The 57,671-nt window shown below is 62.1% G+C and carries 47 protein-coding genes (1 of these 47 cut by a window edge); 31 read left to right on the top strand and 16 right to left on the bottom strand.

Going from position 1 to position 57,671, the window contains the following annotated elements; all coding sequences use genetic code 11:
* The 13 genes from P8934_RS11290 to P8934_RS11230 form a co-directional block, all read left to right on the top strand.
* Positions 1-353, top strand: partial view of an FdtA/QdtA family cupin domain-containing protein gene (locus P8934_RS11290; RefSeq protein ID WP_278031120.1) — the 3' portion only. It extends 76 nt beyond the left edge of the window; only the last 353 of its 429 coding nucleotides appear in the window; the start codon falls outside the window, past its left edge; it ends in the stop codon at positions 351-353.
* A complete protein-coding gene (locus P8934_RS11285) occupies positions 328-792 on the top strand; it encodes an acyltransferase (RefSeq protein WP_278031119.1) in 465 nt (154 codons plus the stop codon). The genes P8934_RS11290 and P8934_RS11285 overlap by 26 nt, the downstream gene beginning before the upstream one ends.
* Complete coding sequence (locus tag P8934_RS11280; protein WP_278031118.1) at positions 789-1,883, top strand: DegT/DnrJ/EryC1/StrS family aminotransferase; 1,095 nt, start codon at positions 789-791, stop codon at positions 1,881-1,883. Before P8934_RS11285 ends, P8934_RS11280 begins: the two co-directional genes overlap by 4 nt.
* Entirely contained in the window at positions 1,883-2,818 is a 936-nt protein-coding gene (locus P8934_RS11275; RefSeq protein WP_278031117.1) for a hypothetical protein, read from the top strand. The genes P8934_RS11280 and P8934_RS11275 overlap by 1 nt, the downstream gene beginning before the upstream one ends.
* Before the next feature lie 2 nt (positions 2,819-2,820).
* Positions 2,821-4,317, top strand: a complete 1,497-nt coding sequence (locus P8934_RS11270) for an O-antigen translocase (RefSeq protein ID WP_278031116.1) — start codon at positions 2,821-2,823, stop codon at positions 4,315-4,317.
* On the top strand, positions 4,317-5,282 hold the full coding sequence (locus tag P8934_RS11265) for a glycosyltransferase family 2 protein (RefSeq protein ID WP_278031115.1): 966 nt from the start codon (positions 4,317-4,319) through the stop codon (positions 5,280-5,282). The genes P8934_RS11270 and P8934_RS11265 overlap by 1 nt, the downstream gene beginning before the upstream one ends.
* A 28-nt stretch (positions 5,283-5,310) precedes the next feature.
* Positions 5,311-6,177: a polysaccharide pyruvyl transferase family protein gene (locus P8934_RS11260; RefSeq protein WP_278031114.1), complete on the top strand. Its 867-nt coding sequence runs from the start codon at positions 5,311-5,313 to the stop codon at positions 6,175-6,177.
* Positions 6,170-7,144, top strand: coding sequence for a glycosyltransferase family 61 protein (locus P8934_RS11255; protein ID WP_278031113.1), 975 nt, complete (start codon positions 6,170-6,172; stop codon positions 7,142-7,144). Before P8934_RS11260 ends, P8934_RS11255 begins: the two co-directional genes overlap by 8 nt.
* Before the next feature lie 7 nt (positions 7,145-7,151).
* Positions 7,152-8,246, top strand: a complete 1,095-nt coding sequence (locus P8934_RS11250; protein WP_278031112.1) for a glycosyltransferase — start codon at positions 7,152-7,154, stop codon at positions 8,244-8,246.
* Entirely contained in the window at positions 8,246-9,469 is a 1,224-nt protein-coding gene (locus tag P8934_RS11245) for a glycosyltransferase (RefSeq protein ID WP_278031111.1), read from the top strand. Before P8934_RS11250 ends, P8934_RS11245 begins: the two co-directional genes overlap by 1 nt.
* Positions 9,470-9,508: 39 nt before the next feature.
* Entirely contained in the window at positions 9,509-10,594 is a 1,086-nt protein-coding gene (locus P8934_RS11240) for a glycosyltransferase family 4 protein (RefSeq protein ID WP_278031110.1), read from the top strand.
* Positions 10,595-10,773: 179 nt separating this feature from the next.
* Complete coding sequence (locus P8934_RS11235; protein ID WP_278031109.1) at positions 10,774-10,971, top strand: asparagine synthase-related protein; 198 nt, start codon at positions 10,774-10,776, stop codon at positions 10,969-10,971.
* 135 nt (positions 10,972-11,106) lie between these two features.
* The gene (locus P8934_RS11230) at positions 11,107-12,060 is read left to right on the top strand and encodes an EpsG family protein (RefSeq protein ID WP_278031108.1); all 954 of its coding nucleotides are present in this window, start codon (positions 11,107-11,109) and stop codon (positions 12,058-12,060) included.
* 68 nt (positions 12,061-12,128) lie between these two features.
* Here the strand turns inward: P8934_RS11230 and P8934_RS11225 are convergent, their stop codons facing one another.
* Positions 12,129-13,340, bottom strand: a complete 1,212-nt coding sequence (locus P8934_RS11225; protein ID WP_278031107.1) for a hypothetical protein — start codon at positions 13,338-13,340, stop codon at positions 12,129-12,131.
* A 236-nt stretch (positions 13,341-13,576) separates the two neighbouring features.
* On the opposite strand from P8934_RS11225, the gene P8934_RS11220 reads away from it, so the two are divergent.
* The 7 genes from P8934_RS11220 (at position 13,577) to P8934_RS11190 (ending at position 22,673) form a co-directional block, all read left to right on the top strand.
* On the top strand, positions 13,577-14,728 hold the full coding sequence (locus P8934_RS11220; RefSeq protein WP_278031106.1) for a glycosyltransferase family 4 protein: 1,152 nt from the start codon (positions 13,577-13,579) through the stop codon (positions 14,726-14,728).
* Between the two features lie 133 nt (positions 14,729-14,861).
* A complete protein-coding gene (tviB, locus tag P8934_RS11215; RefSeq protein WP_278031105.1) occupies positions 14,862-16,139 on the top strand; it encodes a Vi polysaccharide biosynthesis UDP-N-acetylglucosamine C-6 dehydrogenase TviB in 1,278 nt (425 codons plus the stop codon).
* A gap of 70 nt (positions 16,140-16,209) precedes the next feature.
* The gene (locus P8934_RS11210) at positions 16,210-17,232 is read left to right on the top strand and encodes an NAD-dependent epimerase (RefSeq protein ID WP_278031104.1); all 1,023 of its coding nucleotides are present in this window, start codon (positions 16,210-16,212) and stop codon (positions 17,230-17,232) included.
* Between the two features lie 103 nt (positions 17,233-17,335).
* Positions 17,336-17,683 carry a four helix bundle protein gene (locus P8934_RS11205; protein ID WP_278031103.1) on the top strand — a complete coding sequence of 116 codons (348 nt, stop codon included), beginning with the start codon at positions 17,336-17,338 and terminating at the stop codon, positions 17,681-17,683.
* Positions 17,684-17,811: 128 nt separating this feature from the next.
* Positions 17,812-20,244 (top strand): MraY family glycosyltransferase, encoded by a 2,433-nt coding sequence (locus P8934_RS11200; protein WP_278031102.1) that lies wholly within the window; start codon positions 17,812-17,814, stop codon positions 20,242-20,244.
* Between the two features lie 392 nt (positions 20,245-20,636).
* Positions 20,637-21,893 carry an AMP-binding protein gene (locus tag P8934_RS11195; protein ID WP_278031101.1) on the top strand — a complete coding sequence of 419 codons (1,257 nt, stop codon included), beginning with the start codon at positions 20,637-20,639 and terminating at the stop codon, positions 21,891-21,893.
* A 15-nt stretch (positions 21,894-21,908) separates the two neighbouring features.
* Positions 21,909-22,673, top strand: a complete 765-nt coding sequence (locus tag P8934_RS11190; protein WP_278031100.1) for an ElyC/SanA/YdcF family protein — start codon at positions 21,909-21,911, stop codon at positions 22,671-22,673.
* Between the two features lie 280 nt (positions 22,674-22,953).
* On the opposite strand, the gene cysQ is transcribed toward P8934_RS11190, so the two are convergent.
* From cysQ to P8934_RS11165, 5 genes are all read right to left on the bottom strand, one after another.
* The gene (cysQ, locus tag P8934_RS11185) at positions 22,954-23,739 is read right to left on the bottom strand and encodes a 3'(2'),5'-bisphosphate nucleotidase CysQ (protein WP_278031099.1); all 786 of its coding nucleotides are present in this window, start codon (positions 23,737-23,739) and stop codon (positions 22,954-22,956) included.
* A 194-nt stretch (positions 23,740-23,933) separates the two neighbouring features.
* Positions 23,934-25,838 (bottom strand): sulfate adenylyltransferase subunit CysN, encoded by a 1,905-nt coding sequence (gene cysN / locus P8934_RS11180; RefSeq protein ID WP_278031098.1) that lies wholly within the window; start codon positions 25,836-25,838, stop codon positions 23,934-23,936.
* 70 nt (positions 25,839-25,908) lie between these two features.
* Positions 25,909-26,253 carry a four helix bundle protein gene (locus tag P8934_RS11175; RefSeq protein WP_138181889.1) on the bottom strand — a complete coding sequence of 115 codons (345 nt, stop codon included), beginning with the start codon at positions 26,251-26,253 and terminating at the stop codon, positions 25,909-25,911.
* A gap of 126 nt (positions 26,254-26,379) precedes the next feature.
* Positions 26,380-27,282, bottom strand: coding sequence for a sulfate adenylyltransferase subunit CysD (cysD, locus tag P8934_RS11170; protein WP_278031097.1), 903 nt, complete (start codon positions 27,280-27,282; stop codon positions 26,380-26,382).
* A 202-nt stretch (positions 27,283-27,484) separates the two neighbouring features.
* Positions 27,485-28,264, bottom strand: coding sequence for a helix-turn-helix domain-containing protein (locus P8934_RS11165; RefSeq protein WP_278031096.1), 780 nt, complete (start codon positions 28,262-28,264; stop codon positions 27,485-27,487).
* Positions 28,265-28,407: 143 nt separating this feature from the next.
* On the opposite strand from P8934_RS11165, the gene P8934_RS11160 reads away from it, so the two are divergent.
* From P8934_RS11160 to P8934_RS11140, 5 genes are all read left to right on the top strand, one after another.
* Positions 28,408-30,135 (top strand): SLC13 family permease, encoded by a 1,728-nt coding sequence (locus P8934_RS11160; RefSeq protein WP_278031095.1) that lies wholly within the window; start codon positions 28,408-28,410, stop codon positions 30,133-30,135.
* 300 nt (positions 30,136-30,435) lie between these two features.
* Positions 30,436-32,013, top strand: coding sequence for a phosphoglucomutase, alpha-D-glucose phosphate-specific (locus tag P8934_RS11155; protein ID WP_278031094.1), 1,578 nt, complete (start codon positions 30,436-30,438; stop codon positions 32,011-32,013).
* 359 nt (positions 32,014-32,372) lie between these two features.
* Positions 32,373-33,254, top strand: a complete 882-nt coding sequence (locus P8934_RS11150; protein WP_278031093.1) for an ATP-grasp fold amidoligase family protein — start codon at positions 32,373-32,375, stop codon at positions 33,252-33,254.
* A 25-nt stretch (positions 33,255-33,279) separates the two neighbouring features.
* A complete protein-coding gene (locus P8934_RS11145; protein ID WP_278031092.1) occupies positions 33,280-35,079 on the top strand; it encodes an O-antigen ligase in 1,800 nt (599 codons plus the stop codon).
* A 49-nt stretch (positions 35,080-35,128) separates the two neighbouring features.
* Positions 35,129-36,478: a UDP-glucose/GDP-mannose dehydrogenase family protein gene (locus tag P8934_RS11140; RefSeq protein WP_278031091.1), complete on the top strand. Its 1,350-nt coding sequence runs from the start codon at positions 35,129-35,131 to the stop codon at positions 36,476-36,478.
* Between the two features lie 68 nt (positions 36,479-36,546).
* On the opposite strand, the gene P8934_RS11135 is transcribed toward P8934_RS11140, so the two are convergent.
* From P8934_RS11135 to P8934_RS11120, 4 genes are read right to left on the bottom strand one after another with little or no spacing between them, the layout of a single operon-like run.
* Positions 36,547-38,694 (bottom strand): YjbH domain-containing protein, encoded by a 2,148-nt coding sequence (locus P8934_RS11135; protein ID WP_278034030.1) that lies wholly within the window; start codon positions 38,692-38,694, stop codon positions 36,547-36,549.
* Positions 38,694-39,485, bottom strand: a complete 792-nt coding sequence (locus tag P8934_RS11130; RefSeq protein ID WP_278031090.1) for a capsule biosynthesis GfcC family protein — start codon at positions 39,483-39,485, stop codon at positions 38,694-38,696. Before P8934_RS11130 ends, P8934_RS11135 begins: the two co-directional genes overlap by 1 nt.
* A gap of 45 nt (positions 39,486-39,530) precedes the next feature.
* Positions 39,531-40,187, bottom strand: coding sequence for a YjbF family lipoprotein (locus P8934_RS11125; protein ID WP_278031089.1), 657 nt, complete (start codon positions 40,185-40,187; stop codon positions 39,531-39,533).
* Positions 40,187-40,774, bottom strand: a complete 588-nt coding sequence (locus P8934_RS11120; RefSeq protein ID WP_278031088.1) for a hypothetical protein — start codon at positions 40,772-40,774, stop codon at positions 40,187-40,189. The genes P8934_RS11125 and P8934_RS11120 overlap by 1 nt, the downstream gene beginning before the upstream one ends.
* A 336-nt stretch (positions 40,775-41,110) precedes the next feature.
* Here P8934_RS11120 and P8934_RS11115 point away from each other — a divergent pair, with 336 nt between their 5' ends.
* The 5 genes from P8934_RS11115 (at position 41,111) to P8934_RS11095 (ending at position 45,683) form a co-directional block, all read left to right on the top strand.
* Positions 41,111-41,404 (top strand): hypothetical protein, encoded by a 294-nt coding sequence (locus P8934_RS11115; protein WP_278031087.1) that lies wholly within the window; start codon positions 41,111-41,113, stop codon positions 41,402-41,404.
* Positions 41,405-41,980: 576 nt separating this feature from the next.
* Positions 41,981-42,523, top strand: coding sequence for a GNAT family N-acetyltransferase (locus P8934_RS11110; protein ID WP_278031086.1), 543 nt, complete (start codon positions 41,981-41,983; stop codon positions 42,521-42,523).
* Positions 42,524-42,591: 68 nt separating this feature from the next.
* Positions 42,592-43,380 (top strand): phytanoyl-CoA dioxygenase family protein, encoded by a 789-nt coding sequence (locus P8934_RS11105; RefSeq protein ID WP_278031085.1) that lies wholly within the window; start codon positions 42,592-42,594, stop codon positions 43,378-43,380.
* Complete coding sequence (locus P8934_RS11100; RefSeq protein WP_278031084.1) at positions 43,328-44,650, top strand: hypothetical protein; 1,323 nt, start codon at positions 43,328-43,330, stop codon at positions 44,648-44,650. The genes P8934_RS11105 and P8934_RS11100 overlap by 53 nt, the downstream gene beginning before the upstream one ends.
* Positions 44,616-45,683, top strand: coding sequence for an ATP-grasp domain-containing protein (locus P8934_RS11095; RefSeq protein WP_278031083.1), 1,068 nt, complete (start codon positions 44,616-44,618; stop codon positions 45,681-45,683). The genes P8934_RS11100 and P8934_RS11095 overlap by 35 nt, the downstream gene beginning before the upstream one ends.
* Here P8934_RS11095 and P8934_RS11090 read toward each other — a convergent pair.
* The gene (locus P8934_RS11090) at positions 45,674-46,108 is read right to left on the bottom strand and encodes a DUF488 family protein (RefSeq protein WP_278031082.1); all 435 of its coding nucleotides are present in this window, start codon (positions 46,106-46,108) and stop codon (positions 45,674-45,676) included. The genes P8934_RS11095 and P8934_RS11090 overlap by 10 nt on opposite strands.
* Before the next feature lie 608 nt (positions 46,109-46,716).
* Between P8934_RS11090 and P8934_RS11085 the strand changes: the two genes are divergently transcribed.
* Positions 46,717-51,291 carry an OmpA family protein gene (locus P8934_RS11085; protein ID WP_278031081.1) on the top strand — a complete coding sequence of 1,525 codons (4,575 nt, stop codon included), beginning with the start codon at positions 46,717-46,719 and terminating at the stop codon, positions 51,289-51,291.
* Positions 51,292-51,567: 276 nt separating this feature from the next.
* Here the strand turns inward: P8934_RS11085 and P8934_RS11080 are convergent, their stop codons facing one another.
* From P8934_RS11080 to leuS, 5 genes are all read right to left on the bottom strand, one after another.
* A complete protein-coding gene (locus tag P8934_RS11080; RefSeq protein WP_347403463.1) occupies positions 51,568-52,458 on the bottom strand; it encodes a PA2778 family cysteine peptidase in 891 nt (296 codons plus the stop codon).
* A 77-nt stretch (positions 52,459-52,535) separates the two neighbouring features.
* The gene (locus tag P8934_RS11075; RefSeq protein ID WP_278034029.1) at positions 52,536-52,931 is read right to left on the bottom strand and encodes a PA2779 family protein; all 396 of its coding nucleotides are present in this window, start codon (positions 52,929-52,931) and stop codon (positions 52,536-52,538) included.
* A 451-nt stretch (positions 52,932-53,382) separates the two neighbouring features.
* Positions 53,383-54,441 carry a DNA polymerase III subunit delta gene (holA, locus tag P8934_RS11070; RefSeq protein ID WP_278031079.1) on the bottom strand — a complete coding sequence of 353 codons (1,059 nt, stop codon included), beginning with the start codon at positions 54,439-54,441 and terminating at the stop codon, positions 53,383-53,385.
* 38 nt (positions 54,442-54,479) lie between these two features.
* On the bottom strand, positions 54,480-54,971 hold the full coding sequence (gene lptE, locus P8934_RS11065; protein ID WP_278031078.1) for an LPS assembly lipoprotein LptE: 492 nt from the start codon (positions 54,969-54,971) through the stop codon (positions 54,480-54,482).
* Positions 54,972-54,998: 27 nt separating this feature from the next.
* Entirely contained in the window at positions 54,999-57,593 is a 2,595-nt protein-coding gene (gene leuS, locus P8934_RS11060; RefSeq protein ID WP_278031077.1) for a leucine--tRNA ligase, read from the bottom strand.
* Positions 57,594-57,671 lie beyond the last annotated feature (78 nt).

Raw genomic sequence — 57,671 nt, 5'->3', positions numbered from 1 at the left:
AGGAGAAGGCCGTGCCCTTCGAGATCAAGCGGGTCTACTACATCTACCACACGGCACCGGATGTCAGCCGTGGGTTCCATGCCCACAAGGCCCTCAAGCAAGTCGCCATCTGCGTGGCGGGCAGCTGTCGCATGGTGCTCGATGATGGCAACACCCGCGAGGAGGCCTGGCTGGATTGCCCTACACGGGGATTGCTGATCGACCGCATGATCTGGCGGGAAATGCACGACTTCAGTGACGACTGCGTGCTGCTGGTGCTGGCCAGCGAGCACTACGATGAAGCGGATTACATCCGAGACTATGACGACTTCAAGAGGCTCAGCTGCGATGCCCATCATCCATCCGTTGGCTGATGTGCAAAGTCAATGCATCGGCCCGAAGACCCGAATCTGGCAGTTCAGCGTGATTCTGGAAGGAGCACTTATCGGTGATAACTGTAATATCTGCGCCCATACCCTTATCGAGGGCGATGTCATCATCGGAAACAACGTGACGGTAAAGTCCGGCGTGTTCTTGTGGGATGGCACGCGAATCGAGGATGGCGTCTTCATTGGCCCCAATGCCACCTTCACCAACGATCTCTTTCCCCGCTCCAAGGCCTACCCCGACACCTTCCGAGGGATCACCGTGAGGCAAGGCGCCAGCATTGGCGCCAATGCGACGCTGCTCCCCGGTATCACCATAGGCGCCAATGCCATGGTGGGTGCCGGTGCCGTTGTTACTCAAGATGTTCCCGAGTGGGCGCTTGTCGTGGGCAACCCAGCCAAAGTGATTCGGTATATTGAAATATGATCCCCTTTCTTGATCTCCAGGCCGCTTATCTGGAGCTAAAAAAACCTATCGACGATGCGGTTTCACGTGTCCTAAATAGCGGCTGGTATGTGCTCGGCCCCGAGGTCGAAGCTTTCGAGGACGAGTTTGCCGACTATTGCGGCACGACGCACTGCGTCGGTGTGGCCAATGGCCTCGATGCCCTGACGCTGGCGCTGCGTGCGCTGGAGGTGGGGCCCGGCGACGAGGTAATCGTCCCCTCGAACACCTATATCGCCACTTGGCTGGCTGTATCCGCCGTGGGCGCTACGCCCGTGCCCGTCGAGCCTGACCTCGCGACTCATAATATCGATCCTGCGAGAATCGAAGCGGCGATCACCCCGCGGACCAAGGTGCTGTTGCCGGTACACCTCTATGGCCAGCCTGCTGATCTGGACCCGATCCTCGCCAAAGCACGCCAGCATGGCTTGAAGGTGGTTGAGGATGCCGCCCAAGCCCATGGCGCTCGCTACAAGGGGCAACGTATCGGTGGGCATGGCGATATCGTCTGCTGGAGCTTCTACCCGGGAAAGAATCTGGGCGCCATGGGGGACGCCGGGGCCATTACAACCAACGACGCTAACTTGGCCGAGCGCATCGCCATGATGCGTAACTACGGCTCTCGGGCGAAGTACATTAATGAGGTCCAGGGAGTGAACTCCCGCCTCGACCCGCTTCAGGCCTCGGTGCTGCGAGTGAAGCTAAAGGTGTTGGAGGAGTGGACCGAACGCCGTCGTGCTATTGCCGCGCTTTATTCCGACAAGTTGGCTGATACAGGTCTGACGCTCCCTCAGGTGCCGAAATGGGCCGAGCCCGCCTGGCATGTCTACGTGGTGCGCAGTCCTCGTCGCGACGCGCTCCAAGCCGCACTCAAGGAGATCGGCATAGATACGCTGATTCACTATCCGATCCCGCCGCATCGGCAACAGGCCTATGCCCACCTCGGCTTGGCAGAGCACACCTTGCCGGTAGCCGAGCGGCTGTCCGGTGAGGTGCTTAGCCTGCCCATGGGGCCGCACCTGCTTGATAAGCAGGCTGCTTTGGTGGTGGACAGCATAAAGAGGAAAGTCTAATGGAAGGGCGCCTATACCTGCATATAGGTCCCCCTAAAAGCGGCACGACGTCCCTGCAGTTAGCATTTGATAAAATCAATCATCCGCAGTTTGTCTATGGCGGCGTTTACCAGCCAAGGGATCGTAATGCTGGAAGCCTAGCCAACCGACTTCACCAGGGTCTGAAGGAACAAGAAAGTAGATTGCTTCAGGGTGTTGCAGAAGAAGTTCGCAGCTTGGTTGCCCAAGGGAATCAGGTGATGATTTCCGAAGAGATGCTTCTGCTTACCCAAGGTCCAAAAAAGTGGAGAAAAAAACTCGATGATATGCGAGAGTTGTTCAATGATATACCGACTACGGTGATTATCTCTCTCCGTGATCCCCTTGAAGGTGTTCCTTCTCTTTATCAAGAGATTTTTAGTGGCCTTCCGTTACGTTATAAGATTAATTTTTCTCGGTTCTGTGAGAGTGATATTGCCAGCTGCTACGATTTTGACTGTGTCCAGAAAGAGCTTTCTGTCATCGGTTATGACGATATTCGTTTCCTTAGCTTCGATGGCATCCGAAAAGGCAATATATCCAGCGCGGATCTTCTGGGTGAAAATGATATTCTGAAAATATCACAAATCCCAATCGGCCATGCTAATGCGGGCGACAAAAAAGCAAATGCGAATCAGCGGAAAGTGGCTGGTGTTACATTAAAAAACTTGGGACAGCTACCACCTGTTCGTTGGGCAATCGAGCGTTTTGGCCTTCGCTCTGCACCGTGGTACCGCCACTTCGTAAACCGACTTGATGTGGTCTCGTTACGCCGTGCGGGGTACCGCAACTTGACTGTGCCCGCTGACAGTGCTGAGCGCTTCTCGGCAGGCTACCGTGATGCGATGGCAGAAATTACTGAAAAGCGTATCAGCTTAAATCCAACCACCGACATTGCGCAGTCGGAAGGCCACTGACGATGGCAGCACGCGGTCTCATTCGTTCGATGGTGATCATCGGTAGCGCCCAGGCAGTCAATATCCTCCTGTCCATTCTTCGCATGAAGGTGCTGGCGGTACTGCTTGGGCCAAGCGGTGTGGGCCTGCTCAGTATCTATAACAATCTGCAGGGAATGATGAGCAATGCTGCTGGTCTTGGCATGAAGTCCAGTGGTGTGCGCCAGATCGCCAGCGCGAAAGGCCAGGAACAGGCTCTAAGCCGCGTGAGGCGTGTGCTGTTGGCTGCGCACCTGGTCCAAGGCGTGTTGGCGATGCTGGGTATCTGGCTATTGCGTGAGCAAATCTCGGTGTGGCTGCTGGGAGACGCTGGCTACGCCCTAGAAATCGCACTGCTGGGTATCGCAATTCTACTGACGCTGATGAGGGGCGCACAGACGGCTCTGCTCCAAGGGCTGAGACGAATAGGGGATCTCGGCCGGGTAACCGTGTTGGGTGCCCTGGGCGGCACGGTGGTCGGGATAGTGGCGGTCTGGATCTATGGTGAAGCAGGGCTGGTCTGGTTCGTGCTGGCCCAGCCGCTGATGGGGTTGACGGCGGCGCTGTATTTCACTCGACGCTTGCCCAAACCGACCGCTCCACGCCCGAGCATGTTCGAAGTCTGGGAGATCTGGAAACCCATGGCGAGGCTCGGCCTGGCCTTCATGCTGGGTGGGCTGGCGACAGCCGCCACACTTCTTCTGGTGCGCGGGCGCATAACCCAAGAGCTTGGCCTTGACGCCGCAGGTCAGTTTGCCGCTTCCTGGGGCATCACCATGACCTATGTCGGCTTCCTGCTCGGCGCAATGGGGGCCGACTACTACCCGCGCCTCACCGAGGTGATCCACGATCGCCAGGCGGCCCACCGCCTGATGAACGATCAGGCGCAGTTGGGGCTGGCCATTGGTGGCCCGGTCCTGCTGCTGCTGATCGGTTGTGCGCCTTGGGTGATCACATTGCTCTATTCGTCTGAATTTGCAGTTGCTGCCACACTGCTGCAATGGCAGACGGTGGGGAATGTCTTCAAGCTCGCGAGCTGGCCTTTGGGTTTTTCGCTTGCAGCCGCCGCTCGTGGCAACACGTTCCTTGTGGTCCAATTAAATTTTAATATTCTTTTCTTGGCCATGCTTTGGCCAACGCTTTCATATTACGGAATCATGGCGGCCGGACCGTCCTTCATGGTCGCTTATATGCTGCATTTTGCTTTGTTGAATGTTCTCGTGTATCGCATTCATGCTTTCCGCTGGCAGCGCCTTTCGCTCGGTTTGTTGTCGCTTCATGGTGGTCTCGCGCTTGGCCTTCTGGCGCTCGCGCTTCTCGCCCCCACGCTGGCGATGTGCGTATCACCGGTCATTGCCGCCGTGACGGGCCTCGTCGGCCTACGCATCGTGCTGAGCAAGATCGGGCCAGAAGGACGGCTGGCAGAAAAGTGTTATCAGGCCTATGCCCGGCTCGGCTGGCCCATCAGGAGTGAAAGATAGTGGAAGAGACCGCCCAAGAACGTCCGCTGGTGACGTTTGCGCTGTTTGCCTATAATCAGGAAGAATACATCCGCGAAGCCATTGAAGGTGCGTTTTCCCAGACCTATGAGCCGCTGGAGATCATCTTGTCTGATGACTGCTCCACTGATCGGACGTACGAAATCATGCAGGAGATGGCAGCAAATTACGTTGGGCCGCACAAGTTGCGAGTTCGGCGTAATGACATCAATCAGGGTCTTGCGAATCACATCAATGTATTGCTTGAAAATGCTTCAGGGGAATATATCTCGTGGATAGGTGGAGATGACGTTGCTCTTCAAAACAAAGTTGAAGAGTTAATAAGGCCGATTTTGTATGACGAAGAGGTAGTCGGCGTTCATTCACCATTCATAGAAATTAATGAGGTTGGTGAATTTATTAAAGTTAAGGTAAGTAGAAAGGAAAAAGAAAATATTTCACTAAATAAAGTTATATCTGAATGTGCTTCTGTTATTAGTCAATCTCATCTCTTCAAATGCTCAGTATTCCACCAGTTCGGCCCGTTCTTAAGTGATCTTAAAAATGAAGGACCAGCAATATCATTTCGGGAGCTATACTACGGAAAGATTGCGTACGTTTCTATCCCGCTTACCAAATATAGGATTGGAAGTGGCATATCAACATATCGGGGAACGGATATTCGAGTCCTGCAGTCGATAGAGCCTATCAAAGTGGCCGAATGGAGGCTAAGTGCCTATCGTCAAATATTGTCTGATCTTCGGCACACTAATCTTTACGATATTTATGGTTGTAAAGTTTCTAAAAAAATTATATTTTACCAAAATCTAATTAACATTAATTCAAAGAAAAAAATAGTTAGGTCGCTCATAGAAAATACGGCTCTCAATCCAAAGGATTTTTCAACTCTTCGTGCTGTTATCAGGATTTTGTCGCCTCAGGCTTTTTATAAATTATTAAAAACGTAGCAAGCTGTTTAAAAGGAAGGGTCAAAAAATGAAGCCATCCAAAAAAATTGGCGCTATGAACAGAATTATTGAAGATTTGAAGATACGGTGGCTAAATTCTAACTCGATTCCTGTAGTGTATTTCACAGATGTGAAAAATGTTGGGGACCTGCTGAACGAGTATCTTCTCCCGAAGATATCTGGTAAAAATATAGTAAAAGTTAAAACTACGATGCTGCCTCACCTAAGAGCAGTAGGAAGTGTAATTGGTTCATCAAGTCCGCATAGTCATGTTTGGGGAAGTGGTTCTATTGATGGAAAAACCCCCTCTCGTAAGCTAGATAAAAAAAAGATATATGCGCTTCGTGGCAAAAAAACCCGCGAACTTATTAGCCGTTCTTTTAATTTTGAGCTGGGTCAAGTTCCTCTTGGCGATCCCGCAATTCTCATGCCAATGTTTTATTATCCGCGCATCTCTCCAAGTGATAACATAGGCATAGTCCCCCATTTTTCTGACGAAAAAATATTGGAGCATTATTTTAATAATAAAAAAATTGCTAATGTTAAAATTATAAGAGTCGGTCAACACCCAGAGAAGTTCGTATCCGATATTCTTTCATGCAAATATATTTTATCTTCTTCTTTGCATGGCCTTATTTTGGCTGATACTTACGGAATACCCAACCGGTGGATACGTTTATCTGATAAGCTTTTGGGAGGGAGTTATAAGTTCATTGACTATTACACAACAACAGATGCCTTAGTGGATGACCCTATGCCAATGCTGGAAGGTGGTATTTTTTTTCAAATGATTGATAGGCCAGACTATTTCTGCCGAGTTAATCACTATCTATATGACCCGGCTGATCTTTTAGAGAGCTTTCCTGAGAAATACATGGATTTTCGTGATGTCTAAAGAGATTTTTAATCGGCCTTGGCCAGAAGAATTCGAGCCAGCGCTGGAAATTCATTCTAATGTTTCGGCGACGTCACTTGGGGCAGTTTTTAGTGGGTTATACCCTCTACATAAAACAATTTATGCGTACCCTTATTCTAGAATTAAGGGATTGGTTATAGCCTATGCTAGTCGTATGAAAAGTCGGCCTGAAAAACTTAGCATGGGTCGCATGCCGGCGTTTGTACATTCCCAATGGAGTAGAGGTTATTTTCATTGGGTTACAGAGTCTCTTCCGAGAGCAATAGCTGTAAGGGATCAATTTCCAGACGCATTGGTTTTATTGCCTAGTTCTTATAATTCATTTCACCCTGAGTCTTTGAAAGCACTCGGGGTTAATTTTGATTATTTCCCATCTCACAATGTAAAATCTAGTAGTGCACTTATAACGACTTGTCCTGCGCACTATGGTACAACAAGTTCAAATATTTTAGGTCGCGTTCGACAGGAGGTTAGAGGGGAAGCGAAACCTAATTTAAATTATGGCGAGCGGGTATATATATCCCGAAAAAAGTCACGTGGCAGGTGCGTCATCAATGAAGAGCAGGTTGTTCAATCTCTTCGGGATCTTGGTTTTGTAGAGTTAGTGCCAGAAGATTTTACCTTTCATGAACAGGTGGAAATCTTCCGTAACGTAAGGTTTTTGGTTAGCATACATGGTGCCGGGTTGACGAATATGGTCTTTATGAATCCAGGGGCATTGATTTTAGAGCTCCTTCCTTTTAGGAACGGTTTTTTCGACCTACGACCTAACTCTCTTTCATTTAAACATGACAATTGCTACCTTCAGTTATCCCATAAAATGGGACATAGGTACTCTTTTATTCAGTGTAAACATGATAAATTGAAAAACGGAAAGACTAATTTGGCTAATATTGTTGTAGACTGTGGGGTTTTGCATAAAAAAATTGAGAATTTGCTAATCTAGGATGGAGATGAGTAAATTGATTTCTGTTCTTCTTCCAGATCTTCGGGGAGGAGGGGTTGAACGTATACGTATTGTTTTAGCTCATGAATTTTCGAGGGTTGGCCATGATGTAGAATTCGTGTTGATGAAGGCCCGTGGCGAGTTGCTTCATGAAGCGAAAGCCTCTTTCCCTGTCATTGATCTTGCCACCCATCGCGCACGCGGTATGCCTCTCGCCCTTGCACGCTATCTTCGGCACCGACGTCCAGATACGTTACTTGCTGCAATGTGGCCGTTGTCCGTGATCGCCCCGGTCGCCACGCGGCTTTCAGGCCACCGCTGTGAAGTGGTGGTGTCGGAACACAACACGCTATCGGTGCAATATCGCGATTGGGGTCGCTTGCATCGCGGACTTATGCGGGCAAGCATGGCGCTTGGCTATCGTTTGGCTGATCACCGGTTGGGTGTGTCCACCGGCGTGGTTGAGGATATCGCCAGAATGTCCGGCCTAGGATCCGACGCCTTCGATATGGTCCATAACCCCGTGCCGCCGCGCTCCGCGCCTGCCCCCGAGGCGATCGAAGCGGCCGAGGCGCTGTGGGATGGTCCGTCTGGCGCGCGCGTCGTGACTGTTGGAAGCATGAAGGCGCAGAAAAATCACTCCCTTTTGCTGAGGGCATTCGCTCGGCTGGACCGCCCGGATGCGCGGCTGATGTTCGTGGGCGATGGTAAGGGCCGCGATGAACTTGCGTCTCTTGCACGCGAGTTGGGCGTCGCCGATCGGGTGATCTTGGCCGGGTTCCACCCCGACCCGAAACCCTTCTACCAGACGGCTGACCTCTTCGCTCTGTCCTCGAATTACGAGGGGTTCGGCAACGTCATCGTCGAGGCGATGGCGTGTGGCACGCCCGTGGTTTCGACGGATTGCCCATCAGGGCCAGGCGAGATTCTGGACGGTGGCAAATTTGGGCGCCTGGTGCCGGTTGGGGATGTCGAGGCTATGGGGAGCGCCATAGCGGCAACCCTCGATGAGCCGGCACCCTCAGAGCAACTCAAAGTTCGCGCCGCGGACTTTCATCCCGCCAAGGCCGCGAAAGCCTATCTCGATTTGTTGGGAGTCTGATGAGCAACACACTATACCTGACCCGCAATGGACTGCTGGAGCCTCTCGGGCAAAGTCAGGTCTTCGCCTACCTCCGTGGTCTCTCTCGTGAGCATACGATCACCCTCATCACCTATGAAAAACCCGAGGATTGGGCCGACAGCACTCGTATGGCGCGCGCCCGTGCCGACTGCGAGGCGCATGGCATCCGCTGGCTGCCACAGCGCTTTCGCCACACCCCGCGCATCATTTCCCCTGCGCTGAATATGCTGCGAATGGCTTGGCTGAGTTGGCGGGAGGTGCGTAATGGGCGCGCTGAATTGATCCATGCGCGCTCCTACATTCCGGCGGCGGTGGCGCTCGCGGTGCACCGGTTGACGGGGGTGCTGTTTATCTTCGATATGCGCGCCCTGTGGCCGGAGGAACTTATCACGGCGGGGCGGCTGCGGCGTGGCTCTCTACTGCATAAAGCCATCGCTTGGGTTGAGCGTGCCTGCCTGGCGCGGGGTGCCGCGGTCGTATCGCTGACCCATGCGGCGGTCGAGCATCTGCACCGCACCTACCCGCAGGAGCTTAACGGCCAGCGTATCGCGGTGATTCCTACCTGCGCCGATCTCGTGCGTTTCACTCCGGCGGCCAAACGCCACGAGGGCCTGCTGGTACATGGCTGTATCGGCACGGTGCTGTCTGGGTGGTTTCGCACCGATTGGCTGGCCAGCTGGCTTGCCGTCGCCGCCAAGCGCGATGCCCAGGCTCGGTTCGAGATCGTCACCCGCGACGATGCCAAGCAGGTTCGCCAGTCCCTCGATCCCGAACGCCAGCTTGGCGAGCGGCTAACCATCGGCCCGCGGGCACCGGAAGCGATGCCCGAGGCGGTGAGGGGGCATGACCACTCGATCATGTTCTACGCCGGCGGTGAAGTCTCTGAGCTTGGCCGTTCACCTACGCGCATGGCAGAGGTGCTGGGCTGCGGCCTGCCGGTAGTTGCCAATGCGGGCGTCGGGGACGTGGCGGCCATCATCCGCGAGTGGCGCGTCGGGGTGCTGGTTGAAGGGTCTGAGCCGTCGCAGATAAACGCGGCACTCGAAGCCCTGGATGAGCTGAGCCAAGATCCTGGGCTGCCAACACGCTGCCGCAGGGCGGCAGAGGCGATCTTTTCGCTTGACGCCGGCACCGAGGCCTACCGGGCACTGTACGCGGAGGTGCTGGAAGAGGGCCGCGCCGAGTCCGTTTTGTCTGCCTGAATTGTCCTTTGGTCGAACCCTTTATTACTGGATGGCTACTTGAACGTCGCGCTTCTTTCTAAATACTCCCGCCTGGGTGCCAGCAGCCGGCTGCGTTTACTGCAATACCTGCCTTCTTTGGAGCACAATGGTATTGAGGTCACCTCGCATGCCCTGTTTGATGATGATTATCTAAAGCGCCTATATGACGGGGAAGGGCGTTCATTGGCATCAGTGGCGCGTCGTTATACGCAACGCGCCAGCCGAATGCGCGGGCTCAAGCAGGTCGATCTAATCTGGTTGCAGTACGAGGCACTGCCCTATATGCCCTACTGGCTGGAGCAGTGCCTGATGCCTCGTGGAGTGCCTTATGTCGTGGATTACGACGATGCGATGTTTCATCATTACGACCTTTCCTCACGGCGGCTTGTCAGGGGGTTATTGGGTAGCAAGATTGATAAGGTGATGGCCAATGCTGCGGCGGTGATCTGTGGTAACGGTTATCTGGCCGAGCGCGCCCGGCAGGCGGGTGCCGAGCGCATCGAACGGGTACCCACGGTAGTGGATGCCACGCGCTATTCACCCCTTGAGGTTGCCCCCTCATCGGAAGTAGATTCACCGGTGATTGGCTGGATGGGTTCCCCCACAACCCAAGTATATGTGCTGGACCTCAAGCCGGTGCTGGAAGCCCTCCACCGTGAAAAGGGTGCGCGCCTGGTGCTGGTGGGGGCACAGCCGGACCTAGCCGAGCAATTCGACGACATGCCCGTGGAGGTACTGCCTTGGTCCGAGGAGAGCGAGGCGGATGCTATCGCTCGCTTCGATATCGGGATCATGCCGCTGCAAGATGGACCTTGGGAACGGGGCAAGTGCGGCTACAAGCTGATCCAGTACATGGCCGCCGGCAAGCCGGTGGTGGCATCGTCGGTAGGCATGAATATTGAGATCGTCGAAGGCTGGCAGTGCGGCAGGCTCGCGGCCGACCAGGCGCAGTGGTATCAAGCCCTGAGTGAGCTGCTGACCGACCGCGTTGAACGCTACGCATTGGGGATGAAGGGCCGCCAAGCCGTGGAAGAGCACTACTCGCTACAGGCCCAGGCACCACGACTGGCCGATATTCTTCGCAGCTCCGCCAGAGAAGCGTAATTATGAGCTATTCGGGGATGGCGGCGGCGAACTGTTCGGCGGCGTGGCCTCGATGAGCCGCCCGCTCGCTTCGCTGCTGGATAGCGCGGGGCAGGGCAAGTGGGTGCTGCGCCAGCTACTCTATCGCCATGTGCCCCGCGAGCTGATCGAGCGGCCCAAGATGGTGCTTTGCCATCCCAATGGATGCCTGGCTGCGCGACTGGGCCGAGGATCTGTTATCTTCTGCGAGCCTTGCCGAGCTGCCGATGCTGAATGCTCGCCAGGTGCAGAAGCTGTGGCAGGCCCACCTCAAGGGCCAGGGCCACCATGCCCAGCAGCTGTGGGCGTTATTGCAACTGCTCGCCTGGCAGTGGCGCTGGCGGCCCGGCCTGCCTTGAATCTCGTTTCTGAAGCGCCGCACCTGCGGCGCTTTGCCTTCATGTGAGCCTATGTTGCCTTACTGGATACTCTTTCTGATTCCCGCCGCGGGAGTGCTCTCCCAACGGCGGCTGACCCCGGCCTCTCGCCCCCTGATGTGGTGGCTGATCGGCGCGGTCTTTACCTTGGCCATCGGCTTGCGCTTTCAAGTGGGGGGCGATTGGGGTTCGTACCTTGCCTATGTCAACCGCTCCGCCGCCATGTCCCTGCTCGAGGTGCTGACGCACGGCGACCCCGGCTACTACCTGCTCAACTGGCTGGCGGTGAACCTGGGCGGCAACATCTACTGGGTCAACCTGGTGTGTGGCGCCATCCTGATGAGCGGGGTGATTACCTTTGCCCGCCGCCAGCCGCTGCCCTGGCTGGCACTGCTGGTGGCGGTGCCCTACCTGATCATCGTGGTGGGCATGGGCTATTCCCGCCAGGCGGTGGCGCTTGGGTTCGTGCTGCTGGGGCTGGTGGCTCTCGGCGATAACCGGGTGCGCGTGTTCGTGGTCTGGGTGCTGATCGGTGCGGCCTTCCACAAGTCCGCGGTACTGATGCTGCCTGTGGCGGGTCTGGCCGCCAGTCAGAACCGTTTCGCCTCCCTGGCCTGGGGCGGTGCTGCCTCGTTGGTCGGTGGTTACCTGTTCCTTTTTGATTCAGTTGATCGTCTCTGGACCAACTATGTGGAGGCGGACTATCAATCCCAGGGCGGGTTGATCCGGGTGTTGATGAATGCCGTGCCGGCAGTACTGTTCTTGCTGTTCAACCGTTATATGCGGCTGAGCCATGCCGAACAGCGCCTCTGGTGGTGGATTTCGGTGCTGGCCATCGCCTGTATACCGCTTGTAGTGATGTCTTCCACGGCGACGGATCGAGTGGCCCTCTACCTCATTCCCCTGCAGGTGTTCGTGTTCTCGCGCCTGCACCTGATTGTCGGGGATACCTTCCACCGCGCCTACATCGTGGCGGGGGTGGTAGCTTACTACCTGGCGGTACAAGCGGTATGGCTGTTCTTCGCGACACACGCCTTTGCTTGGCTGCCGTATCGGGTGGTGGGGATGTGAGTGAGGGGGGAGGAGCAAGGACCGAGGGGCAAGGGGCGAGGGTCGAAAGGTGAGGGGCGAGCGCCCCTTCACTCCTCGCTTTCTTCTGCCTTCGGCCATCGGTAGGGCGTGACGAGCGGCGCGTCTTCCCAGTCGCCCCAGCGACTGGCGCGATGGGTCATCCCGCCGGTCAGGCTGAAGCCCAGGGTCTCTTCAAGCGGGGTCGAGGGCTGCCAGCGTAGCGTTCGACTGGCCTCGGCTTGCAGGTAAGGGCCAGCCATCGCGTAGAGGATGAGTTCCATGCGGGGAAGCAGACCCAGGCCCGCGTCGATCCTGGCGTCGACCCGCAGGGGAGGGGCAGCTAAGGGCACACCGCGCTGATCGGGTGGTGACGCCCACTGCCAGTCGCCGTCCTCCAGCACGATGGTGCCCGTCGCTTCATGGTGCAGCGAGAGCGGTTCCTGCAGGGTCAGCTGGCTCGATAGCCTTATCTTGAAGCCAAGCTTGCCCTTCACCTCAAGCATCAGCGGAAGCCAACCCACCATATGGAAGGTGGGGCCGTAGGTGCGGTGCCAAAGCGGGACCACCTCATCGATGGCATCGCCGATGGTGAGTTGCAACTGGCTGGCCTGGCAGACATGGCCCTCCAGCCGGGCCGATTTGAGCTCGCCCCCCTGGAATTCCCAGCGGCGCTCGAAGGCCAGCGTGCCCAGGTAACGGGCCTCGACCTCGGCGATGGACGACAGGGGGATGAGGGCGTCAAGCTCCGCTGTCAGATCCCCCGGAAGGCACTCGGGACCCTGGGCATCTGCATGGAAGCCGGCATCGAGCCATCGCCATTCCGAAGAGTAGCGGTCTTCGGAAGGGCTCTCAACGGGGAAGCTCTTATCGGAAGAAGCGATGCGCATTGATGCCGTGATGGCCAACGAACCTGACTCGATGATCGTCTCCAGCCCCACGTGCTCGAGCTCGAGGGCCCAACGGCCATTGCGCTCGCTGATCGAAATCACGCGGGCCATTATCCCCTGGCGATACAGCGGTGCTGCCGGGTGACCGATGGAGCGTGGGTAGTGATCGCTTGCCGCCACGAGCCGCCAGCCCTCCCGCAGGTTTTCCAGCGTTTGTGGGCGCCAGGGGAATATCAGGGTAAAGCGGTCTGCCAGTCGCGGCCCTGTCGCCGGTTCGATGGCCTCGACGGCGGCAAAGACCTCGGCCGAAGGCCCCGGCTTGAGGGCCAGCACATCAGGCTGGGGCGTGAGGGCGCTCTCCTCGACGTGGATGTGCAGGCTGGACGCCGCCACCGGGAGGGCGGCCAACCAGAGAGTGAACAGGATGGTGAGGCACAGGGGCAGCGGAAGTGGGCGATGCATGCGGTGATCTCCACGCTCTTTATTTCAGTGTAGCCACTAGAGGCATCCCCCTCAGCACCCTGGCGGGAAACCTTCCCCCTTCGCAGCATTCAGCCAAGTTACGTTTTCGACAAGGTTGGCAAGCCACCCGCTCGGGTGGGTCCATGCCACACTTCACAGGAACATCGATGCAAGATAAGGACGTTGTGGTGCTGGTCACTAATACCTCCTGGTATCTCTACAACTTCCGCCGCGGTACCATTGTGGCGCTGCGCGAGGCGGGCTACCGGGTGATCGGCCTGGCGCCGGAAGATGACTACGCCGCGCGCCTGGTGGAAGAACTCGGCATCGAGCACATGGCGCTGCCCATGGAGGGCAAGAGCACGCGGCTGGTGGGCGAGGGCAGGAGCTTGCTGGCGCTGGCCAACGCCTTGCGCCGGCTCAAGCCAGCCTTCGTGTTCAACTTTACGGTAAAGGCCAATATCTATTCCGGGCTTGCCTGCCGGGCGCTGGGCATTCCCTATGCCAACAATGTCTCCGGCCTGGGCACGGCCTTCCTCCACGACAGCTGGCTGTTTCGCCGGGTGCGTTCCCTGTATGGCTTCGCCAACCGCGGCGCGCGACGGGTGTTCTTCCAGAACCAGGAAGACCACGACCTCTTCCAGTCCCACGGCCTGCTCAAGAACACGCCTACCACGGTGCTGCCCGGCTCGGGGATGGATACCACCCGCTTTCCCTTCTCGCTGCTGCCCGGGGTTGGGGCGGAAGGTGGCCCCTTCACCTTCGTGATGATCGCCCGCTTGCTGGGCGACAAGGGCGTGCGCGAATACGTTCAGGCTGCCGAGCAGGTGAGGGCCCAGCACGCAGAAACGCGCTTCATGCTGATCGGACCCCATGGCGCCAGCAACCGCACCGCCATCACCGAAGAGGAGGTGCGCGAGTGGCAGAGCACCGGGGTGATCGACTACCTGGGCGAACAGAACGACGTACGCCCCTTTATCGAGCAGTCGCACGTGCTGGTGCTGCCTTCCTACCGTGAGGGCATGCCGCGCACCGTGCTGGAGGCCGCGGCCATGGGCCGGCCGGCCATCGTCTCCGATGTGCCGGGCTGTCGGCATGCGGTGGCGGCCGGTGAGACCGGCTGGCTGTGTGAGGTAAAGAGTGCTGACTCCCTGGCTGAGCGCATGAAGGAGTGCATCACCATGCCCGCCAAGCAGCTTCAGCAGGCCGGCACGGCGGCACGCCAGCGAATCGAGGAGGAGTTCGATGAGCGGATCGTGATCGAGGCGGCGTTGGGGTGTTTAAGGGCTGAGGATCTAGGGCCGAGGAGCAAGGGTTAATCCTCAAGCGCCAAAGGCGAAGAGCCGAAGGGCGGGGTAATAGAGCTACTACATCAGCTGAGCAGGAGTGGGTGCCACAAGGATCACCGGCTCGTGCCGTTTATTGAACCGGGCAAGACAAGGGATGAATGAGATGCGCAGTCTGGATAATGTGCGCCTAGGGGTCATTGGCCTGGGCTATGTGGGCCTGCCGCTGGCGGTAGAGTTCGGCAAGGTGCTGCCTACCGTGGGGTTTGATATCAACGCCCAGCGTATTAGTGAGCTGCGCGATGGGGTGGACCATACCCTGGAGGTGGAGCCGGAACTGCTGGCCGAGGCCACGCAGATCAGCTTTTCGAGCGAGCTCGAGGACCTGCGAGGGTGCAATGTGTATATCGTCACCGTGCCCACGCCCATCGATGCCAGCCGCCGGCCGGACCTGACGCCGCTGATCCGCGCCAGCGAGGCCTTGGGCCAGGTGGTGGGGCAGGGCGATGTGGTGATCTATGAGTCCACCGTCTACCCCGGCGCCACCGAGGAGGACTGCATCCCGGTGATCGAGCGGGTCTCGGGCCTGACCTACAACCGCGACTTCTTCGCCGGCTACAGCCCGGAGCGCATCAACCCGGGTGACAAGGAGCACCGCGTGACCACCATCCGCAAGGTGACCGCGGGCTCGACCCCGGAGATCGCCGATTTCGTGGATGCGCTCTATGGCCGGGTGATCACCGCCGGTACCCACAAGGCCAGCTCCATCGCCGTGGCCGAGGCGGCCAAGGTGATCGAGAACACCCAGCGCGATATCAATATCGCGCTGATCAACGAGCTGGCGGTGATCTTCAACCGTCTGGGGATCGATACCGAGGAGGTGCTGGAGGCCGCCGGCACCAAGTGGAACTTCCTGCCGTTCCGCCCCGGGCTGGTGGGCGGGCACTGCATTGGGGTCGACCCCTACTACCTGACCCATAAGGCCGAGCAGGTGGGCTACCATCCGGAGATGATCCTCGCCGGGCGTCGCATCAACGACAACATGGGCGCCTACGTGGTCAGCCAGCTGATCAAGCAGATGATCAAGCGGCGCATCCACGTGGAGGGCGCCCGGGTGCTGGTGATGGGCCTCACCTTCAAGGAGAACTGCCCGGACCTGCGCAACACCCGCGTGGTGGACATCCTCCGCGAGCTGGCCGACTACAACGTGGCGGTGGATGTCTATGATCCCCAGGTGAACAAGGACGAGGCCGAGCAGGAGTATGGCATCCGCCCGGTGGCGCAGCCCGATGCCAACGCCTACGACGCCATGATCCTTGCCGTGGCCCATCGCGAGTTCCGTGAGCTGGGGGTGGACGGCATCCGCGGCTGGGGCAAGCCCGAGCATGTGCTCTATGACCTGAAGTATGTGCTGCCCAAGGCTCAGGTTGATTTAAGGCTGTGAGCAGCCAAGCAGCCAAGCAGCCAAGCAGCCAAGCAGCCGCGGCCAATCGAATTACTACTGGGGTGAGTAAATGAAAATTCTCGTGACCGGCAACGCCGGCTTTATCGGCTTCCACACCGCCAAGCGCCTGCTGGAGCGTGGCGATAGCGTGATTGGCTTCGATGTGGTCAACGATTACTACGACCCGACGATCAAGGAGGCGCGGCTCCGGATCCTGGAGGAGACGGCCGAGCGTACCGGCAGCCACTATGCGTTCGTGCGTCAGGACCTGGCCGACCAGCAGGCGGTGAACGACGCCTTCCGCGAGCATGCCCCCGAGCGGGTGATCCACCTGGCCGCCCAGGCGGGGGTGCGCTACTCGCTGGAGAACCCTCACGCCTATGTGCAGAGCAACCTGGTGGCGTTCACCAACATCCTGGAGGCGTGCCGCCACCATGGCGTGGAGCACCTGACCTATGCCAGCACCAGCAGCGTGTATGGCGCCAACACCAATATGCCGTTCTCTGAGCACGAGAGCGTCAACCATCCGCTGCAGTTCTACGCCGCCACCAAGAAGGCCAACGAGCTGATGGCGCACAGCTACAGCCACCTGTTCAGCTTGCCGACCACCGGGCTGCGCTTCTTCACCGTCTACGGCCCCTGGGGGCGCCCGGACATGGCGCTGTTCCTGTTCACCAAGGCCACCCTGGCCGGTGAGCCGATCAAGGTGTTCAACCATGGCCACCATACTCGCGATTTCACCTACGTCGACGACATCGTCGAGGGTGTGATCCGCGCGAGCGACGACGTGGCCAAGCCGAACCCCGAGTGGAACAGCGATAGCCCCGACCCGGCCACCAGCTACGCGCCGTATCGCATCTTCAACATCGGCAACAACGATCCGGTGCACCTCTCCGAGTACATCGAGGCGATCGAGGAAGCGCTGGGCATGCAGGCCACCCGCGAGTTGCTGCCGCTGCAGCTTGGCGACGTGCCGGATACCTACGCCGATTCCACCGAACTGGAGAAGGCGGTGGGCTACAAGCCCGCCACGCCGGTGAAGGAAGGCGTGGCCAACTTCGTCGCCTGGTACCGGGAGTTTTATGGGGTGTGAGGTTTAAGGGGCGAGGAAGCGAGGTTCGAGGAGCGGGCTTCGAGATGGATGCAATGGTCATGCTGGGAATCACGTCTGATTCAAGGGATTGGGAGGACGTAACATGCAATTCGAGGATCTGGAAGTGTGGAAGCGCGCCGCGCGGCTGTGCGCGCAAATCTACCAGAATTTCATGGATTCCAGGGACTACGGCTTCAAGGATCAGATCACCCGCTCATCGCTTTCCATCGCCAGCAATATCGCCGAGGGGTACGAACGTGTGGGCGAGAAGGATCGTATCCGCTTCCTCAACTATGCCAAGGGCTCCTGTGGCGAGCTGCGAACCCAGATCTACATCGGTATGCAGATCCGCTATATCGAGCAAGGAACGGGGAAGCGGTGGGTGGAAGAAACCCACGAGCTCTCTCGAATGCTATACGGCCTGATGAAACACTTTCGTAACAGGGATTGAAGTTCGAGTGGCGAGGAACGAGGTTCGAGGAAGTGAGGAACCCTCGCACCTCGAACCTCGTCCCTCGCACCTGCTACCCCTCGGCCCTTACCCCTCGGCCCTGAAACCTCTCACCTCGAGCCTCGCTCATGATGATGACTCCTGTGCTTCCTGTACTGGCACTGGTGCTTTCCAGCGCGTCTATCCTGCTGCTGCGGCGGCCGGCCACCGCCTGGGGGCTGGCCGATGTGCCGGGTGGGCGCAAGCAGCACCAGGGCATCGTGCCGCTCACCGGTGGCCTGGGGGTGTTCATCGGCTTCCTGCTGGTGCAGCCGCTGCAGCCGGTGCCGGTGGGGGAGCTGTTGCCGCTCTATGTGGGCCTGGTGCTGCTGGTGGCCTGCGGGGTGATCGATGATGCCCGCGACATGCGCAGTACCGTCAAGCTGGGCGTGCAGCTGCTGGTGGCGGCGCTGATGGTGCTGTGGGGCCAGCGGGTGCTGAATCACCTCGGTACCTTCCCCGGCGTTGGGGAGGTGTCTCTGGGCTGGCTGGCGGTGCCGGTAAGCATCGTCGCCGTGGCGGGGCTGATCAACGCCATCAACATGATGGATGGCGTGGATGGCCTGGCCGGCGGGAGTACCCTGGCCGTGCTGGGCTGGCTGGCCTTCGTGGCCTCGGTGCAGAGCCAGTTGAGCCTGCTGGCGGTGATCGTGACCCTGGCCGCAGCGGTGACCGGCTTTCTGCTCTTCAACCTGCGCCACCCCTGGCGGAGTAAGGCCAGCGTGTTCATGGGCGATGCCGGCAGCATGGCGCTGGGTTTCGCCATCGCCTGGTTCGTGGTGGAGCTTTCGCAGAGCGAGCGGGCGGTGGTCAGCCCGGTGGCCTATGGCTGGCTGCTGGCGCTGCCGGTGATGGATACCCTGAGCCTGATGGTCCGGCGCATCCGCAAGGGGCGCAGCCCGCTGGCCGCGGATCGCAACCACCTGCACCATATCTTCCTGCGCGCCGGGTTCACCCCGGGGCAGACCACCCTGATCCTGATGCTCTGCGTGATCGGCCTGGGCGGGGTCGGGGTGCTCTTCTCGCTGGTGGGCGTGCCGGATATCCTGCTGCTGGTGGGTCTGGCCGTGGTGGTGGTCGCCCACAGCCTGTTCGTGCGCCGTGCCTGGCGCACCAGCAAGGCGCTGCGGCGCCTGCATGCTGCCACTCTGGGCTCGCGCCTGCACCAGCCGGCCGTGCCCATGGTGCGCCTGCGGCGAACGGATCGGGTCGGGGGCTGGCGCCGCGCGCTGGCGCTGGCTGGCCTCTACCTCATGGCCGCAAGCCTCGCGCTGGAGATCCGCCTGACCCTGGCCGGGGCGGCCCTGGCGGTGGCCTCGGGCATGGCGGCCTATCCCGCCTTCTGGCGTGACGCCGTGCGCCTGCCGCTGTTCTGGGTCAGCCTGGGGCTGAGTGCCTTCATCGTGCTGCGCCTGCTGGCAGCCGGCGGGTTGGGGGCAGGCGATGCCAATGGTTGGGTGCTGCTGACCATCACCGGGCTGGCCAGCCTGCCCATCGCCTGGTGGCTGGCCCAGTTCCGGCTGCACTGGCCGTGGCTGGTGCTCACCCTACTGGTGGGGGGCGGCGTGGCTTTCATGTTGCACGTCGACTGGCCGAGTCTTACGGCGCGCGCGGTGCGCGACCCCTGGGTGTGGGGCGCGCCGGCGCAGACCGGGTTTCTGGCAAGTGTGGGGCTGATGGCGGCGTTCAGCTTGTTGTTCTCCGGGTTGCAGCGGCTGGGCACGGGGTGGCGCCCGGCCTACCAGGTTACGCTGGGCCTGCTGTTTGCCGTGCCCGGCATGGTGATCCTGATGGCTACCGGTTATACCACGGCGTGGCTGGCGGCCCTGGCAGGGCTCGCGACCTTCGCCGTGGCAACCCCGCTGCTCGGCCGCCATCAGGGCTACCGGCTGGGCCGGACGGGCGTGGGCCTGGTGGTGGGTGTGCTGGTGGCGGGCGTGCTCAGCCACCAGCTGCTGTTGCGCGAGGGCGAGACCCTGGTCCAGCTGCTGGTGCAGCCGCTGCAGGCCCTGGGCCTGCTGCTCAACGACCAGCCGCGCCTGGCCCAGGCGCTGCACCCCGGCATGGTCGAGCGCGTTACCCTGTGGCAGCTGGCATTGCAGGGCTGGGAGGGGCAGTGGCTGCTGGGCTCGGGCCGGCTGGTACCCGCCGAGGGGGAACTGGTGGCCGGCTACCGGGCCTATCACTCGCTGCTGGCCAGTGTGGCGGCAGGCCTGGGCTTGGCGGGGCTGGTGGGCTTCGCGGCGGCGGTGGCGATACCCTTCCATGCCATCGTGTGGATGGCCTGGCGCCACGCCTGGCACTCGGCCTGGGCGCTGGGGCTGCTCAGCTGCGGCGTGGCGGTGATGGTGATGAGCCTGCTGGCCATGCCCACTCGCTTCCCCGGCCCGCTCGCCTTCATGGTGCTGCTGACCGCCGCGGCCCAGGTGGCCGTCTTCCAGCGGGCCGCGATGCGCCAACGCGGGAAGGCGGACGCGCGCATTCAGCCAGAGGCCGGAGCCCTGCCCGGCAATAGCCACTGAGCCCAGGGCGTCTGTCGATGCCAATCGCGCAATGAATGGGGTTCTTCGCAAACTGGGGTGATGTTGTTCTTCAGCAAAGGGCATGGACCGCTCTGCTGTGGGAGCGACGGTTCGGCGCTCCGACTTCAGATCGCGAAAGAAGGCCGGAGGCCTTCCCGGCTAAGGGCACTCAGCTTAGGACGCCTGACGGCGCCATTCGCGCAATGAATTGCGCTCCCAGAAGAGTGCTCACACAAGTGAACGTCGCCTCCTTCGCGCCAGAATGAGATGACTCGAACATTGCGGCGGACCTGGCACCAGAAAAGTCAGACTGCCTCGATGGCGCCGGTATGGCATGGTTGCGTTACATGTTGTCACAAATAAACGCTGCTCCACGAGATTAAGTGTTCACCATGGCCAACGCACTGCTGCCCCGTCTTCTGTATCGCGGCTTTGATCTTGTCAACAAGGGCGAGCTGGGTCGGTATTACCGGGCCGCCAGTGACAGAAACCGCCAGCACCTGCCCTTCGCGCGTGCCGAGCTCGAGGCGTATGCCAGGCGGTGGGGCTTTGACCCCGTGCTCGAGCACAATCCGCTGATGGACAAGGCGGCTATCCGGCGCTGGACAGAGAAGGTCTCGCCTGGCGATGTCCATGGCTGGGCCTATACCGGCGGCTCCTCCGGCGAGCCGCTGCGGGTTCCCTACTCCAAGCAGCGCGGCCTGATGCGCACCGCGACGTTCACCTACTTCAACGAGGCGGCGGGGTATCAGCTGGGGGATCCCTTTTTCCTGATTCGGGCCAAAAGCCGCTCGCCGCTCATGAAGTACCTGCGCAATGAGCACATCTTTCTCCCGGGAGATATTTCGGCGCCCAGGATCCGCGAGTTCGTCGAGGCGCTCAGGGACAAGAAGATCAAGGTGCTGATGGGCTACCCGAGCGTCATGTACGAAGTGGCGCTCTACCTGGAGCAGCACCCGTCGGAGAAGGAGGGCCTGCAGGTCCGCTCGCTGATTTCCATTTCCGAGCCCCTTGAGCCCGTCAAGCGCGATGTGATCCACCAGGCCTTTGGCTGTGCGTTCGTCGACCGTTACAGCAATGAGGAAGTGGGATTGATGGCCCAGCAAGCGGCGTTCGGGGGGGAGTATTACGTCAACAAGTTCGGGGTCTATGTCGAGGTGGTGGACCCGACCACCTCGAGGCCGGTCGCGGAAGGCGAGCAGGGCAGGGTGGTGGTGACTGATATTGGCAACGACCTGATACCGATCATCCGCTACGACACCGGTGACCTGGCCACGGCCGCTTGCTACCGGGAGGGGCAGCTGTTGACCCTCAGGGAGGTGGTGGGGCGCGTGTCGGAGCAGATCGTCTCCGTTGCCGGCAATTCCGTATCGCCGCTGATGCTGGGCCCCTACATCTATAAGCCCCTTTTGCAACAAGGCCCGGTGTACCAGTACCAGTTCGCCCAGACGGGCGCCGGGCAGTACGAGGTGCGGCTCAAGGCCGGCAGGCAGGACATCGCCGATGCTGTCATCCAGGAGATCATCGATGGCCTGACACAGGTGCTGGGGCACCAGGCCGCCATCAAAGTGGTGTTTTGCGACGATATTCCTCCCCAGCCCTCCGGCAAGCGGCCGATCTACAAGAACGAGATGGTGACGGGCGCATGAGGCCGGGGGCTTGCCATGTATGACCTCTTGAAGACCCTGGTGGCCCAGCTGGCGATGCCGCTGCCGGTCACCCTTATACTGCTGGCGCTGGGGTGGCTACTGGCCTGGCGTGGCGCGCGCCGCCTGGGCCTGGGCGCGGCGGCCCTGGGCCTGGTGCTGCTCTTCCTGGCGAGCTGGTCGCCGGTCGCCGACCGCTTGCTGGCCCCGCTGGAGGGGCGATATCCCGCCCTGCAGGCGCTGCCGGAGGACCCGCCGCTGGCCGGCATCGTGGTGCTGGGTGGCGGCTGGGTCCCGGACGTGCCCTGGACCTCGACCGGCAAGCTGAGTGACAGCTCCGCGATTCGCCTGATGGAGGGGGTGCGCCTGTGGCGGCAAAAGCCCGAGCTGCCACTGGTCGTGCCGAGTTCCCGTACCGCGGCAGGTGGGGCGGAGCAGGAGCAGGTGTATGCCCAGGCCGCGCTGGAGCTCGGGGACGTACAGGAGCGCCTGATCATCATGGAGCGCGCCAGCGATACGGGGCGCGAGGCCCGGGCCGTGCACGAGGCCCTGGGCGAGGGGGCGCGCGTGGTGCTGGTCACCTCGGCCTCGCATATGCCGCGGGCCATGCAGCACTTTCGCAGTGCCGGGCTGCAGCCCCTGGCGGCGCCTACCCACTACCTGGCCGGGCGCACACGCCCTGACAGCTTCTCCTACTGGGTGCCCTCGGCGACCCAGCTGCACAAGACCGAGCGCGCGGTGTATGAACGGCTGGGACAGCTGGCGGTCAGCTTTGAGCAGTGAGGGGTGAGGGCCGAGGCAAAGCAGGGCCGAAGGCCGAGGAGAAAGGGCCGAGTGGAGCAAGGGCCGAGAGCCAAAAGCCAAGGAGCAATTAGGGAGGGGCTCTTCGTGGGAGCGCTGCTTGCAGCGCGATGGACCTGAAGGGAGTCTTGTACGTAGCGCAGGGATCGACGTCTCGACGATGGCCCCGAAGGGACCCGTACGAGACTCGAGGAACTCGCCAGAAGCCAAACAAGATGCAATAACAGCAGCCCGGCCATGTGCCGGGCTGTTTGTTTCTGGCTCAGGCTGGCGAGCCCCAGACCACGAAGTAGGGGTTGATGTGTTCCTGGGGGTGGGAATAGTTCAGGGGCTGGCCTGCCAGGGTTTCTACCCGGCCGCCCGCCTGCTCGACCACCGCCTGGGCGGCACCGGTATCCCAGAGGCAGGTGGGGCCAAGGCGGGTATAGACGTCCGCTGCGCCCTCGGCGACCAGGCAGAGCTTGAGCGAGCTGCCCATGGGCACCATGTCGTGCGGGCCGAGCTGCTCCAGCCACTCGGCCAGGTCCGGACTGGGGTGGGAGCGGCTGCCCACCACGCGCCAGGTGGCGCCTTCGGCGGGTTTGCCGGCGACCTGGATCGGCTGGCGCTCGCCGCTCTTGCCTTCACCCCACGCCACCTTGAAGGCACCCACGCCCTCGGCGGCGAGATAGGAGACCTCCAGTGCCGGGGCGACGACCACGCCGAGCACCGGTTTGCCATGCTCGACCAGCGCAATATTCACCGTGAACTCGCCGTTGCGCTTGATGAACTCCTTGGTGCCGTCCAGCGGGTCCACCAGCCAGTAGCGGCCCTCGGCATCCGCCCCGGCGAAGCCGTCGGTGTTCTCCTCGGAGAGCACTGGAATGCCCCCCGGCAGGGCGTTGAGCTCCTTGTCGATGACGTCATGGGCGGCCTTGTCGGCCTCGGTCAGCGGGCTCTTGTCCTCCTTCTCCTCGATGGAGAAGTCCCGGGCGTAAACGGCCATGATGGCCTGGCCGGCGTCTAACGCAATGTTGTGGATTCTATCCAGGAGTGTTGCAAGGTCCATCTATTACCTTCCTCTACGAAGATTGGGGGCAAGCTGGAAGCTGGAAGAGCGGCGCTGCGCGCCTGGAAGCTGGAAGAATGCCGCTTCGCGGCATACCCCCCCAACCTCAGGGTGTGGGGGGTTCTTCCAGCTTCCAGCTTATGGCTTACAGCTCCGGGCGGAGCCCGGGTCTTCCAGCTTCAAGCTTCAAGCTTTCAGCTTATAAGTTGGCGTTCCCGCAGCAGTTCGATGATGGCATCGGCGGCCTCGTCGCTGCTCATCTGCTGGGTCTTGATGTGCAGGTCCGGGTTCTCCGGGGCTTCATAAGTGGAGTCGATGCCGGTGAAGTTCTTCAGCTCGCCGCGGCGTGCCTTGCGATAGAGCCCCTTGGGGTCGCGCTCTTCGGCCACGTCCAGCGGGGTGTCGATGAAGACCTCGATGAACTCGTTCTCTTCCACCAGGTCGCGGGCCAGCTGACGCTCGCTGCGGAACGGCGAGATGAAGGCGGTCAGCACGATCAGCCCGGCATCGACCATCAGCTTGGCCATCTCGCCCACGCGGCGGATGTTCTCGACGCGATCGGCGTCGGTGAAGCCCAGGTCGCGGTTGAGGCCATGGCGCACGTTGTCGCCATCCAGCAGGTAGGTGTGCTGGCCGGCGGCGTGCAGCTTCTTCTCCACCAGGTTGGCGATGGTCGACTTGCCGGCGCCGGAGAGGCCGGTGAACCACAGCACCGCGGGCTGCTGGGCCTTGGAGAGGGCGCGTGCCTGCTTGTCGATATCCACGTGCTGCATGTGGATGTTCTGGCTGCGCCGCAGGGCGAAGTGGAGCATGCCGGCGCCGACCGTGTTGTTGGTCATGCGGTCGATGAGGATGAAGCCGCCGGTGTCCTGGCTCTCCTGGTACGGGTCGAAGGCGACGGGCTTGTTGAGGCTCAGCGTACAGATGCCGATGCCGTTCAAGTCCAGCTGCTTGGCTGCGGCGTGCTCCAGGGTGTTGACGTTCACCTGGTACTTGATGTCGGTGACGGTGGCCGAGACGGACTGGGTGCCCAGCTTCATCAGGTAGGGGCGCCCGGGGAGCAGCGGCTGCTCGTGCATCCACACCAGGGTGGTCTCGAACTGGTCGGCGGTCTGGCTCGGCTTCTCGACACCGGAGATGATGTCGCCGCGGGAGATATCGATCTCGTCGTCCAGCAGCAGGGTGATCGACTGCCCGGCCACGGCTTCGTCCAGGTCGCCGTCGAAGGTGTAGATCCGCGACACCGTGCTGGTCTTGCCGGAGGGCTGAACGCGAATGGCGTCGCCGGGCTTGACCGTGCCGCTGGTCACCATGCCGGTGAAGCCGCGGAAATCCAGGTTGGGGCGGTTGACCCACTGCACGGGCAGGCGGAAGGGGTCGCGCTGCAGGCGCTGGTCGTCGACCTCTACCGTCTCCAGGTAGGCCATCAGCGTGGGGCCGTGGTACCAGGGCATGTGGTGGCCATGCTCGATGACGTTGTCGCCCTTGAGCGCCGACATGGGGATGAAGGTGATCGACTCGAGTCCCAGCTGCTTGGCGAAGGCCCGGTACTCCTCGACGATCTCCTCGAAGCGCGCCTTCGAGTAGTCCACCAGGTCCATCTTGTTGATCGCCACCACCACCTGGCGCATGCCGATCAGCGACATCAGGAAGCTGTGGCGGCGGGTCTGGGTGAGGATACCGTGACGGGCATCGACCATCAGGATGGCAGCGTCGGCATTGGAGGCGCCGGTTACCATGTTGCGGGTGTACTGCTCGTGCCCCGGTGTATCGGCGACGATGAACTTGCGCTTGTCGGTGGAGAAGAAGCGGTAGGCCACGTCGATGGTGATGCCCTGCTCGCGCTCGGCGGCCAGGCCATCGACCAGTAGCGCGAAGTCCATCTCGGTGCCCTGGGTGCCGTATTTCTTCGAGTCGGCCTCGATGGCGGCCAGCTGATCCTCGAACAGCAGCTTGGACTCGAACAGCAGGCGCCCGATCAGCGTGCTCTTGCCGTCGTCCACGCTGCCGCAGGTGATGAAGCGAAGCAGCCCCTTGTGCTCGTGGGACTTGAGGTAGCCCGCGATATCCTCGGCGATCATGTCGGATGAGTGTGCCATGAGTAACCCTATAGCTTGAAGCTGGAAGCTTGAAGCTGGAAGAACCTCCAACCCAAACCGCGCAGCAGATTCATTCGTTGGTGAGCTTGCCGATGAGCCCGGAGAGCATGGCGGCAATCTCCCGTGTTTCCTGTATCCATCGGTTCCCACAGGCCTTGTCGACGTAGCCAATGTCGATACCGATATAGATCTGAGTTCTCAGCTCGGCGCATGACCCCTTGGCAATCAGCAAGAAATGCCGTTTGTCTTTTGGAGTTCCTCGAGTCATGCCCTCAGCGATATTGCTGGGTACCGAAAGCCCGGAGCGCGTTATTTGATCCTTGAAACCGAAGTCTCGAAGATCCCGCATGGCCTTATAGAGCTCTGCCGACAGCCTGGCCGACCGCTTCCACACCTGAAGCTTCTCGAAATCCATCCCCAGTTCCTCCATTCCCTGACCATTCCTCAAGAGTAGGCCAAGAGCCACGGGGGTTTTCTTCCAGCTTCCAGGCGCGAAGCGCCGCTCTTCCAGCTTCCAGCTTTCTAACGCGCCTACGGCGCGTTAGAAGTAACCTTCCTGTTTTTTCTTCTCCATCGACGCGGCGCTGTCATGGTCGATCACCCGGCCCTGGCGCTCGGAGGTGTTGGTCAGCAGCATCTCCTGGATGATCGCTGGCAGGGTGTCGGCCTCGGATTCGATGGCGCCGGTCAGCGGGTAGCAGCCCAGGGTGCGGAAGCGCACCTTGCGCAGCATCGGTACCTCGCCGGGCTCCAGCGGCATGCGCTCGTCGTCGACCATGATCAAGGTGCCGTCGCGCTCGACCACCGGGCGCTCGGCAGAGTAGTAGAGGGGCACGATGGGAATATTCTGCAGGTAGATGTACTGCCAGATATCCAGCTCGGTCCAGTTGGAGAGCGGGAAGACACGGATCGACTCGCCCTTGTGCTTGCGGGTGTTGTAGAGCTTCCACAGCTCCGGGCGCTGGTTCTTCGGGTCCCAGCGGTGCTGCGCGGTGCGGAAGGAGAACACCCGCTCCTTGGCGCGGGATTTCTCTTCGTCACGACGCGCCCCGCCGAAGGCGGCGTCGAAGCCGTACTTGTCCATTGCCTGCTTGAGGCCTTCGGTCTTCATCACGTCGGTATGGATGGCCGAGCCATGGGTGAAGGGGTTGATGTCCTTCTCGATGCCCTCGGGGTTGATGTGCACCAGCAGGTCCATACCGGCCTCCTCGGCCATGCGGTCGCGGAACTCGTACATGGCGCGGAATTTCCATCGCGTATCCACGTGCAATAGCGGGAAGGGGGGCGGGGAGGGCGCGAAGGCCTTGCGCGCCAGGTGCAGCATCACCGCGCTGTCCTTGCCGACGGAGTAGAGCATCACCGGGTTCTCGGTCTCCGAGACCACCTCGCGCATGATCTGGATGCTCTCGGCCTCGAGCCGTTGCAGATGGGTCAATGAGGTCATGGGGTCTCAGTCCTTGGTTGAAAAGCTAGAAGCTTGAAGCTGGTAACGAAGCTTGAAGCTTGAAGAGCGGCGCTTCGCGCCTGGAAGCTGGAAGGATGCCGCTTCGCGGCATAACCCCTGAACCAGAGGCCGTGGGGTTTTCTTCGAGCTTCGAGCTTCCAGCTTCCAGCTCCGGGCGAAGCCCGGGCCTTCCAGCTTCCAGCTACAGCACATCGGCGGGCACCGTCATGAGATGCATTTGCGGATTCTGTTCAAGCCACCGCTGAATTTCCGGGCTGGCTTGAAAGAAAGCGCCGTGAAAGAGCAGGGCGACGGGGCCTTCGGCAGCGAGCCGGTCGAATATCGCCAGGTAGTCCTCGGCCTTGGGCGGCGCCGGCAGGCAGCGGGTGTAGAGCGCGCCCCGCTTGCCGTGCAGGTAGAGCTGATAGCGGCGGGGTGCGCCTTTGGCCGCCATTGCCGGTGCCGCTGCGCGCACGCCGCCCTCCCAGATCGTGCCGCCGGCCTTCTGGACCTGGTCGAGCACCGGTTGCACCTGCTGGCGAAACCACCGGCCCCCGGTGGAGCGGCGGCGCGCCAGGCCATCCAGGGCCAGCGGGAGCGGCTTGAGATCCTGTGCCTCCAGCCAGTGTTCGATGGCCCGCGGCGAGACCTCGCGCTGGGTCTCGGCCGCCAGGGCATCCGCCAGATCGTGGCTGCTCCATCCGGGGCGGGCGCGCGGGGGCTGCTCAGCCAGCCGTTGCCACAGCACGTCTTGCTCCCGTTCGCCCAGTGCTGTCGCCTGGCCCGGCCGCCGTCCACGCTGACGCACCGGCACGGCCTCCCAGCCGCCTTCCCGGAAGGCCTTCCAGGCCGCCGATACCGTGGGCGCGGAGAGCCCGGTCCGCCTGGCTACCTCCGCAACGGTATGGCCATCTAGACGCAGTCGAACGGCCTCAAGGCGGCGTTCGTTCAGCACTTCGGGCGATAAATGTTTAGTGCTCAATATTGCACCAACTAGCTGACTAGAAAGAAAAAATATAGAACAATGCGAAACTGTATAACCGGTAATTCGACATCATCATAAAAGCCCCAGTAGAATCCCACAAGCCGTGAATTCCAACCCGGACCCCTCAAGGACGAGCGACCATGATGACCTGGGCGGTACTGATCTCCATTGCTGGCCTGCTGATTCTGCTGATCAGCGGCTGGGTGCGCCCGGCCATCGCCTTCGTCAGTCTGGCCGGGGCCTACCTGCTGTTCGGCCTGGTGGATACCGCCACACTGCTGCGCCAGTATTCCAATCCGGCGCTGGCCACCCTCATGCTGCTGCTGCTGGTGTCGCTGGCGCTGGAGCGCACTCCGCTGCTGGATTGGCTTTCTCATCGCCTATTGCGCGGTCGGCCCGAGAGCGCCACGGCCCGCCTGATGGGCACCAGTGCTGTGCTGTCCGCCTTTCTCAACAACACCGCCGTGGTCGCCGCCTTCCTCGGGGCTATCTCGCGGCAGAAGCGTATCGCCCCCTCGCGGCTACTGATCCCGCTCTCCTATGCCTCGATACTGGGTGGCATGACCACCCTGGTGGGCACCTCCACCAATCTGGTGGTGAACTCCTTTGCCCTGAGCAGCGCCGGGGTCGAACTGGGCATGTTCCAGTTCAGCCTGGTGGGGATTCCGGTGGCGCTGCTGACCTTCGGCGTGCTGCTGTGGCGAGCGCAGTCCCTGCCGCACCACAGGCCCGAGGAAACCGCCGACAAGCTTGCCTATTTTCTGGCCGCCGATCTGCAACCCGGCTCCGAACTGATTGGCCGTAGCATCGAAGCCAATGGCCTGCGCAGCCTGGAGGGGCTTTATCTGCTGGAGCTCGAGCGAGAGGGGCGGTTGATCAGCCCCGTGGGGCCGGAAGAAATCCTGCAGGAGCGCGATACCCTGGTGTTCACCGGTGAGGTGAGCAAGGTCCAGGCGCTGCAGCGGTTTCCGGGGCTCAAGCTGTTCGGCCACCAGGCCGACGACCTGCTGGCCACCAACCTGGTGGAGGTGGTGATCTCTCATGAGTCGGAGCTCGCCGGTAAGACCCTGCAGGAAGTGGACTTTCGCAGCATGTTCAATGCCGGCGTGGTGGGCATCCGCCGCGGCGGAAAGCGCCTGGAGGGGCAGCTGGGGCAGATCCCGCTGCGGACGGGCGACTGCCTGCTGATGGCCGTGGGCAGCGACTTTCGCCAGCACCGCAACCTCGATCGCAACTTCCACCTGCTCAGCGGTAGCTTCAAGCGCCCGCAGCTCAACCGGTTCGAAAGCGTGCTCACCCTGGCCGGCTTTGTCAGCGTGATCGGCTTGGCTGCGGCCGAGTTGCTGCCGCTTTTCCATGGCCTGCTGCTGCTGATGGCAGGGCTGTTGGCCAGCCGCATACTCAGCCCGGCCGAGCTGCGTCGCCGCTTTCCCTTCGAGCTATGGGTCATCATCGGCTCGGCCCTGGCCATCGCCCAGGGGCTTGAGACCTCCGGGGCCGCCGACCTGCTCGCCGCTGGTATGCAGGCGCTGTTCAGTGGCCACGGCGTCTACGCGGCCTTCATCGGCTGCTATGTCCTGACGCTGCTGCTCACGGAGACGGTGACCAACAACGCCGCCGCTGCACTGGCGTTCCCGGTGGCCTGGACCACCGCCCAGGCCTTCGGTGTCGACCCCATGCCCTTCATCATGGCCGTGGCCTACGGTGCAAGCGCCTGCTTTCTCATCCCCTATGGCTACCAGACTCACCTGATGGTCTACTCCCCCGGGCGTTACCGCATGGGGGACTTCCTGCGGGTCGGCCTGCCGGTCAGCCTGACCTATTCGGTCAGTGTGCTAGCGCTGACGCCGGTGATCTTCCCGTTCTGAGGAAACAAGGCGTCGCTTTGCCATCATTCAGGAGGTTGTGCGGGGAGGGGCCTTGATGCTGCGATGGCGGCGCGAGGCGCTCAGGAGAACCCCACCGCCGCTTCGCGGCGGATCGCGAAGCAAGCTTCGCTCCCACAGGGAGCATGCCCAGAACAACCTCACCGCCGCTACGTGGCGGATCGCGCAATAAATTGCGCTCCCACAATGGGCATGCCCTGAATGACTCCGTCGCCGGTGCGAGAAGCCCCTAACCGCGTTAAGCTGGCGCCCCGCTGTGAGAGATTGCAAGGAGGCCAGATCATGCAAACGGTATTGCAGGCATTTCATGACATTCACCCCGATGCTTCCCAGCCGGGCCAGGCCGTGAGCTTCGGGACTTCCGGCCATCGCGGCCGGTCGCAGGACGGTTCGTTCAATCACGACCATATCCTGGCGATCACCCAGGCGGTGGTGGACTATCGCCGTGAGGCCGGGATCGCCGGGCCGCTGTTCCTGGGGCGCGACAGCCATGCGCTCTCCCGCCCGGCCTGGGAGTGCGCCCTGCGGGTGCTGGTGGCCAACGGCGTGGCGGTGCATATCGAGCGCGACGGGGAGTTGACTGCCACGCCGTTGATCAGCCGCGCCATCCTGGGGCACAACGCGGAGGGCGCTGCCGACTCGGCCGATGGCCTGATCATCACGCCCTCGCATAATCCGCCGGAGGATGGCGGTATCAAGTACAACCCGCCCCATGGGGGGCCGGCCGAGGGCGAGATTACCGGCGAGATCGAGCGGCGTGCCAACCGCTATCTGGCCGAAGGGGTGACGGCCATCGCCACCCTCCCGCTGGAGGAGGCGTTGGCCCGCGCGCATCGCCATGATTTCGTGGGCGAGTACGTGGCGGCGCTGGGCGAGGTGGTGGACATGACGGCCATCGCCGGCGCCAGCCTGCGCCTGGCGGCCGATCCCATGGGCGGTACGGCCCTGCCAGTATGGCAGGCCATTGCCGAGCGCTACGGGCTGGACCTCAAGGTGGTGAACGCCGCGATCGACGAGAGCTTTGCCTTCATGCCGCCGGACCATGACGGCAAGATCCGCATGGACTGCTCCAGTTCGGCCGCCATGGCCAACCTGCTGGCCATGAAGGAGGACTTCGACCTGGCCTTCGGTAACGACCCGGATGCCGATCGCCATGGCATCGTCGATGCCTCGGGGCTGATGAACCCCAACCACTACCTGGCGGTGGCCATCGACTACCTGATGACCCATCGCCCGGGCTGGGCGGCGTCGCTCAAGGTCGGCAAGACGCTGGTCTCCTCCTCGATCATCGATCGGGTGGTGGCGGCCAGGGGGCGCGAGCTCTACGAGGTGCCGGTGGGCTTCAAGTGGTTCGTGGCGGGCCTTCACCAGGGCTGGCTGGCCTTCGGGGGCGAGGAAAGCGCCGGGGCCAGCTTCCTGACCTTCGATGGCCGCGCCTGGTCCACCGACAAGGACGGCATTCTGCTCTGCCTGCTGGCCGCGGAGATCCTGGCGGTGACCGGCAAGCGCCCCGGTGACTATTACCGGGAGCTGACCGAGCGCCACGGCGACCCCCACTATCGGCGCGTGGATACGCCTTGCAGCCGCGAGCAGCAACAGGCCTTCAAGGGGCTGACGCCGGAGCGGCTGGCTATCGATAGCCTGGCGGGCGATGCGGTAGCGCGGGTGATGGTCACGGCGCCGGGCAACCAGGCGGCCATCGGCGGGGTGAAGGTGGAAACCGCCAGTGGCTGGTTCGCGGCGCGGCCCAGCGGCACCGAGCCGCTCTACAAGGTCTACGCCGAGAGCTTCCGCGGCCCCGAGCACCTTCAGGCACTGATCGAGGAGGCCCAGGCGCTGCTGGCCGAACGCCTGCAGTAGCCATCGAGCCCGTCCATGCCATGGGCCTGGTTTGGTGTAGTACCAGGAGTTTCATGCCAGACTTGAGCCCATATAGGATGGCGTAGCGCTTGCGTTAAAAAATGTAACGATTAGCCTTGTGTTACATCCTGTATCCGAAGCCGTAGCCGGCCTTCAGCCCCAGCCAGTGCGTTGCATGCCAGCCAGTGGGTTGCATGACAGCCAAAGCGTCGTATGACTGGCAAAGCAAAGCCTGAAAGGCGCAAGGCGTGAAGGTCGGCATGGGCTGGGCGGCATGGGGTCGAGGTGACGCCTCGGTTGAGGCGTTGCCTCGCACCACATTGAACAACGCGGATCGACGCGACCAGGGAAAGGCCCGCATGACGACAGTGCCCAGAAAGCTCTACGACCTCCTGCCCGCGGGGGTCCAGGACCACATCAAGTTCATCTCGCGGCTGCACTACCTGCCCAACTTCAAGCAGCCCAGCACCTATAACGAGAAGATCAACTTCCGCAAGCGCCACTACGCCTCGGACCTCTTTGCGCTGTGTTCCGATAAGGTGAGGGTGAAGGAGTACGTGGCGGAGAAGCTGGGGGATGAGATCGTCATCGACAACCTCTACGTGGGCGAGTCGCTGGCGCCCGAGCAGCTCAGGCAGTTGATCGAGGAACATGGTTCCGCGGTGGTCAAGGCGAACCATAATTCCGGGGCGGTGTTCATCCTCGATCGCGACGCCAGCGATGCGCAGCTTCGCGAGGCGTGCGACACGGTGACCGCTCAGCTCAGCAAGGACTACGGCTCGACCAAGCGCGAGCCCTGGTATAGCGATATTGCGCCCCGCCTGTTGGTGGAGCGCAAGCTGCCGGTGAAGCCGGGCGAGGCCGCACTGGATTACAAGTTTCATGTCTTTCAGCAGGGGGAGGGGCAGCCACCGGTGGTGATCCTGCACGTGGACTTCGACAGGTTCACCAATCACAGCCGCTCCTATTTCACCGAGGAACTGGAGTGGCTGCCCTTCTCGGTGAAATACCCCGCGGTCTTCCCTCGCATCGAGCGCCCCGAGAACTACGCCACCATGCTGGAGATCGCCAAGACCTTGGCCGAGCCCTTCTCCTATGTGCGGGTGGATCTCTACAACCTCCAGGGCCGGATCTTCTTCGGCGAGATGACCTTCGCCCATGAGTCGGGCTTTGGGGTCTTCACCAGCCGGGCCTATGATCTCTGGATGGGCAATCTCTGGAAGGGGGATCCCCGATACTGAACCGCGACGAGGGGCCAGCCTGGCGATGACCTGGCATGCCATGCCGGGCCAGGCAGCCGATGCCTGGCGCACGGCCAATACCCTGCTGGTCGGAGCCTTCGTGGCCCTGTTGATCCTGCTGCCCTGGGCCTATGCGGCGATTCCCCTGGCCGCTGGTCTGCTGGCCCTGACGGGCCTGCTGCTGCGCCGCAGGCCGGTGGGTGCCATCCCGGCGGTGCTGGACGCCGAAGATCGCCTCTGGCTGCTGGTGCTGCTGGCCTTTGCCGGCCTGTGGTGCCTGGATGTGCTGCGCACCGGCGTGTGGCCGGTGGCTCAGCACGGCAAGAGCTGGCTGGTGCCGCTATGGCCGCTGTTGGCGGCGGGGCTGCTGGTGTGGTGGCGGTATCATCCGCCTTCACGCATTGGCTGGTGGCTGGGGCTGGTGGTGGGGGCGCTCGGGGCCGGGGGCATCGCCGTGTACGAGCGCTTCGTGCTGGGTGCCTATCGCGCCGACAACGACATGAACGCCATTCCCTTTGGCAACCTCGCCCTGTTGCTGGGGGTGCTGGCGCTGGTGGCCATGCTGGGTCGGATGGCGCGGCCGCACCGCCCCTTGCCATGGCTGACGCCGTTGCTGGGCCTGGCCGCCGTGGGCGGCCTTGCGGCTTCCTTCCTCTCGGGAACCCGCGGTGGCTGGGTGGCCCTGCCGCTGCTGGCCTGGATGGGCTTCCGAGGCTTTCGTGGCGTCTTCCCGCGCCGGCGGATGCTATGGGTCGCCGCGGGGGTGTGGCTGCTGCTGGCTGGCCTGGTGGCGATGACGGCCATCACCAATTATGGCGTGACCCAGCGCCTCGAGCGCGCGATGAATGACATCGAGCAGTACCGGGAGGGTGACAGCAGCAGCTCGGTGGGCCTGCGGCTGGACATGTGGTATGCGGGGGGTCGGCTGTTTCTGGACAAACCCTGGCTAGGCTGGGGAGAAGGGCGGCTGCAGGCCGCCCGGGATGGCATGGTCGAGCGCGGGTTGATTCATCCGAGCGTGAGCGAGTATGACCAGCTGCACAGCGACCTGGTGGATACCGCAGCGCGGCGCGGTATCCTGGGCGTTCTGACCCTGCTGGCGCTCTACGGCGTGCCGGCCTGGCTATTCGCCCGGCACCTGCGGGGCAGCCGCGATGCCCAGACCAGGACCCTGGCCCTCTCGGGGTTAATGATCTGCTTCGCCTTCGTCTATTTCGGGCTGACCCAATCCATGTTGAGGGATGTGAGAGGATTGAGCGGCTACCTGGGGTTGACGGTGGCATGCTGGGTGCTGCTGAAGACACATTTGGTAACATTGGGGAAGGGGCAAGGGCCGAGGAGTAAGGGCCGAGGGGTAAGGGGTGAGGGGAAGCTACCTGTGGGAGCGACGGTTCGGCGCTCCGACTTCAGATCCGGTTCGACGCCTCGACGATGGCGCCGGGAGGCGCCCGGGAGAACCCAACCGCCGCTTCGCGGCGGATCGCGAAGCAGAGCTTCGCTCCCACAAGGCCTCAGTGCCGTGATTCACTTGTGGGAGCGATATTTATATCGCGATGGCGCCGGGAGGCGCCCGGGAGAATCCGACCGCCGCTACGCGCCGGATCGCGAAGCAGAGCTTCGCTCCCACAGTTGCCCGGTGCTGGATTGGGATTGTGGGAGCGATATTTATATCGCGATGGCGCCGGGAGGCGCCCGGGAGAACCCCACCGCCGCTACGCGGCGGATCGCGAAGCGAAGTCGAGGCGTCGAACCGTTCGCTCCCACAAGGGCCCGGTCAAGAAGCAAGGGCCGAGGCGCGAGAACGAATGTCGAGGCCAGCGCATAAGACGTGGCCGTTTGTTTGATTTGGAACGGGATGAATCCGGAGGCAAGGAATGAAGATCACGATTTTTGGTACAGGCTATGTGGGTCTGGTGACTGGGACCTGCCTGGCCGATGTGGGCCATGACGTGATGTGCATGGATGTGGACGCCAACAAGATCGCTCGGCTGCGCGATGGCGAGATCCCGATCTATGAGCCGGGGCTCGAGAGCATGGTCCGGGACAACGTGGCCTCGGGCCGGCTGCGCTTCACCACCGATGCCGCCGAGGCGGTGGCGTTCGGTACCCTGCAGTTCATCGCCGTGGGCACGCCCCCGGATGAGGACGGCAGCGCCGACCTGCAGTACGTGCTGGCAGTGGCCAAGACCATCGGTCAGCACATGCAGGAGTACAAGGTGATCGTGGACAAGTCCACCGTGCCGGTGGGCACCGCCGACCGCGTGAAAGAGACCGTCGGCGAGGCGCTCGCGCACCGCGGCGAGACGCTGGGGTTCGATGTCTGCTCCAACCCGGAGTTTCTCAAGGAAGGCGCGGCCATCGAGGACTTCACCTTCGGCGCGCGGATCGTCATCGGTACCGATTCGGAGCGCGTCAAGGAGCTGATGCGCGAGTGCTATGCCCCCTACAACCGCCTCCATGAAAAGCTGATGTTCATGGACGTGCGCGCCGCCGAGCTGACCAAGTACGCGGCGAACGCCATGCTGGCCACCAAGATCAGCTTCATGAACGAGATTGCCAACCTGGCCGAGCGGCTGGGTGCGGACGTGGAGCAGGTGCGCCACGGCATCGGCAGCGACCCGCGCATTGGCTACCAGTTCATCTATCCGGGCTGTGGCTACGGCGGTTCCTGCTTCCCCAAGGACGTGCAGGCGCTGGCGCGCTCGGCGTCGGACGTGGACTATCATGCCGAACTGCTGACTGCCGTGGAGGCGGTGAACCAGCGCCAGAAGCAGAATCTCTTCACCAAGCTTTCCCAGGCCTTCGATGGCGACCTGGCCGGCAAGACCATCGCCCTGTGGGGGCTCTCCTTCAAGCCCAATACCGACGACATGCGCGATGCCCCCAGTCGCGTGCTGATGGAGGCGGTCTGGAATGCCGGGGGGCGGGTACAGGCCTTCGATCCCGAGGCAATGCGGGAGTGTCGCCGCCTGTATGGCGAGCGCGATGACCTGACCCTGGTGGCCGACCGCATCCAGGCGGTGAAGGGCGCTGATGCGCTGGTGATCTGCACGGAGTGGAAGGAGTTTCGCACCGTGGACTTCGACTGGCTGAAGGGCAACCTGGCCACGCCGGTGATCGTGGATGGCCGCAACCTCTACGATCCCCAGGCGGTGAAGCGGGCGGGCCTGCTCTACTTTGCCGTGGGGCGCGGTGACTCCATGAAGGTACCGGCGAGCCACTGATCGCGACCCGAACCCCACCGCGCCCGGCGTGGCCTCCCTTGGGGGGCGGCGCCGGGCGCGGTGCGTTATCAGCGCCAGGCCTGGTCGGACTCCTCCCAGAGACGGTGCAACTGGCGGTCCTGGGTGATGTCGTAGAGCCGGTGGCGCCGGTCGAGGCGCGCGCCGCCATCACGGGTCAGCGGTGAGAAGCCGATGCCCATGTGACCCCGGGTGGAGGTGGTGAAGAAGGCGTCCAGCGGTAGGGAGACGTAGATGCCCTTGTCGAAGCTGCCTTCGCCATAGTCGTCGCCGGCGTCGGTGAAGGTGGCCCAAGCGCCGACGATGGCGCCGGAGTCGAACTCCCGCGAGAGGTCGAGCGTGCCGCCATAGTCCCCGGCGAGATAGCGGCCGACGCTGACCTGGGCGAGCACGTCCTCGATGCCGGTCTGCACGTAGGTGCTCAGGTGCCCCGTCCAGGTCTCGTAGTCGCGCAGGTCGAAGCGCTGGTCGAAGGCCCGCTGCTTGACGTAGTTGAGGTCCAGGCCGACCGCCACCGGGCTGTTGAAGGGGCGATAGAGCAGCTCGCCCCCCGCGCCGGCATACATCATCTCCAGCAGCCCGCCGTAGCCCATGGCGAACCAGTTGTCGTCCAGGCGCGCGGTGCGGGTGTACTGCAGCTTGGTGAGGCCCAGTTCGCCCTCGTCGAGGTAGTCACCGATGTAGGTGCGCACCCGCGGGAGGTCGGAGTCGGCGATGTAGTCGTAGTCGTCGAGGTTGTCGAGCACGGTCCAGCCGAGCTCGCCGGAGAACCAGCCGTTGGCATCGGTGAAGTACTCACCGCTGGCGCGCAGCTGCACCTGGTACAGGTAGCCGTCGGGCCCGCCGAGGTTCTGGTTCAGGCCCGGGGAGAAGCGATAGGCCCAGCGCTCGGGGTCGGTCTCCACCAGGGTCCTGCCGCCCCGGGCGGGGCCGGTGGCCGCCTGGCTATAGAGGCTGTGGCGATATAGCGACTCTTGCTCGCTGGAGGCCGCGGCATCCACGAAGGCCTCCCGTGGATGCACGTCGTCGCGCAGGTAGAGGCCCTGGGAGTACCAGCGGTAGCGGAACGCCTCGACGTCGGCATCGGCGTGGTTGTGGAGGATGCGATTGGCGCGTCCTGCCGTCTTGGCCAGTGAACGGAAGCGGGTTGCTTCCCCTTCGATCACCAGTTCATCGTCCTGGTCGACGATGCGCAGGGCACGCAGGCCGGCGTTGTTGCGCAGCTGGCGATGCGCCGCGAGCCAGTCCCCTTCGGGCGGCGTGCCGGGCTCGTTGAGTTCCACCGGCGGGGCGTCGCGCTTGACCTGGCGCAGCTCGGCGAGGTTGGTGGCAAAGCCGATGCTGGCCATGGCGGTGTTGCCGCGCTGCCAGCCCAGCCCCAGGGTGAGGCTGTCGGTAAGCCGATAGCGTGCCCCGACGTTGAAGGGGGAGTCGCTGGTGACCGGTGAACCGGCGGGTTCATTCTCGTAGTCGTTGCCTTCATATTCCAGCTGCAGGGTGAGGGGCTCCCAGGGGGTCTGGTACTCCACGCCGGCGAAGACGGCTGCCGGGCCGCGAAACAGCTGGTTCAGTGCAAATTCCCCGCCCTGGTCGCCCCCCGCGCGACCGGGGCGGTCATCGAAGCGCTCGTCGAGCCAGCCGAGGGGGGAGTCGATGTCGCCACGCCCGCCCAGGTAGCCCCAGCCAAGCCCGAGGCTGACGTCGATATCATGCCAGCGCTTGCTGGCGACCAGGTACTCGCCGCCGAACAGCGAGGTGCCGCCGGCATCGCGCAGGCCCACGGCGATCTCCGGCCAATAGCGGCTCTCCTGCTTGAGCCGGAACTTGGCATCCATGCCCTTGTCGAGGTAGTCCCGGTCGCCGGCGATGGCCTGGCCGTAGAGGCGATCCTCGATCTCCACGTAGCGCAGGGTGAACTCGAACCAGTCCAGCGGCTGCAGGCTGAGGTTGTAGCGTTGGAAGGGCTCGGTACGGCTGAGCGAGAAGGAGAGCTCACCGGCCGGGGCCATGCGCGCGGTGGGGGTCTGCATCAGGCCCACGCCGCCGAAGTCGCTCTGCGAGGTGCCAAGCCCCGGGGCGCCATCCAGCCCCCAGGCGGGGGTGGCCAGGGGGAGGACGAAGTGGCCGGCAGCGAGCAGGGCGCCGATCAGGGCTTGCCGCCCGATGAGGGAGTGCGAGTTCAGGGCTGTAAAGGGCATCACGGTGATGATTCGTCGGTGGCGTGGGGAATGGCGTGAAGCGTGCAGCGGTCACCCGGCAGGCGTGTGGCAAGGTAGCGGGGCAGGCTGGCGTCGATCCACTCGGCGCTTCCCAGGGCGTCGTCTGCCGTGAACGACTCGGGCAGGCGCTGCACGATGCGACTGCCGGGGGTGACCTCGACGGGCTCCTGGTTCCAGGCGGCGATGCCGACTTCGCTGACCCGGCCCAGCGGAGAGATGCGCCAGGCGCTATCGACCTGACGCTGTGCGCGCCCTTGGGAGGCGCTATCCAGGGCCTGGGCGACCGTCATGCCTGCCTGGTGCGTGAGGCGAGTCACCCCGCCGATATGCCAGACCTCCACCCAGCTCGGTGGCTCGCAGCCGCCGAAATGGGCCAGGCTAGCGAGCGACGGGTTGTGACGCGGCGCGGCGACCAGGGCGGTAATATCGATGCGCCCCGGGGTGCGGGCGTGCTCCGGGGCCTGGCGATAGGCGGCAATCTGCTGCTCCCAGCGCGTAAAAGCATGAGCCCAGGGCAGTTCGCCGCGCTCGGCGGCATGGCGAGCGGCCAGTCCCAGCTCGGCGTGCAGTTCACGGCCCTGCTGGCGGTGGCGGTCGACGTCCTCCGCGCGTTGATGAAAGGCATATCCGGCAGCGGGGAGGGCAGGCTGCTCGAGCCAGGCATCGCGCAGCGTGGTTTCGGCCTGGCTCGAGAGGGGCAGCATGGCCAGGCCGAGCAGCAGCAGGCGAGCTGGCCGCAAGCCAGTGAAGGAAGAAATGCGGGGAATCATCCTTGGCGGACTCCTTGTCCCGTTGGCCTGGTCAGGTGGGGGGTATCAGCTTTCCCACCAGGGGCGAGCCACCTGCCATTCGATTGTCTGCGCATCGGGCCAGGGCTCGAGTTCGCCCGCCCAGATCCGCTTGCTGACGGGGTGGCGCCACAGGGTGTTATGGCTGGTGCCGGCGTCCTGCCACTCCACCCGCTCGTCGCAGCGCTCCAGCTCCAGCTCGATCAGCGGCAGCTCCAGCGGGGCCGGCGCGTGACACTCCAGGGTGGCTTGGCCGATGGCCAGGTGGTCGAACCCTTCGGCGTCCTCCCAATGGGCGCGAACGCGGTAGTGGCTGCCTTCCTGGGGAGGGCTGGCGTAATTCAGCGACAGCAGGTTGGACGTGAAGCCTGCGGTGCTGGCCGGCCACCCCTGATCAAGCGTCAGGGTGGCCCGGTCCCGTGCCTGCCACAGGGTGGTATCGCCGCCGGCCTCGCCGTTGTGGTAGGCCAGCACCAGCAACGAACGGTTGCCCTCCATTTCGGCCACTAGTGAGGCGAAGGGGAGCTCACGCGCTCGTTCGCGATGGGTTGCCTCGCCATCCCCCAGGGCATCCTGCAGGGTACGGCCGGCGAGCGTAGAGCCGAACTGACTGCAGCCGGCGATGGGTAGTGCGAACAGGGCCACCAACAGCGGGCCCTGCCAGTGCCGTACGCCGGCGCCCATCAGATGGTACCTGTGGTGCCAGTCGTCCCCGTGGTGCCGGTCGTTCCGGTAGTGCCGGTGGTGCCGGTCGTCCCCGTGGTGCCGTCGTCGTCGTCATCGGAGTCATCGTCCGAATCGTCGTCGTCCGAATCGTCGCCGTCGTCCGAATCGTCGCCGTCGTCCGAATCGTCGCCGTCATCCTGATCGCCATCGGAATCGTCGTCCTGATCCGAATCGTCGTCATCCGGATCACCGGGCGAGGTGGGATCGTCGTCGGAGCTGTCGCCGGGGTTCACCCCGGATGAGCTGCTGTCGCTCGACATGACGCCGGCAAGAATGCCGATACCCGCCGCGGTACCCAGCACGGTGCCCGCAATACCGGCCGTGGACATGCCGGCCGCGCCACTGCCGGCCGCCCCCCCGCTGATGCCGGCCGCGCCGCCTGCGCCGCCTGCGCCGCCGCTCCCCGCAGCGCCTGCGCCTCCGGCGCCTTCTTCCAGCAGGGCGCCGCCGGCTTCATCCTCGGTGTTGGACTGTTGCTGAGCCAGGGCCAGTGGCGACGCCAGCATGGCCGTGGCGATGAAGACTGCGAGCGGTTTCTTGCGCATGCCGAGATCCCTCCGTGGTGATGCCTGCAGTGGCCAGATCCAAGTCGAGCTTGACGAAATGGCCGAGATGTTAAACTCTGTAACTATGTTACATCGTGTATTTGGATGCCGCTATTCAATCTAATGCCTCACGATGCTTATTTCCTGTGAAGCTTATGCGTCAACCGGGTCAGATATCAAATCCTCTAGGCCAGTCCATGACCCTGACAGCAATGGGATGCGGCTATTGATGTAACTCATTGTTGAGACTGAAAAAGACGAAGCGGTGTAGCGATGAACAAGATGAATAATACCATACCTCAGGTGGCCCGCTCCCCTCGTGATATTCGTCATACGATGTTACGGGCCAACCGCTTCATGGGTCTTCACCAGGCCTGGTGGGGCCTGGCGCTGACGCCACCCGCGCTCTACCTGGGTGACATGCTGGCCATTGGCGACTGGCGCTGGTGGTGGCCCCTGGCGGCCTTCCTGGTCGCATGGGCTGGCGTGGAGCTGTGCTTCCTCCCAAGGCGCCTGGTGATTCACAAGCTGGCCGACAAGGAGAGTCACGCCGAGGCGGTGCGACTGGCCTGGATGCAGGGGCTGTCGATTCGCGAGGTGATGGCGCCGCGCGGTCATCGGTTTCACTAAGCGAGACAAGCGGCCTCTCCGATAACCGCGTGCATGCTTGCGGGCCGCGTGTGCGCTTGCGCGCGGCTTCTCACTATCTCCTCCAGCGAGCTCCTCCAGCTATTTCCACCGGCTATTTCCTCCAGCTATTTATACCCATCGTCTCCTCTAACCGTCCCTTCGTTCCTGGATTCATAGAATAACCGCAGCGCGTTGATCAGGGCGGTGAGCTGCTTGCTTCCTGGTGCCTTGTGTCTGGAGCCTGGAGCCTGGTGTCGGGCGAGATCTGGCAGCGCGTTCCCGGCCGGTGGCATGGGCACCAAGGGGGGGGGAGGCCTGAGGTGACCCCTGCCAGAGCTGGACAGATGGCGCGACTCGGCATGCGTCTGATGCTTGGCGAGGTAGTACTTGCATAAGCATTCAGGGAGCATATTTTTCATTAGCCAAATATTAATATAAATGTTTTTTTCTGCATGGGCTTAATGCTCAGGGTTTATTGCTAGGTAGGGCGGATATCCGGCGGTAATCTTCCGGCTAAAATGTAACAATTGGTATCGAAAAACAAAATAAATTTGTTGCACAGCAGGAGGTTCGTCAATGGCCGAGTTATCGATCCCGGATCTTTTGTATGGCGAAAGCATGAATAATAAACGTCATTTCAAGCCAAAGAAGTGGCGTGTCAGAGTGCTGGCCCAGCACGAAGTGCCGGATTACGCTCCAGCCCTGAGAAAGCTGGCCCATGCCGAGCAGGCCCGTCAGGATGGAAAGCTTCTTGATGGGGTTGATATTGATGAGTATATCGAAAAGCTCGAGGGGAAAGCAGAGCTGGCAGTACTGGAAGTCGAGGGAAAGTGCTGTGGGTTTTGCGCATTTTATACCTATGATCCTACGCTCGATGAAGCTTTTATTGCCCTGTTTCTGGTGGCCCCCGAGGTCCAGAGAAACGGTATGGCCCGTGGCATCCTTGAGTCGGTGGCGGCATCAGCGCTGCAGAAGGGGTTTCGATACCTGGCATTGAGAGTTCGCGAGGACAACGACCAGGCGATTCAATTTTATCTGTCTCAGGGGTTTCTCATGGCTGGACAGCATGGCAAGGATTATGCGATGCGGCTGGAAATGACCGCGCTTTCGGTGGGGTAGCGCTCGGTATCTTGAGGTGTTCTTCGACATGACACCGTCAGGATCAGGATATTTGAGGAGGGAGCGAGATGGACATGCAGACCAGCCCCCATGAGTTCGAGAAACAGATCAACGAGAAAGGGTGGGTTGTCTGGGAGAATGCCCTTGATCAGGCGTTTACCAGAGAGTTGCGGAAAGATTGCCTGAGGTGGATCGAGGTCTGCAAAGGGTATCAGATACGCAATGGCGTGAATGATAGCGGCGATGGCACGGCTCACCACTGCCTTGGGGCGGGTGACAGCATTGACCGTTTCATCGACATGCACCTGTTTCATCTCTACATATCGCGCTTCTTCGGAGATGAGCCCTATATTTGCAATTCCCTGACCCCCATAGGTGGGTTCCCCGGGCAAACGACTTATGTGCACAAGTTGCATCGGGATGTCCGTACGCTGATCCCCGGGTACCCGCTCAAGCTTAACATGCTGGTGATGTGCGACGATTTCACTCAGGAGAATGGCACACTGGTCCTTTCGGGGTCGCATAACCGGCCAGATATGCCCAGCGATGAGGAGTTTGAACGTCTGCATGAGCGTATCATGGGGCCAGCGGGTTCCGTGGTCCTGTTCAATTCTACCCTGTGGCATAAGGGGGCTCATATCCCAGGCACGCGACCTCGCGTTGCGCTTACGGTGGGATATGGCCGCGCCTATTTGAAGCCTGCCATGGATTATGCCCGTATGCTTGGCGAGGAGTATGGCAAAACACTCTCACCGCTGACACGCCAGGTGCTGGGCTATAATTCACGGGTTCCGGTCAGCCTGGATGAATGGTATCGACCAGCGGACGAGCGACTTTATCACGCTAACCAAGGCTGACATTATGCTCGAGCATGGCTTCCTGGAGAGTGTTTCCCGTGACGTAGGGGGAGCCTTCTATATATTCGATGAGGCGGTGTTTCGTCACAATTATCTGGCATTCCGGGATCGCCTCAGGTCCTATTGGCCCGGGACCGATGTGGCCTACGCGATGAAAGCCAATTACATGCCGGCGATCCTCAGCGCCATGGCGTGCATGCAGGGGCAAGTAGAGGCGGTGTCACGCTTCGAGTACGAGGTGGCGAGTCTGTTCTTGCCGGGCGAGCGGATCATTTTCAATGGCCCCTTGAAACGGGAGTCTGATATGCGGCTGGCGCTCGATGCTGGCAGCATCATTCATCTGGACTCTTTCAAGGAAATCGATTTTCTGCGCACCTTGTCTTGTGACTATCTACGGTTACCTGTGGGCCTCAGGCTCTGCTTTCCCTCTTCGCAACTCTCCAGCCGGTTCGGTTTCGAGGTAGAGACTGAAGAGTTGGAACGCGCATTGGAGCAGCTCGGCACCATCGAGGGAGTGGAGCTTGTCTCCCTGCATTGCCATGCTACCTGCAGGTCGCTGGGTGTCGAGGACCATGTTAACCGTGTGCGCCAGTTGTGCGAACTGTCACGTAGCCTACTGCCGCATCATCCGATCGATACGATCAATATCGGGGGAGGGCTCTTGGGCGAGATGCCTGCCTTCCTCAAGTCCCAGTTCCCTTTCCCGGTAGCTTCGCTGGATGAATATGCCGATGCGATTGGCGCCGCCTTTCTGCGCTACCGCCCGTCGCCCATCACTCGGCTGGTGGTAGAACCCGGGGTTTCGATGGTGGGTAATACCATGTGCCTGGTCGCCAGGGTCATGGAGGTCAGGCAGCGGCGCCGGGGGTGGCAGGCGTTATTGGATACGAGCATCAACAGCGTGAACCCCACCGGTTCGAGCATCCAGCCCCTTGTCCATGCCGTCCTGGGTCGGCCTGAACGGGAATTGCATCGTCGACTGTTCCAACTGGTGGGTCATACCTGCATGGAGCATGACGTCATAGGTGAATCGCTCATCGCCGACCTCGAGGAGGGCGACTTTATCGTCGTGGAGAACCGTGGGGCCTACTCCCTGAACTATACCCCCCCGTTCATTGTGCCCGCTCCAGCGGTGGTTGACCGCAAGGGCAAGGTGCTGAAGTGGGCGGATGATACAGAGCATGTTCTGGCGAGTTACTGCACTTCTCACCCGGATTCCTACCTGGAGCGTCACCATGAACATTCTCTTCACCTGTGCGGGAAGGCGTAACTATCTGATCGGCTACTTCAGGGAGGCCTTGGGTGGGCGAGGCAAGCTGCTGGCAGGGGATTGCAGTCCTGATGCCGTGGCGCTCAGGGAAGCGGATCAGGGATTCGTCCTGCCCGCCGTACAGGATCGGAATTACCTTCCGGCGCTACTGAACCTTTGCGTGGAACAGGATGTCGAGTTGCTCGTGCCACTTAATGACCATGAGTTGCCGATACTGGCTCAGGCTCGATCCTTGTTCAGCCGCATTGGCACGGAGGTGCTGGTCTCCACACCAGAGGTGATTGACCTGGCAGCCGACAAGTTGGCCACGGAGCGGTTTGCCGCATGGCTGGGGCTGAGAGGGACACGAAGTTACTCGACGCTAGCGTCTGCGCGGCAAGCTCTTGATAACGGCGTGATACGTTTTCCCCTTATCGTCAAGCCTCGTTGGGGAACGGCCTCATTGGGGGTCGAGAGAGTGGATGATCACGAAACCCTGGAATTGGTCTGGCGGCTGTTGATGAAAAAGCTCGGTCATTTCGGGCTTCACCAGGGACGCTTTCCCGGCGATGGGATACTGATACAGAGTATGCTTCCTGGGCAAGAGTATGGGTTGGATATCGTCAACGACCTGGCTGGCAATTATCGCGCTACCTTTGTAAAGCGCAAGTTGTCGATGCGTGCCGGGGAAACGGAGCGCGCGATGGCCGTGCTCATGCCAGAACTGGTAGCGGTAGGGAGGCTCATCGGTAGGACCCTACGCCATCGGGGGAATCTGGATTGTGATGTTTACTTCGATGGCCAGCATGTCTATCTACTGGAATTGAATCCGCGATTCGGTGGCGGATATCCCTTCAGCGCTGAGGCGGGCGCCAAGGTGCCTTCCGCGCTGATTGCCTGGCTGCGTGGTGAGGAACCTGAAAGTAGCTGGGCAACCATTCGCAGCGGTGCCACCTATGGCAAGTGTGATCGCTTGGTTTGCGTGGATCGTCACGGCGGCAGTAGCGCCATACCGGCACTGATGGAGGAGGCGCCCCTCGCGGCTCACAACTGATCCTGATCGTGCAGTTGGTGGGCGAAGCAGGGCGGTGAGGCAGGCTCCAGGTCTGCCACATCTTCGTCGTGTAGGGCCTGCAGCACGCTTTCCCTGAGAATCGGTAGATGCGACGACTGGATATTCCGGGTGGCGGTCAACAGTGTCAGCCGGCCTCGTCGAGCATATCGCATCAGCGGGATCAGGTTATCCGGTGCATCACGGAGCTCTCCCCGATAGCGGGCGGCAAATACCGCTTCGCTGATTTCGCCGAGATGATACTGGCGGCGCAGTGCAGGCGAAGGACTGGCATCCCGGTACCAGTCGGTGAGCGCCAGGGTTTCGCGGGCCTTGCCGCGGGGCCATAGACGATCGACCAGCACACGGGCGCCGTCACTGGCATCACTTGGGCTATAGACGCGTTTCAATTCAATGTCATAGGGCATGACGTGCGATCCTTGCCGGCATTATGCACCCCAGTCTCTCCATATCCGCCCTCTCAGGCAACTGCCTGAGTGTCCTGGGCGCCTCGCGGCGATGAATGTCGCTCCCACAACATGATCCAGCTATGTGGCCCTGTGGGAGCGAACGGTTCGACGCCTCGACTTGCTTCGCGATCCGGTGCGCAGCGGCGGTGGCATTGCCCCGGGCGCCTGACGGCGCCATCGCGATCTAAAGATCGCTCCCACAACATGATCCAGCTATATGGCCCTGTGGGAGCGAACGGTTCGACGCCTCGACTTGCTTCGCGATCCGGCGCGCAGCGGCGGTGGCATTGCCCCGGGCGCCTGACGGCGCCATCGCGACATGAATGTCGCTCCCACAGTATGGCCTGGGGTTGTCCTGGGCGCTGAGTCGCAGCAGCGGGCAGTAAAGCGCCAGATCATCGATAAGTGATGGTGCCCGTTTATATATAGATTCCCGCGGGATGACTTGGTTGATGCAAGCGAGTGAGGTACTACACTCCATAGTAATTCGCAGGTTTTGCGAATTTAAACAGACAATAACCAAGTTTCTCATCATACCGTAGCACCAGATCTTCGCGGGGGCTCCAATGGTCAATGATCCCAACTCTCGTCACGTCAAACCTCATGAACTCGACCTGAGCGCGGTAGGGCCGTCGACTTTCGCGCCCAATGCCCGCCTGGCATTACACCGTCGCGATTACGAGCAGCCGTTGACTTACCGCTACGACGATGGCGGTCAGCTGCAGGCGGTTCGCTCCATTGGCAAGGTCCGGTTACGCGTTCAGGATGGCTCGGGGAAGCCGCAGGCAGGGGCGCGCATGCAGTTGCGAGTGATGCAATTGAACGAGACCGTCAACGAACGTACCGTTACGGCCGGCCCCACCGGCTATATCAGCACTGACCTGCTCGATGAGGCCACTGACGATACCCGCATCGCGGTTACCCCGACGGCCGACGGTCAGCCACAGGATGAGGCCACTCATGTATTCGATGTTGGTACCGGTGACCTGAGCCGGGGGAGAGTGATCACGGTCGCTGACAATATTGATCGCTGGATACCTGAGGGTCGACTGGAAAGTGGCACTTTCCTCACGCCACCGGATACGACCGATGTCGCGAATGCTCCAGAACTGTTCAGCCCACAAGTGATCAACAAGGATGGCAATTGTGCGCTGGATTTCACGGCCAGCGTCGAGACACGTCAGTTCTACTTCAACCAGATCGTCCGAGTGGGAGAGCCGGAGTTGGGCCAGCGGGTCGCACTCGAAGAGATGGTTCAGGAGCGTCAGCCGATCACCGGCCCGATATCCTACGACTGGTCGACGGCGAACGAAAAGAGTGTCACTCAGCCATCCTCGCCCACCCTTGGCCGCCTTAACGTCTACAAGCAATCCTGGACCCGAGTAGGACATGGCTTGGGCCAGCTGTTGTACTCGCTGGCATTGGCGCCTTGTGAAGAGACCAAGATCGCCATGATCGAATGGGCGAGAGAGGAGCGCGCTCGTCGCAGTGAGCGAGCGAGAGCGCGCGAAAGCCTCCAGCATGACATGCATCGGGATCGCGCCATCGAGGAAATCGTCGAGGGCACGGTCGATGAGGTGCAGCGGGGTAGCAGCAGCAGCGTGCAAGGCGGCGGTGGTATCACCGGTGGTCTGGCCGGCATTGCCAAGGGGGTGCTGGGTTCTGTCGGGCTTAGCCTGGGAGGTAGTGCCGCCAGTTCGAGCAGCTTCAGTAGTGGCCACCGCGAGATCACGGCGAACACCCTGCAGAGCCTGATGGATAGCGTCGAGCAGCGCAGCACGCGGGTGCGTTCGCAACGTTCGATGGTGGTAACTCAGAGTCAGCAGGCCGAAACCGAGGATATTCGCACGCGTATCGTGCGCAATCACAACCGCAATCACGCGATGACGGTCGAGTACTTTCAAGTGCTCGAGCATTATAATGTGCAAACCGAGCTGGTGGATCAGGTTGATGTACTACTGATTCCCTACGAAGTGCCGACATCGCTTTGGGGTGACATCCCCGGATTCAGCAGTTTCGATCCGTTGGCCGCGATGCGGACATTGCAAGTGCGCTTGAGTGATAGCGGTGCGGAGGTGGTCAGCAAGATGACCAGCGCGCATTGGGGGTTGACGGTTTACAACAATCATAACGGGACCAATATCGAACGCTCAATCTACATGATGCGCGCGGTCGATGAAGCGATGGCACGTGGTCTGGAAACGCTGACGACGCCGAATGAAGTCGCCGAGCATGCCGATATGATCGGCTATGATGCTTGGGTTCGATACACCCATAAGGTCGAGAATGTTCTGGTTCGTGAAGCGGGGTTCGCCTCGCATGAGGTCAATGTCGCTGAGGACGGCGGGGTCTCGGTAAAGGATTACTGGTTAGGAACCAACGTCGATCCCGATGGCACCTATTCGGACGATACCATCAACCGCCAGAATGTCCAAAGGATCGTGCGGCAGGTAATCAACAACTCCACGGGGGGCTTGAGCTGGGTCCAGAGTTTCGCACAATCGTCGCTGATAAGTTGGATAGACCGCTATTCTGATCGCCTGCGGGAGCTGGTGCCTTCCCAATATCAAGCCGGTCTCGATGCCTTGTACCGCCTGGTGCATACGCCGGAAATCTACGAGGAGACACGTCCTGAAATCACCGTGTCACGCTGGACGGTCGAGTTGCGTGAGCCGTGGCGGGCGGGGGTGTCACTCTTGGTGCATACCAGTGAAGGGCAAACCGTTACGCTGCAGCATGATGATTCGCGTGAGGCCTCGGCGGTTAGTGTGTTTACCTCACAGCCGGTTCCGATCGCTACCATTAGGGGCATCGAGGTCCTGTTCTCACCGAAGAAGGCCGTGGAATCCGAAATGGTCGGGGTCGGCAAGACCATTGACAATGTCGGAGACGTGGCGAGAGAGGTAGCTGAATTCTTTGGCGGGAGCGATGATACGCCGTTCAAGGAGCGTGTCACCGAGGTGCAGAAATACACCATGACACGACTGCGGGTCACCGCCCATACGGATCCCAGTGACGTACTCCCCCGGCAGCGCAGCATCGAGCTGATTGATGAAGTCGGCTTGAGTGAAACCCTGAAAGGCGACAATCCTGCCTATGCGATCGACAGTCTCAACCCCGTGCGTCCGGATATCATCCAGACCCGTACGCGGCGTTACCAGGATTACAGTGCCCTCGAAGAATTGGCCCAGCACATAAAATCCAATCGCATGGCCTATCTGCGCGCACTTTGGTTGGGTGAGGATCCTGATCGTCGTGCCTTGCGCCTCGAACACTTCAGTTACCCCTATGATGACGGCCGTAACGGCGTACAGAATGTTCCCCTGTTGCAGCTGATCGAGAATCGCGCCGTGGGGGTCATGGGCAATCTGGTGGCGTTCCCGCTTCAAGTGCAGGGTCAGCGCCTGCAAGCCGAGGAGAGCATTGCCGCCGCGTCCTACCTGACACTGGACGAGATGCGGACGCAAAAACTGATCAGCCTGCCCACACGCGGTGTTTACGCCGAGACCCTGCTGTCCAAATGCAATGCCACCGAGGTACGCGATGTCGATCGCATGATCGATCCTGCCCAGCAATGCCAGGGGTCGGCCCCGGATATCTCCGGCGTATCCCCCGGCAGCCGGGCGCGGGATATCGTTCCGCAAGGCGCTTCCGTGCCGGCCTCCTCGATCAATATCCAGAGCGCCCCGCCGGCGCCGGCCCCGAGCGGCCTGTCCGCGATGCTCAATGCCTTGTCCACCGGTGGCATATTCCGTGATATGTCGCTCGGTAGCGAGACCGTCGATGCCGCCCGGCAGCTGGCCAGTCGGGCCATGCAGGAATCCGGGGCGGCCCAACGTTCCAGCTTGCAGGCGCTGACCAGCTTGCTGGGGCAGGCCGAACAGCAGGCGGCGTCGGATGCGCAGAATGCCTCCTCAGCGGATCAGGCAGAAGCCAGCCGGGCCGCGCAACAGCGATTGGCACAGGCGCGCCAGATGGCGGAAGACCAGGCCAACCAGGCCCATCGCCAATCGGATCCGGTGCAAAACCGCGATCATCAGCAAAACCTCGATGATGCGCGCTCGAAGGGTGCCATCAGTGAAGAGCAGTATCAGCGCAGTTCGGCCCGCCTGCATAATGCCGATGAAACCCCGCAGCCAAGCCGTGATTTTCCCTCGGTGAAAGAGCTCAACGTCGAGGTCGGCGAAGAGTGGGCGCGTGGCAGGATCCTGCTGGCCGATTTTGGCGTGGGCTCCAGCGACCTGACACAAGCGCACAAGGATTATCTAGGCAACCAGCTGGCCCCCAATCTGGGCGACGAGGGCCGGATCCGGTTGATCGAGGGGCACACCAGCGAGACCGGCAGCACCAGCAGCAACCAGGCCCTGTCCGAGCAGAGGGCACAATCGGTTCGCGATCACCTGGTGGATACTATCGGGATCCCGGACCATCGTATTCTCGAGGTGACCGGGGTGGGGGAAACTGACCCGATCGATGCCGAGGGGCCGTTGGAAGATCCGGCTGAGCGAAGTGTCGTGGTGGCGTATGAAGCCTTTACCCCGGTGCCTGTGATCAAGCGTCCGCAAGTGCCGGTGCGTGATCCTGGCGGGGATAAATTCACCAAATGGCAGTTGCGGCTCCAGTTTCAGCATAATGATTCACTAGAGACGCTATTCGGCATGTCGCCGATGGATCTCCCCAAAGAGTTGTTGAAAGCCAAATCGATCAAGTTCGAGTTGCGCAATCGCACACAAAGCGATGCCCAGACGGTGAAGGGGCAGATTGTATATCGTGGCCTTAGCTTCGGTATCTGGCTCAGCCAGCCGCCGTCCCAGAACTCCAGCTGGACACCGTGGATCGATTTCGAAAGCGAGAGCCCGATGAGTGCAATGGAGTGGCATGGCACCATGGGTGATGTCCAGCTTGGCACAGGCTCTGCGGGCGACTTCACCTCCGGGGTACAGGCTGTAGTGCTACGGTTGTCGCCGATGATCAACGAGATTCAGACCCAGGCCCGTTTGACGAGTGACGACAAGGCAATCGGGATACAGGCCAGCACGTCCTTGCTGACCCCTCTACCGGCTCAGATGTGGCTCACTGACCCCAAGCCGAAGATGAAGCCGAAAGCGCAAGACTGGGGGTGGGAATGGAGCCCGTTCTAGCGTCAGCTTCAGGGGAGCTAAGGCTCGGACGTTGCCACTCCCTCAGCAGCAAAGAGGGTGTGTGACAGGACGCCGAGAGACCCCTGAACGCGGTGGGGCCCTACTCCGATGGGGTGTTGCGGACCGGGAGGAGGGCCCCACTGCCGTGATGAGCAGCCGATGCGAAAAGGCAGCGTGTCGCTTGCGCGGTGTGTCTCTCACCGGGTTCTGCCCGCTTACTGTCGATTGCATCGACGGCCATAATCCCCAAGTACCGAGCGGCAACGGCCGCTCTCTCTATGGCGCGTTCAGGGCTTCTCGGGCCTGCTGCTGCCAGGGACCGGGAAGCGCGGCTGCTTGCTGCAGGGCCTTTTCGGCCTGCACGCCTTTCCCCATCTCGCGCTGCAGTAGTCCCAGGTTGAGCCAGGCGACGGCAAGCTCGGGGTCCTGCTCTAAGGCCTGTTCGAAGGCCTCGACGGCAGCCTGTCGATCCCCCGAGGTGTAACGGGCATTACCCAGCGCGAAATGACCCATGGCACTTTCCGGGTAGCGCGCCGTGAAGGCTTCCCAGGCGGGCAGCGCCGCCTGAGCCCCCTGCACGCGCTCGAAGTCGGCGATGGCGTCCAGCGCGGCCTGGGCGTCAGTAGCGGCAGGCAGCTCGCCCGGGGGCAGGGCGACGAAGGCCCAGCGATCGCTGCGGGCCCAGGTGGCATCGAAGCGCTTGAAGGACTCGATGCGTTCCGGCTCCATACCGCTGTGCAGGATCAGCGTCTCCTCATCCAGGTCGAAGCCGATGGCCACGGCGTAGTGCCACACCGGCCAGGCGGGCAGGGAGAGGTTCTGCATCACGACTACCGGATGGCCGGCGTCGATCTCGGTGAGCAGGGTGTCGAGGTTGCCGTCAATCCGGATTGGGATGCGGCCGTGGCGGCGCACGGTGCCCAGCATCTCGGGCTGCACGCTGCCCTCGCGTCCGGGGAGGAAGACCTGGGGAATCAGGGTGTCGACGTCAACGGGGACGCCAGAGGCGTTGAGCACCATGGCAAGCGAGGCGGGACCGCACTGGTAGTCGCGCTGCCCATGGAAGGGCGTGTCCTCGAGCATCGCCCGGCGGGGCAGCTCGCGCTCGGTGCTCTCGGCGAGCTGCGGCGTAGAGGCGCAGCCCGTCAGGATCAGGAGCAGCAGCACCAACGCAAGAACGCCCGCGGGGCGGGCGTTCCTGGTGGGCAGCTGCCTATCAAGGCAGTGCATCATCGGGGTCGTGCTCAACGAGTGAAGGGGAAGACGTTGGTCAGGCCGAGGATATCGGTGACCAGCAGGATCACGAAGACGGCGAACAGGGCACCGACCACGCTGGCACCAGCCGGCAGCTGCTCGAGTTGATCGGCCATCTGGGCGGCTTCCGCATCGGAGAGGGCGGCCACGCGGGCTTCCACTTCGGCGGGATCGACACCCTGGGCGACCAGTTGCTCCTGGACATCGTCACGGGCGAGGATCTCGTGGATCCGCTCTCGATCCCCCTGGGTACGCTCGGCGTTCAGGGCGTCCTGGGTGGTGACCAGGCCACTGCCCGGACTGGCCGGCGCGGCAGCCACCGGCAGGCTGCCCAGCACCAGGGCGGCGATCAGCAGCGGGCTGAGATAACGGCAGAGCTTCTTCATCATGTCGGTGTTCCTTCTTCTTGGGTTGGGCTTCCGGCTCCAGGCTTCGGCGTACCTGCTTCCTTGCAGGCCGCCGAAACAACGATGCCCACTCAGTATAGGATGAAATGATGTGAAATTTCATGCCCTTGTGGGAATCACCCCTGCACCGTGCGGAGTTGCTCTTGTGGGAGCGAACGGTAGCCTTGTGGGAGCGAAGCTTGCTTCGCGATCCGGCGTGAAGCGGCGGTGGGGTTGTTCTGGGCGCCTTGCGGCGCCATCGTCGAGGCGTCGAACCGGATCTGAAGTCGGAACGCCGAACCGTCGCTCCCACAATATATCGCCGGCATCGATCTTTTGTGGGAGCGAAGCTTGCTTTGCGATCCGTCGCGAAGCGGTGGTGGGGGTATCCTGGGCGCCTCGCGGCGCCATCGCGATCTAAAGATCGCCCCCACAAACTCGTGGTGCCAGTTCAGCCTATCCGATAAGAGGAGGGCAGTTCGGCGAGCAGGCCGCGACCGCCGGCCAGGGTCAGGGCCAGGTCATGGAGGCCATCCCACAACGGCACGCTGCTACCCCCCTTGATCGCCAGGTCCAGGCGCTGGGCGAAGAGCAGTAGCTTGTGCAGTCGCTTGAGCGGCAGCCGGGCAAGGGCCTGCTGGTAAGCGGGGCGGCGCTTCTCGAAGATCGGCGGCTTCTGGGCCTTGCAGGCATGCTCCAGGCTCTGGCCCTGGTCGAGGTGCTGCTGGAGGGAGAGCAGGATGCGAAGCTCCCGGGACAGGGCCCAGAGCACGATGGGCGCCTCGACCCCCTCGCCGCGCAGGCCGGCCATGATCCGCGTGACCCGGGCCCGCTCGCCCTTGAGGCAGGCGTCCATCAGGGTGAAGACGTCATAGCGGGCGCTGTCCTCCACGCCGCCGGCCACTTCCCGGGGGCCGACCCGCGCGCCCGCCGGCAGCGTCAGGGCCAGCTTCTGCAACTCCTGGTCGGCGGCGAGCAGGTTGCCTTCGGTGCGCTCGCCGAGAAGTCTTGCGGCATCGAGGTCCAGGGAGAGGCCGTGACGGGAGGCCCGGTCGCGCAGCCAGAAGCCCAGTCGTGAGGGATCCACCGGCCAGACCGGGACGAAGAGCCCGAGCTTGTCCAGGGCCTTGAACCAGGCGCTCTTCTGCTCGCGATAGTCCAGCTTGCCGGTGGAGAGCAGCAGGACATCGTCGCTGCCCTTGAGGGACTCGGCGTAGTCGCGAAGGGCCTTGGCGCCTTCCTGACCGGGCTTGCCACTGCTCAGGCGCACCTCGATGAGACGTCGCGTGGCGAACAGCGAGAGGCTGGCGGCCGCCTCGGTGAGGCGTCCCCAGGCGAAGTTGGCCTCCACGTGCAGGACCTCACGCTCATCGACCCCCGCCTGGCGAGCAGCGGCGCGAACGGCGTCGCAGGCTTCCATATGCTGCAGCGGTTCCTCGCCGGATACGATCACCACCGGGGGCAGCTTCCTGGCCAGCGCATCCTCGAGCTTGTCGGCGAATATCTTCACGACAGTACCTTCACGACAATACCTTCACGAAAGCCCCTTCACTGCGGATTCAACGCGCGCAGGCGGTCCATGAGCTGGCGCACGGCCTGGTCGCGCAGCCGCTCGCGCGTGGCCTCGCGCAGGTCATCCTGGGCCAGCAGCTCGTCATCGTTGACCGTCAGGCGCTCGCTGACTTCCAGGCGCTGCTGGTCGAGCAGGTAGGCACCGTCGGCGCGTCGCTGCACCGAGAAGGGCACCTCGAGCGTCATCTCCAGATCGCGGGGCCCACTGTCGAGCACGCTCAGTCGTCGTTCACGGAAGCTTTCCTGGCCCAGGTTGAGCATAAGGTCTGCTTGCTCATCGATGCGGGTCCCGGCACTCTCCAGGCGGCGGGCGACCTGACGGGCCAGGTCGCTGTCCGCACCCTCCAGGGCCAGGGCATCGATGGCCACTACCGGCTGGTCGAGGCCGCGCAGGCGAAAACCGCAGCCGGCCAGCGCCAGGGCGGCGCCGGCGGCGAGGCCGAGTTGCAGTAGGGTTCGGCGCTGCATGGGGCTCTCCGTGTCAGGGTGTGGCGTTCAGCCCACCACGATATTGACCAGCTTGCCGGGCACCACGATCACCTTGCGGATCGTCTTGCCATCGGTGTGGCGCTGCACGTTCTCGGCCGCCAGCGCCTGGGCCTCGATGTCGGCTTTTTCCGCGGCGGCCTCGACCTCGATGCGCGCGCGCAGCTTGCCATTGACCTGCACCACCAGCTCGATGGTGTCCCGCGCCAGGGCAGATTCATCGACCTGTGGCCAGCGGGCATCGATCGCCGGCTCGTCATGGCCCAGCGCCTGCCACAGCGTGTGGCAGGCGTGGGGCGTGATCGGCGCAAGCAGCAGCACGCAGGCTTCCACTGCCTCGCGGGCCACGGCCAGGCCCTGGGGCGAGGTGTCCTCGAACTTCGAGAGGGCGTTGGTCAGCTCCATGACGGCCGCGATGGCGGTGTTGAAGGTGGTGCGCCGGCCGATGTCGTCGCCGGCCTTCTTGATGGTCTCGTGGGTCTTGCGACGCAGCTCGCGCTGGGTGTCGTCGAGGGCATCGAGGTCGAGCGTGCCGGGCTCGCCGGCCGCGAGGTGCTCGCTGACCAGGCGCCACAGGCGCTTGAGGAAACGATGGGCCCCCTCGACGCCGGCGTCGGACCACTCCAGGGACTGCTCCGGCGGGGCGGCGAACATCATGAACAGCCGCACGGTGTCGGCACCGAAGCGGTCGATCATGGACTGCGGATCGACGCCGTTGTTCTTGGACTTGGACATCTTCTCGATGCCGCCCATCTCCACCGGCTGGCCGTCGCTTGCCAGCACGGCGCTGACCGGACGTCCCTTCTCGTCGCGCTTGACCTCGACATCGGCGGGGTTGAACCAGGCCTTGCCGCCGTTCTCGGTGGGGCGGTAGTAGGTCTCGGCGATCACCATCCCCTGGGTGAGCAGGCGCTGGAAAGGCTCGTCGCTCTTCACCAGCCCCAGGTCACGCATCAGCTTGGTGAAGAAGCGGGCGTAGAGCAGGTGCAGGATGGCGTGCTCGATGCCGCCGATGTAGAGGTCCACCGGCAGCCAGTAGTCGACCCGCTCGTCGAGCATCGCGTCCATGTTGTCGGCGCAGCAGAAGCGCGCGAAGTACCAGGAGGACTCCATGAAGGTGTCGAAGGTGTCGGTCTCGCGCGTCCAGCCGTCGCCGAGGTCATAGAATTCCGGCATGCGCTTGAGCGGCGAGCCGGTGGCGTCGACGGTGACCTCCATGGGCAGGGCCACCGGCAGCTCCTCGTCGGTGAGCGGCACGGTCTGGTCGTCGGGGCCGTACTTGACCGGGATCGGCGCACCCCAATAGCGCTGGCGAGCCACGCCCCAGTCGCGCAGGCGGAAATTGGTCTTCACCACGCCGCGGCCGAGTTCCTCGAGGCGCTTGGCGATGGCATCAAACGCCGCCTCGAAGGCCAGGCCGTCGAACTCGCCGGAATTGATCAGCACGCCGTAGTCGTCATGGGCGCCCTGGGAGAGGTCCGGCGCCTGGCCGTTCTCGTCGGCGATGACTGCCTCGATGGGCAGCCCGTACTTGGTGGCGAACTCCCAGTCGCGCTGGTCGTGGCCGGGCACGGCCATGACGGCCCCGGTGCCGAACTCCATGAGCACGAAGTTGGCCACGTAGACTGGGACCTCGCGGCCAGTGAGGGGATGCACGGCCAGGTGGCCGGTGGGCATGCCCTTCTTCTCGCGGGTGGCCAGCTCGGCCTCCGAAGTGCCACCGCGGGCACACTCGGCGCAGAAGTCGGCCAGCGCCGTGTTGCGCTCGGCGGCCTGCTTCGCCAGCGGATGGTCGGCGGCCACGGCCATGTAGGTGACGCCCATCAGGGTGTCGGGGCGCGTGGTGTAGACCGCGAGCGGCCCCTCGACGGCTTCGAGGCCGGAGCCCTCGGCGGGCTTGACGTCAAAGGTGAGTTCGACGCCGCGCGACTTGCCGATCCAGTTGCGCTGCATGGTCTTGACCTGCTCGGGCCAGTCGATGCGCTCCAGGTCGGCCAGCAGTTCCTCGGCGTAGTCGGTGATCTTGAGGAACCACAGCGGGATCTCCTTGCGCTCCACCAGGGCACCCGAGCGCCAGCCGCGGCCCTCGATCACCTGCTCGTTGGCCAGCACCGTCTGGTCCACCGGGTCCCAGTTGACGGTGGACATCTTCTTGTAGACCAGCCCCTTCTCCACCAGCTTGGTGAAAAACCACTGCTCCCAGCGGTAGTAGTCGACATCGCAGGTGGCGAACTCGCGGCTCCAGTCGTAGGCGAAGCCCAGGGCCTTGAGCTGGCGGCGCATGTAGTCGATGTTGTCGTAGGTCCACTTGGCCGGCGGTACCCGGTTCTGGATCGCGGCATTCTCCGCCGGCATGCCGAAGGCGTCCCAGCCCATGGGCTGCATGACGTTCTTGCCCTGCATGCGCTGGTAGCGGGAGACCACGTCGCCGATGGTGTAGTTGCGCACATGCCCCATGTGCAGCTTGCCGCTGGGGTAGGGGAACATCGACAGGCAGTAGAACTTCTCGCGGCTGGCGTCTTCCACCGCCTTGAAGCACTGGTTCTCGTCCCAGAACTGCTGGGCGTCGCGTTCGGTCTCGTGGGGCTTGTACTGTGCGTCCATCGCTCTCTTCGGGTACCTTGAAAGTCGAGCGCAGCGGCGTGGCGCTGCGCATGTCAGCGGCCCTTGTCCGGCGTCAAG

Origin of the sequence: Halomonas sp. CKK8 (assembly GCF_029625235.1) — a bacterium.
Classification (GTDB): domain Bacteria; phylum Pseudomonadota; class Gammaproteobacteria; order Pseudomonadales; family Halomonadaceae; genus Halomonas; species Halomonas ventosae.
The sequence above is the reverse complement of the archived record's forward strand: the minus strand, read 5'-3'. Positions and strand labels throughout refer to the sequence as shown.

Excerpts from the sequence above, each read along its gene's own strand:
- P8934_RS11285 (WP_278031119.1), top strand. The coding sequence starts at position 328 with ATGCCCATCATCCATCCGTTGGCTGATGTGCAAAGTCAATGCATCGGC.
- P8934_RS11280 (WP_278031118.1), top strand. The coding sequence starts at position 789 with ATGATCCCCTTTCTTGATCTCCAGGCCGCTTATCTGGAGCTAAAAAAA.
- P8934_RS11275 (WP_278031117.1), top strand. The coding sequence starts at position 1,883 with ATGGAAGGGCGCCTATACCTGCATATAGGTCCCCCTAAAAGCGGCACG.
- P8934_RS11270 (WP_278031116.1), top strand. The coding sequence starts at position 2,821 with ATGGCAGCACGCGGTCTCATTCGTTCGATGGTGATCATCGGTAGCGCC.
- P8934_RS11260 (WP_278031114.1), top strand. The coding sequence starts at position 5,311 with ATGAAGCCATCCAAAAAAATTGGCGCTATGAACAGAATTATTGAAGAT.
- P8934_RS11255 (WP_278031113.1), top strand. The coding sequence starts at position 6,170 with ATGTCTAAAGAGATTTTTAATCGGCCTTGGCCAGAAGAATTCGAGCCA.
- P8934_RS11250 (WP_278031112.1), top strand. The coding sequence starts at position 7,152 with ATGAGTAAATTGATTTCTGTTCTTCTTCCAGATCTTCGGGGAGGAGGG.
- P8934_RS11245 (WP_278031111.1), top strand. The coding sequence starts at position 8,246 with ATGAGCAACACACTATACCTGACCCGCAATGGACTGCTGGAGCCTCTC.
- P8934_RS11235 (WP_278031109.1), top strand. The coding sequence starts at position 10,774 with ATGGATGCCTGGCTGCGCGACTGGGCCGAGGATCTGTTATCTTCTGCG.
- P8934_RS11230 (WP_278031108.1), top strand. The coding sequence starts at position 11,107 with ATGTGGTGGCTGATCGGCGCGGTCTTTACCTTGGCCATCGGCTTGCGC.
- P8934_RS11220 (WP_278031106.1), top strand. The coding sequence starts at position 13,577 with ATGCAAGATAAGGACGTTGTGGTGCTGGTCACTAATACCTCCTGGTAT.
- tviB (WP_278031105.1), top strand. The coding sequence starts at position 14,862 with ATGCGCAGTCTGGATAATGTGCGCCTAGGGGTCATTGGCCTGGGCTAT.
- P8934_RS11210 (WP_278031104.1), top strand. The coding sequence starts at position 16,210 with ATGAAAATTCTCGTGACCGGCAACGCCGGCTTTATCGGCTTCCACACC.
- P8934_RS11205 (WP_278031103.1), top strand. The coding sequence starts at position 17,336 with ATGCAATTCGAGGATCTGGAAGTGTGGAAGCGCGCCGCGCGGCTGTGC.
- P8934_RS11200 (WP_278031102.1), top strand. The coding sequence starts at position 17,812 with ATGATGATGACTCCTGTGCTTCCTGTACTGGCACTGGTGCTTTCCAGC.
- P8934_RS11195 (WP_278031101.1), top strand. The coding sequence starts at position 20,637 with ATGGCCAACGCACTGCTGCCCCGTCTTCTGTATCGCGGCTTTGATCTT.
- P8934_RS11190 (WP_278031100.1), top strand. The coding sequence starts at position 21,909 with ATGTATGACCTCTTGAAGACCCTGGTGGCCCAGCTGGCGATGCCGCTG.
- cysQ (WP_278031099.1), bottom strand. The coding sequence starts at position 23,739 with ATGGACCTTGCAACACTCCTGGATAGAATCCACAACATTGCGTTAGAC.
- cysN (WP_278031098.1), bottom strand. The coding sequence starts at position 25,838 with ATGGCACACTCATCCGACATGATCGCCGAGGATATCGCGGGCTACCTC.
- P8934_RS11175 (WP_138181889.1), bottom strand. The coding sequence starts at position 26,253 with ATGGATTTCGAGAAGCTTCAGGTGTGGAAGCGGTCGGCCAGGCTGTCG.
- cysD (WP_278031097.1), bottom strand. The coding sequence starts at position 27,282 with ATGACCTCATTGACCCATCTGCAACGGCTCGAGGCCGAGAGCATCCAG.
- P8934_RS11160 (WP_278031095.1), top strand. The coding sequence starts at position 28,408 with ATGATGACCTGGGCGGTACTGATCTCCATTGCTGGCCTGCTGATTCTG.
- P8934_RS11155 (WP_278031094.1), top strand. The coding sequence starts at position 30,436 with ATGCAAACGGTATTGCAGGCATTTCATGACATTCACCCCGATGCTTCC.
- P8934_RS11150 (WP_278031093.1), top strand. The coding sequence starts at position 32,373 with ATGACGACAGTGCCCAGAAAGCTCTACGACCTCCTGCCCGCGGGGGTC.
- P8934_RS11145 (WP_278031092.1), top strand. The coding sequence starts at position 33,280 with ATGACCTGGCATGCCATGCCGGGCCAGGCAGCCGATGCCTGGCGCACG.
- P8934_RS11140 (WP_278031091.1), top strand. The coding sequence starts at position 35,129 with ATGAAGATCACGATTTTTGGTACAGGCTATGTGGGTCTGGTGACTGGG.
- P8934_RS11135 (WP_278034030.1), bottom strand. The coding sequence starts at position 38,694 with ATGCCCTTTACAGCCCTGAACTCGCACTCCCTCATCGGGCGGCAAGCC.
- P8934_RS11130 (WP_278031090.1), bottom strand. The coding sequence starts at position 39,485 with ATGATTCCCCGCATTTCTTCCTTCACTGGCTTGCGGCCAGCTCGCCTG.
- P8934_RS11125 (WP_278031089.1), bottom strand. The coding sequence starts at position 40,187 with ATGGGCGCCGGCGTACGGCACTGGCAGGGCCCGCTGTTGGTGGCCCTG.
- P8934_RS11120 (WP_278031088.1), bottom strand. The coding sequence starts at position 40,774 with ATGCGCAAGAAACCGCTCGCAGTCTTCATCGCCACGGCCATGCTGGCG.
- P8934_RS11115 (WP_278031087.1), top strand. The coding sequence starts at position 41,111 with ATGTTACGGGCCAACCGCTTCATGGGTCTTCACCAGGCCTGGTGGGGC.
- P8934_RS11110 (WP_278031086.1), top strand. The coding sequence starts at position 41,981 with ATGGCCGAGTTATCGATCCCGGATCTTTTGTATGGCGAAAGCATGAAT.
- P8934_RS11105 (WP_278031085.1), top strand. The coding sequence starts at position 42,592 with ATGGACATGCAGACCAGCCCCCATGAGTTCGAGAAACAGATCAACGAG.
- P8934_RS11100 (WP_278031084.1), top strand. The coding sequence starts at position 43,328 with ATGAATGGTATCGACCAGCGGACGAGCGACTTTATCACGCTAACCAAG.
- P8934_RS11095 (WP_278031083.1), top strand. The coding sequence starts at position 44,616 with ATGAACATTCTCTTCACCTGTGCGGGAAGGCGTAACTATCTGATCGGC.
- P8934_RS11090 (WP_278031082.1), bottom strand. The coding sequence starts at position 46,108 with ATGCCCTATGACATTGAATTGAAACGCGTCTATAGCCCAAGTGATGCC.
- P8934_RS11085 (WP_278031081.1), top strand. The coding sequence starts at position 46,717 with ATGGTCAATGATCCCAACTCTCGTCACGTCAAACCTCATGAACTCGAC.
- P8934_RS11075 (WP_278034029.1), bottom strand. The coding sequence starts at position 52,931 with ATGAAGAAGCTCTGCCGTTATCTCAGCCCGCTGCTGATCGCCGCCCTG.
- lptE (WP_278031078.1), bottom strand. The coding sequence starts at position 54,971 with ATGCAGCGCCGAACCCTACTGCAACTCGGCCTCGCCGCCGGCGCCGCC.
- leuS (WP_278031077.1), bottom strand. The coding sequence starts at position 57,593 with ATGGACGCACAGTACAAGCCCCACGAGACCGAACGCGACGCCCAGCAG.